Here is a 56,526-nt window from a genome sequence, read left to right on the forward strand (position 1 = left end):
ATGCTTCCCGATGTCGGTTCGCGCCGCAGAGCGGACGGGCCATCGCCCTCGGAGCGTCGCAACCTCGTTCTGACGCAGGGCGTTATTCCGGTCGTGCGGTGTGCTCATCGTGGAGCTCGTACTTCGGCCGACGATAATCCGCCCCGGCCCCCCCTGTCGAGAGGGCCGTCCGCTCGGGTAGACTCCCTCGCCACCCATGTCAGCGCGGAGCTTCTGCACCAGCGTGACCTCCCCCGACGGGCTCTCCCGCGTCCTCCGGGAGATACGTGGAGCGGTCACCTCCCCGACAGGTGGGCTCGTCTTCGTGACGGGCCCGCTCGTGCCGCATCTCCACACGCTCGCGACCCGCGTGGCCGCCGCGTGGAAAGGCGTGCCGACCGTACTCGTCCCAGGCTCCGGCGTGCTGCACGAGCGCGCCGAGCTCGAAGGGGTCCCCGCCGCGAGCGGCATCCTCTGGAGCGGCGGGAAAGTCACGCCGTTCGCGCTCGGCGACGCGGAGGATTCACCACGCGCGCTCGGCGAGTCGATCGGCCAAGCCCTCGGCGCGCGTCCCTCGACGGCGCTGCTCTTCCACCGAACCGAAGGCTTCGACACGAGCTTGCTCGAAGGCCTCGCGACCGCGGCGCCCTCGGCCTGCGTGTTCGGCGCGGGCACGGTCGGCGCGGGGGGCGTGGTGATCACGGCCGACGGCGAAGAGCGCTTGGCGCGCGCGGTAGGAATGTCGATCAAGGGGCTCGCGTCGCCGATCGTCGCGGCCTCGCCCGCGTGTCGCCTCGTCTCCGAGCTCGTGCCGATCGAGGAGGCCAGCGGGGGCCTCGTGCTGCGCCTCGGCGGCCGCGGCGCGCTCGACGAGCTCTCGCAATGCGCGCCCGGCTCGTCGAACCCGGGCGCTTCCTCCCCACTCGTGTTCGCCGCGCTCGCCGAGTCCGACGACGTCACGGAGGATGGGCGCCCGCGCTTCGTGGTCCGGCCCGTGCGAGGGATCGATCCTTCCCGGCGGGGCGTGATGATCGGCGCGGACGCGCGCCCGGGGATGCTCATGGCGTTCGCGGTGCGAGACGCGCAGACGGCGAAGGCCGACCTCGAAACGATGGCGCGTGTCGTCTCCAAGAACGCGCTCGGCGCAGCGCCGCGCTTCGCGCTCTACCTGAGCTGCGCGGGCCGCGGCCAGGGCTTGTACGGCGCGCCCGACACCGAGGTGCGTATCCTCCGCCAGCGCTTTGGCGATCTCCCGATCGCCGGCATGCACGCGGCGTTCGAGATCAGCCCGCGTGAAGGCCGTCCATCACGGCTCGACCTTTACACCAGCGTGCTCGCGCTCTTCCGCTCGCCGAGCTGAGGCGCCGCGCCGGGGCTCTGCCCCGGGCCCCGCGGGGGCTGTTCGCCCCTCGACCCGAACCAGGGCAAGCCCTGGACTCGGGGTGGAAGAACTGCGCAACGCGCAGTTCTTCCAACGGGCCCGTTGGACCGCGTCGCCAGTCGAAAGGGCAGCGCGGCAGTCTTGGTTGGCAGGGTGCTTGGCAGTCTTGACTCGGCCTGTTCGATGAACTGCGCATCGCGCAGTTCATCGACCCCGGGTCCAGCGCTTGCGCTGGTCCGGGTCCAGGGGCGGATAGCCCCGGTGGGGCCTGGGGCAACGCCCCAGCACAGCGGCCCCAGGAAGAGACCATGCTCGACCGCAACGCGGCGAAAGGATCTACCCCGCCCGCAGCGCTTCCAGCATCCGCGACACACGCTCGTCGACGAGCACGCGCGCCGCGAGGAACTCCGGCGTCGCGCGGATCGGCTCGACCAGCGGGCAGCGATCCATCCACAGGAGATCGATGAGCCCGCTCTGCGCGCAGGGCACGATGGATCCGGCGGCGCGCGCCACGTCGCCCACGTACACCGCGAGCTCGATCTCGACCTGCCGGAAATAGGCGCTCCGCCTCCAGCCGCCATCGCGGTTCGCCATCGCTTGCTGGAAGACCGGCGAATCGAACGGCGAGATCTTGTCGAGCAGCGCGTCGCGGATCGCCATCTGGATCGGCGCGTCGGTCTTCACGTCGCGGAGCCGCTCGGCGACGTCCTTCGTGAGCGCCTCGTCGCGGAACCACATCGCGTACCGCGTCAGGCCGGCGAAATACGCGAACTCGCCTTCGATCGTTCGCACCTGCTCGAGGAGCTTCAGCGCGCCGTCCCAGTCGCCGCGCAGCACGAAGACACGCGCGAGGTTGCGGCCCACCGAGGGCGCCGCCGGATCGAGCGACCGCGCCGTCTCCAGCACCCGCGCCGCTTCGTCGAGCGGCCCCGACTCCGAGAGGATCATCCCGATGAGGCCATACGCTTCAGCGAGCGCGGGCGCGCGCAGGATGGCCTGACGCGCGCGTTGCACCGCGCCGGCCACGTCGCCGAACTGAAACAGCCCGTGCGCCATGGCGAGGTGTGCCTCCGCGAGGTGCGGCGCCACGGCGAGCGCGCGCTCGGCCGCTTGTTTGGCGAGGATCGCGTTGTCCCCATTGAAGAACGACATCCGCGCGAGCGCGCTCGCATACCCGGACAGGATCGTCGGATCCTGCGGCGCGCGCGCGAGGGCCTGCTCGAGCAGCTTCACGGCTTCGCGCACGTGCTGCACCCAGAACTTCCGGTACTCGACGCGCGCCTTCAGGTAGAGCTCGACGGCCACGGGATCCGTCGGCGACTCGCGCGCGGGCTGGGCCATGTCGACCGTGAGCGCGTCGGCGATCGCCTTCGCGACCTCGTCGTTCACCACGAAGAGATCTTTCTCCGGCCGATCGAATCGCTTCGCCCAGAGCTGAAACCCATCGGCCACGCTGAGCACACGCGCGCTGATCCGCACGCCCGCCGGCGTCCTGCGCACGCTGCCCTCGACGACGACCTGCACCGCGAGCTCACGCCCGATCTCGCGTGGATCCTGATCCACGCCCTTCCAGCGCATCACCACGCCGCGCGGCCTGAGCTTCAGGCCTCGCGTCATCGACAGCATATCGATCAGATCGTCGGTGAGACCTTCGGCGAGGTACTCGTCGTCCGGCGGCCCGCTGTTCCGGAACGGCAGCACCGCGACCGCCTTCTCGGCCGACAACCCCTGCGCGGCCGGCGGCGGCGTGCCTCCGCCGGGCGCGGACGCGGCGGGCGTCACGAGCGTCGTCACGGGCAGCTTGTTCATGGCCGGCATCGTCAGGCTCGTAAGGTCCTCGGCCACCTCCTGCGCCGTGCGATATCGATCCTCGCGCTCCCGCGCCATGCACTTGAGGACGAGCGTCCCGCACGCCGTCGGCAAATCGGGCCGCTTCGCGCGTGGATCCGGCGGCGGCTGCACCAGCCGCGCCGCGGCGACGCTCACGATCGACTCCCCGCGCCACGCCTTTTCGCCCGTGAAAAGCTCGTACAGCATCGCGCCGAGCGCATAGATGTCCGCGCGCGTATCAATGTCGGCGAGCCCCTGCACCTGCTCGGGCGCCATGTAGGCCGGTGTTCCGATCACCGCGCCGACCTGCGTGCGCGAGCCCTCCGGCTCGTGCATCCGGGCGATCCCGAAATCGGTGATCACCACACGCCCGTCCTTCGCCATGAGCACGTTTTCGGGCTTCAGATCCCGGTGCACCACGCCGGCCGCGTGCGCGGCGGCGAGCCCTGCGCAGATGGCCGTCGCGATCTCCACGACGCGGGCGACCGGCAACGCGCCTTGCCGCGCCAGGACCACGTTGAGGGGCTCTCCCTCGACGTATTCCATGGTCAGGTACTTGTCGGCGCCGTGCTCGCCGATGTCGAAGACGCGGGCCACGTTCTTGTGGGTGACGCGGCGCGCGAGCTTCACTTCGCGGCGGAACCGTTCGAGCATCCCGGGCTCGTTCACGAGGTCTTGCCGCAGCACCTTGAGGGCCACGATCTCTTCGAGCTCCTCGTCGCGGGCGCGGTAGACGCTGCCCATGCCGCCGACGCCGAGCAGGCCGAGCAGCGAGTATCGCCCGGCGACGCGCTCGCCTGGCGCGCTCGAAAGGAGCAAGCCCGTCGGCGCCTCGCTGAGGGGGTCTGCGGACGTGGGGGTCGCCTTGAAGTCGGTCATGTACGGCTGCGACGGAGGCTAACCGATCTGGGCCTCGTTCGGTGCTACCCTCCGCCGCCCATGGAAGCCGCCGTCGCGGTCCGCGCACTCACGAAGGTCTATCGGGTCCACGAACGCCCGGCAGGACTCGCGGCTGCGCTGCGCAGCGTTTTCCGCCGAACGTACAAGGAAGTCCGCGCGGTCGAAGACCTCTCCTTCACGATCGAACCCGGCGAACGTGTCGGCTTCCTTGGCCCGAATGGCGCCGGAAAAACGACCACTTTGAAGATCCTGTCGGGCCTCTTGCACCCGACGAGCGGCGAGGTGCGCGTCTCGGGCCACGTCCCGCGGCAACGCGAGGCCAGCTTTTTGCGGGCGATCACGCTCGTCATGGGCCAGAAGCAGCAGCTCCTCTGGGACTTGCCGCCGGCCGAGACGTTCGACCTGAACCGCGCCATTTACGGCGTCCCCGACCAGGCCTTCGCCGAGACCCTGCGCGAGCTCGAAACCCTGCTCGACATCGGCGCGCTCACGAAAAAGCCCACGCGCCAGCTCTCGCTCGGCGAGCGCATGAAATGCGAGCTCGCGGCGGCGCTCCTGCATCGCCCCGGCATCCTCTTCCTCGACGAGCCCACGATTGGCCTCGACGTCTCCATGCAGCTCGTCGTGCGTGAATTCATCCGCAAGTACAACGAGAAGCGCGGGGCCACCGTCCTGCTCACGTCCCATTACATGGACGACGTTGCCTCGCTTTGCCCGCGCGTCATCGTCATCGACCGGGGCAAACTCCGCTACGACGGCGACCTCGCCACCCTCGTGAAGACGATCCGCCCGGACAAACGAATCGTCCTCGTCTTCGCGACGCCGCCGGATCGCGCGGCGCTCGAGCGGGTCGGGACGATCGTCGAGCTCGAAGGCACGCGGGCCGTGTTGCGTGTCCCGCAATCGGAGGTGCGCGAGGCCGTGGGCCACCTCGTCGCGAGCGCGCCCACGAGTGACCTCACGATCGAGGATCCGCCGCTCGAAGAGGTCATGCGGGATCTCTTCGCGCGCCCCGCCGAGGAGCCGAGCGAGGCCACCCCATGAACGCGCTCCGGGCCTATCCGACGCTCCTCCGGGTGGGCTTCTCGGCGGCGCTCGCCTATCGCGCCGAGCTCGTGATCTGGATGCTGACGACCACGATGCCGCTCGTCAGCCTCTCGATCTGGACCGCCGTCGCGCGGGAAGCGCCCGTCGGTCGTTATGGTCCTGGCGAATTCGTGGGGTATTTCCTGGCCGCGCTCGTCGTCCGCCAGGTCACGGGCTCCTGGCTCGTCTGGGAGATGAACCAGGAGATCCGCCAGGGCACGCTCTCGCAGCGCCTCTTGAAGCCGATCCACCCGCTCTGGATCTACAGCGCGGAGAACCTCGCCGCCTTGCCACTCCGGGCCGCGTTATGCCTCCCGGTCGTCGTCGTGGCCGTGGTCTATGCCGACCTCACCCGAAGCGGCCCCCTGCTCGCGATCTTTTTCGCCTCCCTCCTCGGCGCGTGGCTCATCAATTTCTTCACGATGGCCATCATTGGCTCGCTCGCGTTTTTCCTGGAGAGCTCCACGAGCGTCTTCGAGCTCTGGCTCATCACGTTCATGTTGCTTTCGGGCTACGTCGTTCCGCTCGAGCTCTTCCCCGGCTGGGTGCGCGGGGTCGCGGAAGCATTACCGTTCCGCTACACGCTCGGATTTCCCGTCGAGGTCGTGATTGGCCTCATGGACACGAAGAGCGCGCTCCGCGGCCTCGCCGTGCAATATACGTATGCCGCGGCCGCGGCCGCCACCGCCATCCTCGTCTTCCGCGCGGGCGTGCGGCGGTTCGGGGCATTCGGCGGGTAGCGTTCAGGCGCCTTTCATCCATCCGACGGCCGCGCCCGTCGGATCTCGAACGATGGCGACGCGCCCGACGTTCGGCACGTCCATCGGGGGCCGCACCACGGTGGCGCCGCGGGCCACGGCCTTCGCGACACACGCGTCCACGTCGTCCACCCCGATGAGCGAGAACCAGTACGATTCCGTGGCCTCGGGAATGGCGCCTGCCTCCATCCCACCGAGCCCTGCCACGATCTGATCCCCCGACTTCGCGACCCAGTATTTGCCGTCCGGGATGGCGAACTCTTCGAACGTCCAGCCCAGCGTCTCGGCGTAAAACGCCTTCGCGGCTTCCACGTCCTTCGTCGTCAGCTCGTTCCAAACGAATGTGCCGTGCATGGTTTGTCCTTTCGCCCGCGCGCGTGGCGCATGCCAGCACGGCCCGGCCCCTCCTGGCAAGCCCCTCGTTACCCGAGAAACCCGCCCGCCGCCGCCCGCGAAAACCCTGCGTGCTGGCTCGCGCGCATCGCCGATTGCGAGAACATCCGGAACGCCCGCCGGATCTCCCCCACGTCGCTCCGCGGCGTCAGGATCCACCGGTCCTCGATTCCCATGGCCCGGAAGACGTCCCGGAACGGCGTATGCCCATCATCGATCCCCATCGCCGCCACGATGTGCTGCTCGCTCGCCAGCATGTCCCGCACGAGCGCCCGCACGTCGCTCGCCTTGGCTTTGCACGACCCCTCGTCGGCTCCGTCCGTCAGGATCAGCGTCACGCTCCGCACGGGCACGCCGCTTTGCGCGAACTCCTGCGCCTTCGCGATCACGGTCCCGAGTAGCACCACCGTCTGATCGTAGAGCGGCGTCCCCAGCGCGGGATCGTAGTTCTTCGGCGTCATCCGCTCGGCGAGTGCGACGGGCCGGTACGGATACAACACGAACCCGTTCAGGTACCGCGTATGCGCCAGGATCGAATCCTTCTGCTTCGACGACGCGAGCGCCTCGACCACCGTGTTGTGCCCTTCCCGCACGGCATCGGCGTTCCCGGAAAAACGGATCGACCCCGAATCATCTGGCATGATCGTCACGAACACGGCCTCGGACGCCTGCACGTCGTCCACGCCCACGCCGAGCCCGGCCTGGATCTGCGCTCCGATATCGATTGCCGCGAGCGCCGCGAGCGCCTCCGGCGACAACGTCCCTTCCTCCTCCGCCGCCTCGAACAACCGCCGGATCTCGTTCCCTTTCCCATTCCCGTTCGTCATGACGTCCTCCTCTCCTATTTCAAAAAGCTCCCGATCGCGTCCGTGCTCTTCACGAGCTTCATCCCGGCCGCCGCGAACTTCGCGAGCGCCTTGTCGGCCTCGGGCGTGAAATCCGCCGCGAACCCGCCCTTGCCGTCCGGCACCGTCACGGCCGACATGCAATCCGTGAGCAGGTAAATCTTCCTCGCCAGCGCCGCATCGACCGAGGCGATCTCGCCCAGGATGTCGTCGATCGAGCTCTTCACGCAATGGCTCGCCGCCTGCCCGGCGATGATCACCGCGTCCGCCGCGAGCAACGTCTTCAAAAACAGCGTGTTCTTCTGCCCGAGCGGCTGCCCGTCGAAGCGCGTGAGCACCTCCGGCGACAGCACCGAATAGTTCTCCGTCAGCGGATTGCCCCCCTTCACCTCCACCCACGACTGCGCCCCGCGCACGTACGAGTGGAACAGCCGCGCCTCGTGAATCGCCCCCACGAGCGCGTGCCCATCGCTCCCGAGCAGGCAGTGCGGCGGCCACAGATAAAGCGTGTACTTCCCAGCCTTCTCCAGCTCCTCGCAATAATGCCGCACCTGCTTCACGAGCCACGTGTAGTTCCCGCCGCAGAGCCATTTCGCCATGGCCGGGTTCGGCCGCACCTCGCCCGCGTCGATGTCGCGCGTCGTGATCACGCGGTGCGCCGAAAGCGGTTTGCCCTCGCGGTCCACCCAGAACGACGGGAAGAAGATCTGGTGCGAGAAATGCGTATCCATCGTCGTCGTGATCGCCGTGAGCACGTCGAGGTTCTTGTAGATGAACTCGGCGATCCGTCGGCTATCGTCGATCGCACCCCGCCCGCTCTTTCCGGCCACGAAGAGCGCGCCCTCGGGATGGCAAAAATCCTTCTGCACGTCGATGAGCAGGAGGTGCACGTTCGTCTTGTCCGCGCCGGCCGGCCGGATCTCGAGCGCCTTGCGCCAGTCCTCGGCGGCCACGAAAAGCAGCTCCTCCTTGGGACGATGGCCCCATTTCTCGGCGCTCCTGTGATCGTAAAATACCGGCAACGGAAGTTCCTTGTGGTTCATGATGTCCCTCTCGTTCCTTTCAACGAATCAACCCATGGCGAGCGTCGTGATCTCACGCGCCCCCACGACCCAGAGCCCCGCGGCTCCGGCGAGAATCCGCGCGCCTTCCTGCACGAACGGTTCGGTATCCAGAAACCGCCGCGCCTCGGCCGGACCACCCGGGCCGAGCTCGACCCGCACGAGCCCGCTGTCCGTGGCCGCGAGCAACGCGCCTCCGATCGCCTTTTTCCCTGCGATCGACCCGAGCCACGACCCGTCGCCCGCCTCGGCCTCGGCCACGCCGAGCAGCGCGCCATCCTCGGCCACCACGGCGCACCGGTTCATCGTTCGACCGGCACGCACGTACGTCACGAAAAACCAAACCCGGTCGTTGTCGATCGCGGCGTCCGCGGCCACGATCTGCCCGCTCGGCCAGGGCAGCTTCACCGTATCGCGAATCCCGCGTCGCTCCGTATCCCACGTGAACGCGACCGAAACCGCGCCTGCCCGGTAAAACCCGAAGCCGAGCCGCTCACCGACCCAGATCCGCGTCTGCCCGGCGAGCACCTCGCCCCAGGGCTCCGCCGCGCCTTCCGCGAGCCCTGCGAGAGGCGACCCGGAAGGCCGCGCGGCGCGCCGGAACAGGCGCCCTCCCTGGACGAACCATCGATATCGATCATTCACCACGAAAGCAGGTTCCTGCCCGAGAACATCCACCAGAATCGCCTGCTCCGCCTGCCCCGCCTCGAAGGCCACGACCCGCCCGCGCCGCCCGATGAACGTGGTTTTCCCCTGGATCCAGAACCTCAGCGCTCCGTCGAGTGGCCCCCGCGAAAGCACCGCCCCGTCCTCCCGCTTGTAAACCCCCTCCTCGTGCACCACGTACGCCGGCGCGTCGCCCACGAGCGAAGCCGCGACAATCGTGCCCGACGTGGCGGCTCTGCGGGACGCCTTCACGTGCCCCCGCACGACCACCACTTCGCGTGGAGCGCCGTGATCGCAGACCGGACAACGCACCCGCGCATGCTCGGCCCCGCACGACACGCACGCCGTGAAACGCAGATTCTCGAGGAGCGCGAGCGGAAACGGCGCCCGCGCGTCACGCTCGAAGATCGACGAGAACAAGTGCAAGAGGTCGTCCGGTAAAACCTGGTACGGAATCGCCGGCTTCGGATACCGCACCTCGGGATCGAACACCGTGATCCGCCGCAAGGGCCTCGCCGCCTCGGGCACACGTTTCGCCGGATCCCGTGGCCGATACACGCCTCCATAGGGCCCCACGCAGAGCAGCGTGCCCATCACCATCACGGCGAACGCATACCAGTCCGATTCCGCGGAGAACGGCCGTACGGGCCGCGGACGTGGCTCGCTCGCGTCGCAAAGCAGCGGATCGACGAACCGCTCGGTGTACACGGGGCACGGAAACCGGCCGAACTGAAAACTGTCGGCGTCCACGAGGTGCGCCTCGCCGTCCCGCACGAGCACGTTCAGATCGTTGAAATCGCCGATCACCGCGCCCGCGTGATGAAGGGCCGCCACGGTCGCCCGAAGATCCCGGAGGACCCGCGCCGCCGCCTCTCCCCCGAGCGCCCTGCGCCGCGCCGGCTCGCCGAGGCTCATGAGCGGCTCGGCGCCTGCAATCAAGCGCATCGTGTACCCGAGGATCGTGCGCCCCTTTCGATCCTTCGCGAGCGCGATCGGCGAGGCGACCCGCGCCGGCAATCCCGCCGGAAAATGCGGCATCTTCTCCTGCACGAGCGCGAGCCTGTCCTCCGCCGCACGCGCCTCGACCGAAATGCCGGCCACGTCCGGATGCTCCGGCCCCTTCCACAGCTTCAGCGCAAAGCCGCCGCCGAGGTCGAAGACGTCCGCCTCACCGCCCTTGCCGATCGAGGCCTGCGGGCTCACGCGAATGCGTTTGTCGTCGATGTACACATCCATGGCACACGTCTCCCGTCCTCGCCTCGCGGCGAGCCCGAACGGCCACTTCATCGGAAAACTTCTCCTACGCGGCTGCGCTGATCTTTTTGCGACGCACGACGAGCAGCGTCGTATCGTCTTCGAGCAGCCCTGGCTCCTTGTGGATCCGCCGCTCGTCCCAGATCGGCCGCGTCACCTCACGATTGACGAGCGAAAGCGACCGGCGCACCGCATCGACATTGCGGAAATACCGATCCTCCGACCAGAACGTCCGCAGCGGCGGCACACGCTCCCCGCGCGCCCCAGGGATCACTGCTCCTGCGAGCGCGTCGTAATCGGCCATGCCGTCCGTGCCGACGAGCACCGAGGTGATCGCCGATGCGGGCAGCACGCGGTGAATCGAGAACTGCGGCCCTGCCCCCGAAAGCCCATACCCAAGGTACGGCGGCGCATTGCCGGGAAACGGCCCGAGCCGCACGACCTCGTCCCCCACGACAAACATCCCGTCCCCGACGCCGAACACGACGGCCCGCTCGGCCGAGATCGCCACCCCGAGCACGGTGAACAGAAAAAACTCGGCCACTCCGCGTGCATGCCCAACGCCCATGTCCTGTGCGACCGAGGCAAGCGAAACGAGCAGCCGCTCCCGCACGCGCTCGAACGTCGCCTCCTCGACGATCGACGCGCCCGCCTCCATCTCGCGGAGCACCTGCGAAGCGACGACCCGCGCCCCCATCGCCGCGCCGATCTCGCTATGCGCGCCGCTCCCGCACCCGTCACAAACCACGCCGACGATCCCGCATTCGCCCGACCGAAACGCGAATGCATCCTGATTCGGCTTCCCGGCGAGGACGTGCGATCGCCCCGTCACGCTGCCGGCGGCCACCTCGAATCGCCCGTCCTCGCGCATGACATCCTCCTCGCCTCAAATCTCGAACAAGAAGCCCTCTTTTTCGAGCTTGCGATATGCCTTCTCGTCGAACGTGTAGAGCCGCGCCGCCCGATGCGCGACGTCCTGCTCGACCTCGTCGAGCTCGATCAAAAGCCCCGTCGCGGCCACCTTCTTGCGGAAGTTCCGCTTGTCGAGCTCATGACCGAGAACTTTTTCGTACACGCGCTGGAGCTGCGTGAGCGTGAATTTCTTCGGCAAAAGCTCGAACCCGATCGGCGCATATCGCACCTTGCCGCGCAGCCGCGTGATCGCCTTGTCGACGATCGCCTCGTGATCGAACGCGAGCCGCGGCAGGTCGTCGATGGTAAACCACGCAGCCTCGCGCGCATCCGTGGCCGCGCGAACCGCATGCTCGGAGAGCTTCACGAGCGCGTAATAGGTGACGGAAACGACGCGCTCGCGTGGATCCCGGTCGACGGCCCCGAACGTATAAAGCTGTTCGAGATACACCTTTTCGATGCCGGCCTCCTCGCGGAGCTCACGCCGCGCGGCCTCGTCGAGCGTCTCCTCGAGGCGCACGAACCCGCCGGGCAACGCCCAGCGCCCGGCGAACGGCTCGACGCCGCGCCGGATGAGCAGGACCTTGAGATCCTCCTCGTCGAGGCCAAAAACGACGCAATCCACCGCGAGCGCCGGGCGCGGATGCTTGTAGGTCACGCTCATGATCGGGTCCGTGTAGGATGTACACGAACCTTAGTGTCGAACCGACACCACGTCAAGAGCGCGTGGGATCACGCCTGGAAGATCGGCCGAACGTGGAGGATCCGTCAGGCGCCGCCCCGCTCCACCCGTCCATCCGCATGCCGCGCGAACCGCCCCTCGTGCCCATGCACCGGATCGTCGCTCGACCACGGCCACCCGCCGAACCGCGTCCGCTGGTAATCCATCATCGCGCGCTGGATCTGCTCGCGGCTGTTCATCACGAACGGACCGTACTGCACCACCGGCTGCCCGATAGGACGCCCCTGCAAAAGCAGGATCTCCGTCTCGGCGTCACCGGCCTCGAGCCGCACGTCCACGTCACTCCGGACCCGCGCCGCCGCATGCCCCGAAAGCGCATGCTCCCCGATGCGCAACGACGCGCCCTTGAAGAAATACAATGTCCGCACCGATTGCGGGTGTGCCGCCTTCGGCAGCGTCCACGTGGCGCCTGGGGCCATTCGAATGCTCCAGATCGCCACGTCCGTATCCGGCCGCGACGCCCACGAGCGCGGCGGCGGCGACGGCGCGCGTTTCCCGTCGAGCGACCCCGCGACGACCGTCACCTCCGTCGATCGCCCTGCCTCGTCGAGGAACACGCACCGCGGGATCGTATCACTCCACAGCATCGAGAAATGCGGCGGCACGAGCTTGTCCTCCGCCGGCAGATTCAGCCAGATCTGAAACATCTCCACCGGGTTCGGGTTCGTCCGGTCGAGCAGCGGGAACATCTCGGAATGGCTGATCCCCTCGCCCGCCGTGAGCCATTGCACGTCGCCCGCGCCGAAACGCGCCGCGGCGCCGAGTGAATCCGCGTGGTCGATGAGCCCGCGCCGCACGATCGTCACCGTCTCGAAGCCCCGGTGCGGGTGCTGCGGGAAGCCGGGCACGACCTGGCCGTGGTACATGCGCCAGCCATCCTTGCCGGCAAAGTCCTGGCCGATGTTGCGCCCCGCGAGCGACGCCGCCGGCCCCATGTGCTCGTTGCCCGCGGGGTACGCGTCGTCGTGGTGCACGCAGAAGAGGAATGGATCGGCCGTCTCCCAGGGAAAACCAAGGGGCCGCGTTTCGAGCACGATATCGCTTCTGGAGCTCATCCTAATACCCGATTCCCACGGCGGCCTGGACGTACTTCATCGCCATCATCTCGGCCACCATGAACTCGGCCAGGTCCGCGCGACTCACCTCGTACGACTTGCCGGCGGGCCCGTCCTTCACGATCTTGTAATCACCCCTTTTCGGTCCGTCGAGGAGGCGCGGCGGGCGCACGATGGTCCAGTCCGAGTCACTCGCGTGCAGCCGCTCCTCTGCCCTTCGTTGATCGGCATACACGTGCCGCGCCATCCATCGGCCCACGGTCCGGTACCAGAGCGGCTCGTTCGGGTCCTCGATCGTCCCGGCCGACGTCACGCACACGAACCTGCGCACGCGGGCCTCGGCCATCGCCCACAGGATGGCCGCGAACCCGTCCGAATAGAGGTTCGTCTCGCCGAAGTCCCTTCCTGTCCCGAGCGCCGAGATCACCGCGTCCACGCCGCGCATCGCGGGCCCCACCTGGCCCCACTCGAGCACGTCTCCTTGCACGAGCTCGAGCCGCGGCGACCAGGCGCCGACGGCCGCGGGCCTGCGCGCGAACGCCCGCACCTCGTACCCCGCGTCGAGCGCCTGCGCGACGACCTCGCGACCCGTGGGCCCCGAAGCCCCGAAGACCAAGACCTTCATGTGGCGATCATCGTACGTCACGCGCGACGTCGCAACGCGGATCGCTTACAATCGCCGCATGCGCAGGCTGCCTCCGCCGCCCCCGAGCTCCGAGATCACGCCCGAAGCGCGGTACCTGCGCCGCCGCGAGATCCTGAAGAGCGCGGGCCTGTTCGTGGGGACGGCCGCTGCGATGGGCGCGGGCCTCGTCGCGCTCACGGGCCGCGGCCGCCGCGCGACCATCACGGCCGAGCCCTTGCCCGCGGACCTCGTCGTGCCGCCGCCCACGCCCGCCGCGCCGTCGAGCTCGGCCGCCGCGCGGAATCCCTTCACGACGGACGAGCCTCGCACGCCGTACGAGGACGTGACGACGTACAACAATTATTACGAGCTCGGCCTCGACAAGGAAGATCCGGCGCGCAACGCGAAAACCCTGAAGCCACGGCCCTGGACCGTCGTCTTCGAGGGCGAGATCAAAAAGCCGCAGCGCGTCGACCTCGACACGCTCTTGAAATGGTTTCCCCTGGAGGAGCGCGTCTACCGCATGCGCTGCGTGGAGACGTGGTCGATGGTGATCCCGTGGCTCGGCTTTCCCCTGGGAAAACTCCTCGAACGGCTCGAACCGACGTCGCGGGCGAAATACGTGGCATTCAATACGCTGATGGATCCGGAGCAGCTCCCGTTCCAGCTCACGGACGTGCTCGAATGGCCCTACCGCGAGGGATTACGCCTCGACGAGGCCATGCACCCGCTCACGATCCTCGCGGCCGGGCTCTACGGAAAATCGCTCCCCGGGCAAAACGGCGCCCCGCTGCGGCTCGTCGTGCCGTGGAAGTATGGGTTCAAAGGGATCAAGTCGATCGTGCGGATCGCGCTCGTCGAGAAGGAGCCGCAGACGTCGTGGAACATGGCGGCCCCGCGTGAATACGGGTTTTACGCGAACGTGAACCCAGTCGTCGCGCACCCACGCTGGAGCCAGGCGATGGAGCGGCGCATCGGGGACGTCGAAAAACGCCCGACGCTCCCGTTCAACGGCTACGCCGACGAGGTCGCGCACCTCTACGCGGGCATGGACCTCCGGATGCATTACTGATGGCGACGAGCACAATCACCACCCCGGACAAACCCGCGGCGCCTCGCGCGGGCGCGGGCAAGCTCGGCTGGCTCGTCCCCGCGATCGTCACGGGAGGCCTCGTTCCGGCCGTCGTGCTCGCGGCGCGCGCGGCGAAAGGCGACCTCGGGGCGAACCCGATCGCCGAGGCGATGAACCAGCTCGGGCTGCTCGCGCTGGTCCTCCTCGTCCTCTCGCTCGCCGCGACGCCGCTCCAGATCGTGACGGGCTGGAAATGGCCGATCCGCATCCGCAAATCGCTCGGCCTGCTCGGCTTCTTTTACGTCTGCGCGCATTTCCTGGTGTACGCGCTCGTGGACAAATCGCTCGCCCTGCGCGCGATCGCCGAAGACATCACGAAACGACCGTTCATCCTCGTCGGGTTCGCCGGCTTCGTCCTGCTCCTTCCGCTGGCCGCGACGTCGACGGCCAAAGCCCTCAAGCGGATGGGGTTTGCCCGCTGGAAACGATTGCACCGGCTCGCGTACGTGGTCGCGATCCTCGGCGTCATCCATTTCGTGATGCGGGTGAAGAAGGACGTCACCGAGCCGGCCATCTACGGGGCCGTGCTCGCGGGGCTCTTCCTGATCCGGATCATGGATTGGGTGCGGGAACGCGGAAACAAGCGTCGCTAGGCTGAGAAACGCCGCGAGCGCCCTCGAGCCCGTGAACACGGACGCCGACGCGTGACACGACCTGACCGATGCGCAGTGGAAGCAGGCGGCCTCCATCGTCTCGACGTCTCGACGTCGTGATGGTCGAGGGTGGTGGGGTCTTCATGGCGCACCACTTCCGCCCGCGCCGCCGGCCCCGCTGCTTTGCTGCCCGCCACTGGCCCCGCCGCTTCCGCCCGCGCCGCCGGCCCCGCCGCTTCCGCCCGCGCCACCGGCTCCGCCGCTTCCGCCCGCGCCGCCGGCCCCGCCGCTTCCGCCCGCGCCGCCGGCTCCGCCGCTTCCGCCCGCGCCGCCGGCCCCGCCGCTTCCGCCCGCGCCGCCGGCCCCACCGCTTCCGCCCGCGCCGCCGGCTCCGCCGCTTCCGCCCGCGCCGCCCGCGCCGCCGGCCCCCGCGTCGAGCGAACAGACGGGGACGCCGGGGAGGCACTCGACGCTCGACGTCGCGAAATACACCCCGATCGGCTTGTACACGATGCCGGAGCCGTAGGTAATTCCGTGGCGTCCGCATACCATGTTCCACACAATCGGCTGATAGAGGGGATACGCCTCCAGCCGGGCATACCCGAAAGCCGGGACGAGGATGGTAGAGTTCGCCTCGAGCGTGAACTCCTGGCTCACGTTGAACCCGACCGCCTTGGAGATCTCCGAGTCCGCTGGCGTCTTGGTGGTCGTCACCGATACCTCCGCCGAGACGCTCGACGCGAAGGACAGGGAGAGGGTTCGGGGCCCCACTCCTTCCGACGCGCTGATCAGGTGCGCGGGATCCTCCCAATGAACCGTATCCGGAAGGAAGGTGACGTCCTCGATGAGGATCCGACCGCGGCAAACCTCGCCTTTGGCCTCGGCGACCTCTCCATCGCCTTCGGCCTCATCCAGGTCCGCCGATGGGCCGCCCACACATCCGAAAGCGTGGAACGCCATCACCATTGGAATCGAATTTCGCATTATGTTGAATGCCGGCATCGTATGCGCTCCGTAGAACGCGAGGACAAGCGTTCCACATGCGACACCTAAGGCCCGTCACCCCGTGACGGGAGACCTGGCGTGATGCTCGAAATTGCACTACGCAGCGAGCGCGAAGGCGCGTCTCACGCGTGCGCGGCGCACTCGTTTCGCCGCTTCCATGGGCTTCCTTCCGTAGGAGACGGCGCGGAGACGAGCGCTCGTGAAGGAGGAGTCATGAAATCGTCGGCGGCATCGATGATAGTCCTGGGCGCGATGATGGCGTTCGGCGAGGTGACCCCAGACGGCGGCGATGACGGGTGGAAGATCGTCATGGCGGCCGATTTCAATTTCGACGGGATGGCAGACGTGCTTTGGAACGACACGCACGACAACCTCTTCTCCGTCTGGTTGATGGAGGGCACGGTGCCGCGAGCGCCCGGGCCGGTCATCGCCGGACCGCCGGGTGATGGATGGTCGGTGAAGGCCGCGGGGGATTTCAATCAAGACGGCATGGCGGACGTGCTCTGGATCAATACGAATAGAAATCGATTCGCCATATGGCTCATGAACGGAGCATCCGTGCTCGCACCCGGTCCCGAAATTCTGGGGCCCGCCGGGGACGACTGGACACTCGCGAGCGTGTCCGACTTCAACTTCGACGGCCGGGCCGACGTGGTCTTCCACCAAGCGAAGACGAACCTGTTTTCCGTGTGGCTCATGAACGGCGCGACCGTGCTCGCGCGGGGACCGGCGCTGCACGGGCCGATCGGAGACGAATGGAGCGTGTCCATGACGGCGGATTTCAATGGCGACCGCCTGGATGACATCGTCTGGATCGATGTGACGAACCAGCGGATGGCGATTTGGCTGATGAACGGCACGACGCTCCTCGCACGGGGGCCTTCGGTATCGGGGCTCCTCGGCAGCGGTTGGAGCTTGGTCAGGAGCGCGGGCGACGTCAATTTCGATGGGATGGCCGATCTTCTCTGGACCAAGGACCAGCCAAGCCTGTTCACGGTTTGGCGGATGGGCGGGACGTCGCTTCTCGGACAGGGACCGCTCGTCGCGGGGCCGGAAGACGATGGTTGGAGCATCGCGACCATCGGGGACTTGAATGGCGACGGAACGGTGGATTTGGTATGGCAGGCCCAAAACCCGCCTCGCATGGCCGCGTGGGTGATGCGCGGGACGAGCGTCGCCATGGCTGGACCCGTGATCCAGGGGCCGAATGCGCCGTGACGGCCTGGCATTGAAATGACCGAGCACGACTTGCAGGCGCCTACCACACCTCCTTCCAGATGGGCTCGACATCGCCCGGAGGAAGCTCCGTACCCGAGACGGGGCCTGCGCCGACCAGCGTGTCATTCACGTCGATGTTGTCCAGCACGACGAGGCCGAAGTTGTCAGGACCGGTGTCTTGCCCCTCGTCGAAGACAATCGAGAGTGTCTCGACTTTTATCGCGGGGATCATCCACCTGAGCCTGAGCCAGCCATCGCCAGAAGCCTCGACGACCGGGGGCGGCGAGCTGCAGCCGATGGACGTGGCCGCGCCGCCCCCGAAAGGGGTGATGTCGAACCGCGGCGCCCCATTGCTACAGTGGGATCCGGCCGGCTCGCCCAGCGAATCCGGCTTCCAGATGTCGTAGCCGACCTCCGTCACGATCTCCCCTCTCGCGCCCTTGATCTCCACGCTCGCGGCCGCGAAATTGGCGGTCGGTCCCGTCTTGACGAGCAGCAGCCCCTCATTGCGACGATCTCTCGGGTCTCCCGTCTCGCAAGCCGGATCGGAGAACGACCCCGTCGTGATGCTGCCGTCGTGCGAGATACTTGCGTTCGTGGGGCAACCAATACCGGCGAGCCATTCCGCCTGGACGAGGAACGTGTTCGCGGGATCGAACTCGAACGGATACGCCTGGAGCCTATCGATCCATGCATATGCTGCGCCCGTGCCAAGAACGAGAATCGCCACCGACGCAAGGTGAGCGCGAAGCTTCATGGAACCCCCTTGTAGGACCGCGCCGGACGGTCCCCCGACGTCATCGCGGCCCGCAACACGTAATACACATCACAAGCAGATTGTCAAAGAAAGGAGCACGGCGAGCAAACCGCTTTTGAGCGATGCGACCACGGCATCACGCGGCCCCCTCCACTGCTCTTGCCTCCTTCAGGCCCCGTCGGGAGCCGGCGCACGTGCCGGAAGGGAACACGTGTGCGCGGCGAGGAGCAGGGTCCGTCTCGCACGGGCCAGCCTTGCGATCGAATACAAGCGTATTCCGAGGACGACGACCAACGATGCAGTGCGCACAGCAAGTTTATCGGCAGCCTGCTAGGCCGGTCCTCCCGCCAATCGGCCGACACCGAACCGCGCTGCCACGGCGAGCAGGGTGCCCACGTTCTGCACGTCCTCGGTCGGGAGCAAGATCCGCTTGCCCGAGGTGAGCCGCACTTCGAGCCAGCGAAACGAGAGCTGCATGGCGTCGACGTCGTACTCCCGCGCGTTGCGATTCCCGTAATGAATGCCGGACGCGTCGACCCTGAGCGGGCCAAACCAGAGCCGTTCTCCCTCGTCGAGCGCGGCGAGCGTATCGGCGAGCACCCGCACGGCCGTCTCGTTTTGCACCCGCGTGGCCAGGTCCCGCGCGTTCTCGATCTCCGCCGGGAGCCGGATCACGACGCCGTCGCGCGAGCCGAGGCGCACGATGAACTCGGGCGAACGTACGGGCTCGTAGAATCGCGCCCAGACCCCGGTCACGTCCTCCCAGAGGAACGTGCGTCTCCCCGTATGCGTGGTGACCACGAGCCCCTCCTCGTGCACCGTCACACGCGCGCGCGTGTCGCGCAGGAAGATACGCAGCGAAACGGCCGCGACGGTGCCGAACATGCCCACGGTGAGGAACGCGACGACCCAGAGGCCGGGATCGGAGCCGCCCGCGAGCGACGAGAGCAACGAAGCGAGCGCGGCGAGGCCCGTGGACGCGCCGACGAACAACGAGGATGCGCGACGCAGCTTGCTCGGGCGATACGTCGCGAGGGGCGGGCCGAACCTGAGCGGAGCCGCGCGGTAAGGGCTGATCGCGCGGGCACGCGTGTCGTTCGGGGTTTCGAGGCGCGGGGGCACGGGCGGGCGCGAGTATAACCACGTTCTCTCCGCGGCGTGCTACCCTCCGCGCGAACGCGAGATGCGGTATCTCTCCCTGCTCGGCCTCCAGCTCCGCAAGTCCGTGACCCTCGCGATGCAGTATCGCTGGGATTTCGTGGTCAGCGGGGCCCTCGCCCTGCTCTGGACGGCCGCGGGCCTGGTGCCGTTCCACGTGGCGTTCCACGACCGGCCGCCCGTCGGGGGCTGGACGTACGAGAACGCGCTCGTCGTCGTGGGCTTTTTCACGCTGCTCCGGGGCGTGCTCGACGGCGCGGTGAACCCCTCGCTCCTCTCGGTCGTGCAGCAGATCCGCGAGGGCACGCTCGATTTCGTGCTGCTCAAGCCCGCCGACGCGCAGTTCCTCGTCTCGACCACGAAGTTCGAAGTCTTCCGCATGTTCGACGCGATCGCCGGGCTCTCGCTCGTCACCTTCGCTTTCGTGCGCCTCGGCCGCGCCCCGACCCCGGGCGGCGTCCTCACGGCCCTCGCGATGCTCGCCGCGGCCACGGTGGTCCTTTATTCGATCTGGATCCTCGTCATCGCCGCGGCCTTCTGGGTGGTTCGTGTCGACAACCTCGCTTATCTCTTCGACTCGCTCTTCGATTTCGCTCGCTGGCCCGTGTCCGTGTTCCAGGGGGTGTGGAAGATCGTCTTCACGTTCATCATCCCGCTCGGCGTGATGACGACCTATCCGGCCGAAGCGCTGCTTGGCTCGCTCGCCACGCAGACCGCCGTGGCCTCGATCTGCGGCGCGGCGATGCTCGCCGTGATCGCGCGGTTCGTCTGGACACGCGCGATCGGCCATTATACCTCCGCTTCGAGCTGACCCCCCGATGCCCTCCGATCTCGCCCTCGACACCGCCGTCACGCCCGTCCCCGGCTCGCCCGGCCATTACACGACGAATCTGCCCGACGCCTGGAGCTGGAACCTGCCTTCGGGCGGCGTGCTGATGACCGTGGCGCTCCGCGCGATCGAACACACGATCGCCGATGCGACCTTTCGCCCGGTCTCGGCGACGACGCTTTTTTGCAATCCCGTCCCGGCCGGTCCGCTCGACGTCCGCGTCGAGATCCTCCGGCGCGGCAATGCGGCCGTGCAGGCGCGCGCCGCGCTCCGCGCGCAGGCGTCCCCGGGCACGGACCTCGAAGTGAGCGCGACGTTCGCGCGCGAGCGGCCGGGATTCGAGCTCATCGACACGGCGATGCCGCGCGTGCCGGATCCCGAAGATGCGCCGCCCATCGTGGAGCCGCGCCGCTCGGTCGCGGGACGGAACCATTATCCATTCCTCGACAATTTCGACTCGCGCCTGGCGCTCGGGCGCGTCTGGTGGAAGCCGGACTGGCCCGCGGGCGCGGCTCGTTATGGGCGGTGGATGCGTTACAAGATCCCGCAACGCCTCGCGGACGGCACGCTCGATCCGTTCGCGATCCCGCCGATCGCGGACCTCATGCCGCCGGCCCTGCGCCAGAAGCTCGGCCCGGAGGGCCCGCATTTCCACGCGCCGAGCCTCGATCTCACGGTGCATTTCCTCGACCCCACGGCGAGCGAATGGCAACTCGTGAGCGTGTGGGCGCGGCGAGCGCGTGCAGGTTATGCGACGGCGGAGGCGGAGGTGTGGGGCGCCGACGGAAAACTCACGGCGTACGCGACGCAGACGATGTTTCTGCGGAAACCGACGCGGTAGCCGGCAAGAACGGCGCGAGGAGCAGCCCGAGGTAACTTTTCGGCGCGGCGAACAGGACGCCGAGATCGTACGTCTCTTCGTCTTTGGGGCAATGGTGCGTCCCGAAGATCACGTCGAGCAGCGGCGCGACGTTCGCGAAGTTGTGCGATGTGCGTTCGAGGCGCGCGTGGTGCCAGTGGTGGAGCTCGGGCGCGCCGAGGAGCCATTTCAGCGGGCCGAGGGGCAGGCGCACGTTGGAATGGATGAAGATGGCCCACGCGCCCCGGAAGACGATGAACCCCGCGAGCGCCCGCGGCGAGAAGCCGAGCAAGAGCGCCGGCAAGTTCGTCGCGAGCTGCGTGAGGACGCCGTCGACCGGGTGCTCGCGATGCGCCGCGACCCAGTCGAGGTGCTCGCTCGTGTGATGCACGGCGTGGAAGCGCCAGAGAAAATCGAAACCGTGGCAAGCGCGGTGGTACCAGTAGACGCAGACGTCGCCGAGCAGGACAACGAGGACGGCCTGGAGCCAGAAGGGTTGCGCCACGAAAAACCCTCGGAGGCCTTCGGGGAGGTAGCCGCCGATCCAGGTGGAGGCCGTGCGCGCGATGAAAATCGCGAGGGCGTTCCAGACGAGGTATTGCCCGAAAAAGAAGCAGAGGTCGAGCCCCACGGCAGGACGGAAGATCCGCTGGTGTCTGGCCGGAAAAACCCGTTCCAGCGGGACGAACATCACCACGAGCACCGCGAGGCTCGCGAGCGCGGCCCAGAGCGCGTCGAGCGCTTGCAAGAGCTCAGCGCGGGGCATGGGCCTTCGAGGGGGCCGCGTTGTTCGAAGGCGGCACGTTTTGAAGAATGCCTGACTCACCCTTCAGGGCCGCGGAGGCCTGGGAACTGGGCCGGAACATCTTCCCCGATTTCGTCGTGCCGAACATCTCGTCGCCCACGTCGAGCGAGCCCGTGAACTCCGGCGCGACGGCGGACGCGGCAGGCGCGGCGGAGGGCGCGGGCGGCGGGACCGCGGCGCGGGGCTCGGGGACGGCCGAGGCCGCCGGGGGCTCGCTGCGAGAGCAGCCCGTCGAGAGCGAGGCTTGCGTGACGAGGACACCGAGGACGCCGAGGGAGAGCGTCACCGTGGCCATGCGAAGGAGGAGCGAGGCGCGAGGCGATGCAGCCATGGCCGCTTCGACGTACGAGGCCTCCGCGCGCGTTGACGAATTCTTCGAGGACCCGCACGATGCCTCGCGATGGAACGAACGAAGGTGCGATCGGCGGCTCTCCTCGCGCTCGTCGCAGCGCTCGCCCTGCCCTCGCGCGCGCTCGCGGACGCCCTCCCGCCCGCGCCGACCTCCTGTCCCTCCGGCACGCATGGCATCACGGGGCACGCCGGGACGGGCTGCGCGCCCGACCACTGCCCCGTCACCGGGTCGGAAGGCGGCGTCTGCGCCGGCGGTCGGCCTTGCTGCTTGATGGAGGTGTGCAACGCCCGCGACCGAAACCCCTGCGGGCCGGGACAGGAGTGCGTCGAGGTGCGCGCGTGCGTCGCACCGGGCGTCATCCGCACGCCGGGATCGGGGCGCAGCTTTCGCGAGGCCGTGAGCCACGTGAACGAGGACAAAGGCTGCCTCACCCCGGGCACGACGCAGGAAATTGTGGGCACGTGCATGACGAAGACGACCTCCGGCGTGAGCGCCCCGGGCCGCCGCCGCGGCGGCATCTGCTCGGTTGACCTCGACGCTGCGAGCGATTCCCCCGCGCTGCCACTCGCCGCGGCCGCGATGGTTTGTCTCGGCGCATGGGCGCGGAGGCGCAAGTCCCGATGCTGAAATGGTTGCTCATCGGGCTCGTGGTGTTCCTGATCTACCGGCTCGCGCAGAAGCGGCCGCGCTACGATCGGCTGTTCTCCCCGGACCACCTGATGGAGCTCTCGCGCGGGCTCGGCCGCGCGAAGCAGGCCGCGCTCGCGGGCGTGGGGAAAGGGCCGCCCGCGGATCCGTTCGCCGAGGGCAATGCGTTCGTCACGTCCGCCGATATCGCCGTCGCGTACACGGTCGCGAAGGCAGACGAGAAGGACGGCCACGAGCATCACGTCTCGCTCTCCTACCGCGGCGGCGCGTTCGCCCGCGCGGCCGCGGGATTTCTGGCCGCGGCGATCCTCCGCTTGCTCGACGTGCAGGAAAAACCCTGCGTGCTCGCGGTTTCGAATAGCGGCGTCTACCACCTGATTTTCAAGATCCCGGCCGCGGAAGAATCACGCTTCGCGGCGAAGACCGTCCCGGCGCTCGACGAGGAGGCCGCGCGGGCGCTGCTCGGCACGGCGATGGACGACCGGGGAGCGCTGCTCGCGCGTCTCGGCAAGCTCGACGTGAAGCTGCCGAAAGGGGGCGCGTGAAGCCGACGCACATCGCCGATCGAAGAGCGCGCGACGAGCTCGCGCGCCTGCTCGAACGATTCGCCCGGCAGTCCCGCCCGATCCGGGTCGTCAAAAAATCCGAATACTGGCACCAGCGGGCCGCCGGCACGGCGCTCTGGGCCGTGACATTCGGCGGGCAGAACAAGTACCTCACCCATTACGTGACCACGCTCGGCCACACGATCTACGTGCCCGACGATTTCGACGACTGGGAGCCCACCCGCGCGCTCGAAATCCTCCGCCACGAGGCCGTGCACGTCGCGCAATTCGAGCGGTACGGCTGGGTGATCATGGTCCTCTTCTACGGCATCCTGCCCGTGCCGATGGGCCTCTCCTGGTTCCGCGCCCGCCTCGAGTGGGAGGCCTACGAGGAGACGCTGCGCGCCGTCGCCGAGATCGAGGGCCTCGCCGCGGCCCGCGGCCCCGCGCTGCGGGCGGAGATCGTGCGGCGCTTCACGGGGCCGGATTATGGCTGGATGTGGCCTTTCCCGCGCACCGTGGAGCGCTGGATCGACGAGGCGCTCGTGAGGATCGAGGGCGAGCTCGCGCGAAAGGCACCCTCGACACCGTCTCCCGAGAAGCGGTAGCCTGGCCCGAGCCCCGGAGGTAGCCCGCCCGTGTGGATCATCCTGGCCGTCTTCGCCGTCCTCGTCGTCGCCGTCGCGATCTACGACGTGACGCAAAAGAAACACGCGATCCTGCGTAATTTCCCGATCATCGGGCATTTCCGCTACATGCTCGAAGCGGTGGGGCCGGAGCTCCGGCAATACATCGTCACGAACAACGACGAGGAGCGCCCCTTCAGCCGCGACCAGCGCCGCTGGATCTACTCGTCGGCGAAAAAAGAGAACAACTACTTCGGGTTCGGCACGGACAACGACCTCGAGCAGAGCCCGAACTACCTCATCGTCAAGCACGCGGCTTTCCCGCTGCCGGAGCTGCACGCGGGCGAGCCCGGCTACGACCCGGGCTACCGCGTGCCCTGCGCGAAGGTGCTCGGCGGCAAGCGGAACCGGAAAAAGGCATTCCGCGCGAATTCGGTGATCAACTCGTCAGCGATGAGCTACGGCTCGCTCTCGGGCGCGGCCGTGGAGGCGATCAACCGCGGCGCGAAGATCGCGGGCTGCATGCAGAACACCGGCGAAGGCGGCGTATCGCCGCACCACCGGCACGGCGGGGACCTCGTCTGGCAAATCGGCACGGGGTATTTCGGCTGCCGCGACGAGAAAGGACGCTTCAGCATGGAGCGATTCCTGGAGACGGTCGCGTCGGCGCAGATCCGCATGATCGAGATCAAGCTGAGCCAGGGCGCGAAGCCCGGCCTCGGCGGCGTGTTGCCCGGCGCGAAGGTGACATCCGAGATCGCGAAGATCCGCGGCATTCCGATCGGAGAAACCTGCATCAGCCCCGCCGCGCACACGGCGTTCTCCTCGGCCGACGAGCTGCTCGATTTCGCGGAGAAACTCGCCGAGGCGTCGGGCCTGCCCGTGGGGATCAAATCGGCCGTCGGCCAGGAGAAATTCTGGCACGAGCTCGCGAAGCTCATGGGCCGCGGCGATCGGGGCGTCGATTTCATCACGATCGACGGCGGCGAGGGCGGCACGGGCGCGGCTCCGCTCGTGTTCAGCGACCACGTGGCGTTGCCCTTCAAGATCGGGATGAGCCGCATTTATCGCATCTTCGCCGAGGCCGGAATCGCCGAGGACGTGGTCTTCATCGGCTCGGGCAAGCTCGGCTTCCCGCACGCCTCGCTGCTCGCGTTCGCGCTCGGCTGCGACATGGTGAACGTCGCGCGCGAGGCGATGCTCTCGATCGGCTGCATCCAGGCGCAGGAGTGCCACACGGGCCATTGCCCCACGGGCGTCGCCACGCAAAACCGCTGGCTCGTGCGTGGGCTCGACCCGACGGACAAGGCGGCTCGATTCGCGAATTACGTGACCGCCCTGCGCAAGGAGCTGCTCCAGCTCGCGCGGGCCTGCGGCGTGCCGCATCCGGCGCTGGTGACCCTCGACGAGCTGGACATCCTCGACGATCGGCTCCACGCACGCCCGGCGTCCGCGGTCTTCGAGTATCAGCCTGGCTGGGGCCGTCCCTCGGCCGCGGACATGGAGGCGATTCGCGCCATCATGGCCGGCAAACCGGCGCCCGCGCTCCCGAGCGGCGAGGGGCTCGTCATCGCGCCGGCCTGAGCCGCGTTTTTCCCCGCGCTTCGAAAACGAAAGCGCCGCCCGAGGGGGGCGGCGCTTTTTCATTTCACGCGTGCTCCGGAGAGCACCGCGGAAACCTCACTTCGCGTCGACGGGAATCGAGACCGTCTCGGTGAACGGCTCGCACGTCGTGTCCGTGCAGACCGCGCCCTTGAGCTCGGCCTCGATGGTCTTCTTCCCCGGCGCGGCGGCCGTCGCGACCACCGTGAAGCTCAGTTCTTCCTTCGAAACCTTCGCGTCGGCGGCGACGAGCTTCGCCTTCTCGACCGTCACGCCGTCCGGCGCCTTGAGAACGAGCTTGTGCGGGTACTCGAGGTTGACGTGATACGCGCCCTTCGCCTTGACGGTCACGACCGCCGTCGCCTTGCTGCCGGACTTGGCAGACGCGGGCGAAACCTTGAGGTCGTACTTGTCGCCCGCAAATGCGGCGCCAGCAAAAGCAAGGATAGCAACAGCAGCGAGCGAAAGGGCTTTCTTCATGACGACCGTCCTCCTACGTGATTCCGTTTCAGCACGTCCCGTGCCAGACGTCAACGCCCGCCGCACATCCGGAACGGTCGCGAGAAATTACCGTATCCTCGCGATTTTTCGCCGTTACGGGCCGGGACGTCAGGAGACGCAACATACGGGGATGGATCAAGAACGGACCGGGTGGGTAAATATTCATCCACCCAGGGGGACGATCCGCTGTTCGGCACGATAAAACTCGAACCGCTGATCCGTGCCGTGCCAGTACGCCACGCGGACACGGGAAGGAATGGTGAGGCCGCCCTCGCTGCACTCCTCGTCGACCTCGACCCCGAACGGGATCCACGTGAAGCGCTTGTCCTTGGTCTGGTTCGACCAGCGCAGAAGGCTCGCCGAACGCACCCGGCCCGCGTCGTCGATCAAGATCGCCACGGTGTACGGCTCGCCCGCGATGCGGAGCGTGGCGCGGATCGCGTCAGGGCCCTCGACCTCCCAGCGCACGCCACGCGAAGGGAGCAGCGCCGCCGGCGAGAGGATCGATTCGAGCGCAAGCCGGCCCGCCGCCGAACGGCGCACGTCGAGCCCCCGCGCATGCGCCACGGGGACCGCGCCGATCGCATAAAACTCGGTGCCCGCGTCCTCGCCCTCGAGCCAGTCGTACCCCACGAAGCGGCCACGCCCGGCGCCCACCGTGGCCTTCCAGACGAACCCGCGCGGCGGCGCGAGGAGCGCCTCGGCCTCCATCGGTCGCCACGCGTCCGTCGGCGACAGGCGCATCTCGCCCTGAATCGCGAGGCGCACGGCCGGATCGAGAGGCGCCCCCTCGGCGAGCGCATGCCGGAAGTAACGGGCCACAGGCTCGGGGAAGTCGTCGAGCTCGCGAGGATCGAAGCGTCCCTCGGTCGGCCGAGGCAGAAGCGCGCGCCACCGCCGATGGATCACGCGGTCGCCATACAGCCGCCGGCCCGCGAGAATGACCGCGCCTCCGAACAACGTGCCCGTGACCCCGTAGACGATGCGGGGGATCAACCTGCCGCCGCCACGAGAAGCCATCCGCTCCTTCGCCTTCCTTTCAGGGCATCGCGCCGGCGTCCATCTTCGCACGCGAGAGCAGGATGGCCACCTCCATCGGCGTCGGCGTGCCGCAGAGCTCGCTCATCGCAGGCTGAAGCGTCTCGGCGTGTGGCTCGAAACCATCGGCCGTGACGACGACGTTCACCGGGCCACTCGTCCAGAGCTCGCATGCAAGCGAGGCAAGGTCGGTGGGCGGCGGCTTGTCGCGATCGAGGTTGCAGACGAAATTGGCGCCGTCGTCGAGCGTCTTCCACGTGGTCGCGTCGGACAGGACGAACGGCGGTTCGTCCCCGGCGCTCCACTCGACGACGATACGAAGATCCGGCGGGAGGGGCTCGCCGTCCGCGCGGATGTCGAGGACGAAGAGCGGCTCGGGGGGTCGTACGGGACAACCCCCCTCGCCGCCATGTCCGCCATCCACATCGGGCGGCGGAGGTTTGGGACGCTCACACGCCACGAGCCCTGCAAGGACGACCCCCAGAAGCCCTATGCTCAAGACGAACGCTCTGCGTGAAGACACAGTGCGTCGGAGAATAACTGATTTTCCCGACGATCACTTGGGCGGGGGCGGGGGCGGGGCGATGGTCGCGAGGTTCAGGCCACCCGGATACTGGTAACTCGTCTGCGCGCCGTACCCCATCACCTGAATGCCCACAGCCTCCGTCGCGGTGAGCACGTGCGCGCCGTTGTTTCCAGACCCGAGCGGGAGGCGCACGATGCCGTATCCCGAGCTGATCGGCTGCGGCGTCTGCGCCACCGGCTGGCCATCGAGCACGAGCTTCGCCCCGACCGGCTGGACGACATCGACGTAACTCTCGTCGTAATCGTTCGGCGCGAGGAAGACGTACTTCAAGCGGAACTGCTCCACCGCCGTCGAGAGGCTCGCGTCCGGATCGCCCTTCGGCTCGGCGCTGAACGGGTCGATGATCGAGGAGCCGAGCTGGAACGTGCCGACGGCAAACTCGTGATCGCCCGTGATCTCGAAGTTGACGTTCACCTGGCCGAGGTCGAAGACCTGGCCCGCGTTGATGCTGAGCGGCGCGCCCGGCGGGATTTCGCCCGCATACGTGAGCTTCGTGCCGTCGACGTTGCCGTAGATGCGGACGACGTGGCCGACGGGCCCGCCGCCCGGCGAGGTCGGGACCGTCACGATGTACCGCTTGCCAAGCGTCTCGGCCGGGAAGACGGACTCCTCGATGTGATCGCAGTACCCGCTCTCCAGCGGGACGTTGATGCACGGGACGCCCGAGATGACCTGCACGGGCTTGGTCGCGAAGATCTGCGAGCCGGAGGGGTCGGCGTCCGGCGCGAAGAGCACCTCGACGACCTCGCCTCGGTTCACCGTGAACGACGCGAGGCCGTTCGGCCCCGTGCTCGGGATGCCGCCGCCCGCGATGATCTCGCCCGCCCCGGAGAGCTTGACCTGCACGTTCGTGCCGTCTTGCGTGCCCGTGACCGCGAAGTACGAGCCCATGTTCGCCGCCGGCCAGCCGCCGATGCCCGTGACGCGGTAGTTGCCGGTCATGGCCGTGCTCGGCAGGAGGAGCGAGGCGTCGTTGCTGTAGGAAAAACAGTCGTTGAGGCACTGCGCGCCGGGGCACGCGCTCCAGTCCTTGCCCGGCGGGCCGCCCTGCGGGCCGTACTCGAGCGCGTTGAACTGGTAGACCGTGACGGGGCGCGTGGTGACGAGGTGGTAGGCGCCGTTCTGCACGCGCACTGTGTTCGAGAGCGGCGTGGCGCTGCCGCACGCGTCGGCGTCCGGGCCCTTCAGCTCGGGGACCCACGGGAGGTAAATCTTCGCGAGGTCGTTCGCCCCCACGGTCGCGGTGGCGACGGTCGTGGCGCCACGCGTGACCGTGACGTCAGCAGGTTCGTCCCCCGTGTTCGCCACGACGACCGCGTAGTCGAAGATCGACCAGACGTTGTTCGCGACGACCGTGGGCCAGAAGTCACAGCCGATGTACGTGCGCGCCGCCGCAGCTTCCTCGCACGTCTTGGGATCGACGCCGGGATCACCACCGCCGCCCCCGCCGGAGCCGCCGGGGCCGACGAAGACGTCGCCACCCGAGCCGCCGCTGCCGGGCCCACCCGGGCCGCTCGCTCCTTCGCCTCCGGCGCCTCCGTCGCCGAACTCGTTTCGGCCCGATGTCGCAGAGCAGGACACCGCGAGGATCCCCGGAACGAGGAGAAACGCGAATGCAACGAAAGCTGTGTGCTTGAGCCCGGCTGAAGTCATGCGCCCGATTATCCGCCCCGCGCCACGTCAGGCACAAGAGCGATCGGGCGCGCGATGCGCTTCAGTGGGCGGCGCGGTTCCGCTCGTGGATGCTCTCCAGGATGATGACGGCCGTCTCCTCGATCGCTCGGCCCGTGACATCGACGACGGGCCACTCGGGATGCGCGCGGAAGATGTTGTGCGCGAAGTCGAGCTCCGTGCGGACATGCTCCCGCATCGCGTAATTCGTCTCGGGGGGCATGCCGAGCTGGCGCAGGCGCGCCTGGCGGATCTCGCAGAGCTGATCGAGGCCGATCGTGAGGCCGACGATGCGATCGCTCGGCGCCTCCTCGATCTCGTGCGGGAGCGGAACACCGAGCACGAGCGGGAGGTTCGCGACCTTGAGGCCGCGCTGCGCGAGCAGCGTCGACAGCGGCGTCTTCGAGGTGCGCGAGACGCCGACGAGGATGATGTCGGCCTTGCGGAAGTTGCGCGGCTCCTTGCCGTCGTCGCTCTTCACGGCGAACTCGACGGCCTCGATGCGACGGAAGTACTCGTCGCTGAGCGGCAGCATCGCGCTCGGCAGGTTGATCGGCTCGCGATCGAGGAACGTGCCGAGCTTGCCGATGAGCGAGCCGATCACGTCGATCGCCTCGATGCGTAGCTCCGCCGTCGCCGAGTGGATGAACTCGCGCAGCTCGGGGCTCACGACGGTGAACACGAGCAGCGCGCCCTCCTTCGCGGCGCGCTCGAGCACCGGACGCGCGACTTCCTTCGTACGCACACGCGTGTGCAGGCGAATCTGTACGCCCGCCTGCGGGAACTGGAGAAGCGCTGCGCGGACGACCTTCTCCGCAGTCTCCCCCGTGGAGTCGCTCAGCACGTCGATGAACTTGGACATGGGCTTGCTCATTCTCGTCTTCGTCTCGGTCGGATCGAGGAGCGCTGGCGTGGTCGTTTGGGCCACGCCGCTCGAACGACAAGCCTACCCAAAAAGGTTCTTCAACTTGTCCATGAAAGTCTCACGCTCGGGCTCTTGCGGCGCCTCGCCCAGGGTCGACGCGAACTGGGTGATGAGCTCCTTCTGCTCGTCCGTGAGCCGTGTCGGCACTTCGACCCCGATTTCCACGAGCTGATCGCCCCGGCCGCCCATGACGCGGCGCACGATGCCCTTGCCTTTGACGCGGAGCACCGAGCCCGGCTGCGTGCCCGCGGGAATGCGCAGCTTGCCCTTGCCTTCGAGCGTGGGGACCTCGACCTCGCCGCCGAGCGCGGCGACCGGGAAGGAGATCGGGAGCGAGCAGACGACATCGTCGCCGACACGGCGGAAAAACTCATGCGGAGCGACGCGGATCGTGAGCTCGAGGTCGCCCGGCGCGCGATCGGGGCGCGTGCAGTTGCCGCCGCGCTCGACGAGGCGTGTGGCGCCGTTCTCGATGCCCGCGGGGATCGTGACCTCGATCGTGCGTGACTTCGCGACGACGCCCGCGCCGCGGCAGTTCTTGCACGGGTCGAGCACGATGCGGCCCGTGCCGCGGCAGCGCGTGCACGGGCGCTCGATCGCGATCGGGAAGACGCCCTGCTGCATGCGAACGCGGCCGCGGCCGAGGCAGAGGCTGCAGCGCTCGGTCTGCGTGCCCTTCGCCGCGCCGACGCCGCCGCAATCGCCGCAGGGTTCGACACGCTCGTACGTGATCTCCTTCGTGCAGCCGAACGCGGCTTCCTCGAAGCTGATGCGGATCTCTTTCTGGAGGTTGCCGCGGTCGCCGACCTTGATGCCGAGCGCGCCGAGCAGATCGCCGAAGAGACCGTCGATGTTGAGGTCGTTCAGATCGACGTAGCCCGCGCCGCCGAAGGGGCTGCCCGGCTGCGCGGCGCCGCCTACGCCCATCGGGCCGAAGCGATCGAACGCGGCGCGCTTCTGCGGATCACTGAGGATCTGGTAGGCCGCGTTGATCTCCTTGAAGCGCTGATGCGCCCCATCGTCACCCGGGTTCTTGTCCGGATGGTGCTGCGCGGCGAGCTTGCGGAAGGCGCTCTTGATCTCGTCCTGCGTCGCCGAGCGGTCGACGCCGAGCACATCGTAGGGATCGCGCACGGGGGCCGGAATAGCACCGATCCGGACGAGGGCCCAGGGGGTTCGGGCTGGGCCGAGCGCGCGTTCAGGGGAGAACTTTGCGCGTCGGGCACTCGCCGTCGCCCTGGTAGTCGCCGAGCGTGCGCGCTTGGGCGAGCACGTAGTCGTATGCGGTCTCGATCGGGACGCCGGCGAGGCTGTACTTGTCGGGCGGGAAAACGTCGGCGGCTTTCGTCTGTTTCAGCTCGTCGAGCGTGGTCTCGCCGTCGTTGTTCGCGTCCGCGTCGGCGATGTACTGCGCGTAGCGCGCCGTGACCTCGGCGCCGGCCGTGATGTTGTTGAAGAACCAATGATCGCCGTGGATCGTGGGTTTGACCGGCACGGTGCCGCCGGCCGGGACCGCGAAGCCGGGGATCTCGTCCTCCGTGGCGCAGTCATCGTACGAAGTGCCGGCGGCGAGGCCCCAGCGGAAGGTCTTCTGCGTGGTGCCGTTGTCGAGCGTGCCCTCGATGTAGAGGGAATAGCCGTTGTCGACGAGCAGCGTGACGTCGGCCTCGGCCGTGTCCCCGAGGCCCTTGGCGCCGGGTTTGGCGTTCGGCAGGTCGAAGCCGAAGCGGTCCCAGCGGGTCGCGCTCACGTCCTCGAACGTCGCCACGACGTATCCGCCCGCGGGCACCTTCTTCAGGTCGAGGACGTAGACGTCGGGCGCGGTGAGCGTCTCGGTCGCGTCGGAGCGGGAGGCGCGGATGTTGCCGATCGTGATGAGGAAGCGCTCGTAGTCGACGCTCCAGCCGTCCTGGATGTCCTCTTCGCCCATGCCGGCGGCGAGGCCGTTCGGGATGGTGTCTTCGGCCTCGACGAAGATCTGGGCCGAGCCTTTCTCGGCCGTCGCGCCGTCCTCGCCGCCGCAGCCGACGACGAAGAGGGCCGCGCTCGAGAGGGCGACGAGCTGCGCACGGATCCCGCACATTCGCATCACTTGAATCACCTCCGCAAAAGCAACGCGAACCAAGTAGCAAACGAGTTGCATTAGCGCAAGGGCGAACGGGGGCGCTCGCGCGGCGCATCGGCGCGCGCGTGGGAGCGCCCGGGGCGGCTTGGATCACTTGGTGAGGGTGTACGTGTCGATGACCGGGTCGGTCTCGTCGGGCCGGATCTCGTGCGACTCGATGGTCAGCGAGGTCTTGTTGGCCTTGAGGAACGAGTAGAAGCCGAAGACAGTCTTGCTGTCGTAGGCCGCGCTCTTGTCGGTCCACACGCTGGTTCCGGCGCCATACGCATCGGCGCCCGCGCCGGCGCAAACCATGTAGACGGTGCCCTTCGCGGGCGGCGCCTGAACGACGGGCTCGAGCGTGCCCTCGGCGAGCGGGCCGGTGAGCGGCTTCGTGCGCTCGTAGTTGTGGTCGTGGCCGAGGACCATGAGGTCGACCTGGTACTTGTCCCAGATCGGCACGAAGAACTGCCGCCCGAGGAGCACGTCCGAATCGGTGCCGTGCGACGAGGAGGAGAACTCGGCGTGATGGTGCATGCCGACGATCCACGGCACGTTCGCGCGATTCGCGTTCGCCGCCTCGAGGTCCTTCTCGAGCCACGCCTTCAGCATCGGCGCGTATTCGGGTTTTCCGGTCGGAGACGTGATCCAGAAGTCGTCGACGACCACGACGTGGACCGGGCCGATGTCGACCGAATAAAAGAGCTCGGTGTAATCGGGGAATTTCGTGGTGTCCTGGGGGAGGACCACGCTGCTGTAGAAATGGGTCGTGTGGTTCTCGTGGTTGCCGTGCGTCGAGAGGGTGAGGATCTGGCCGAGCGTGAGGAGGCTGTCGTCGGCGTCCTTCGCCGCGAGATCGAGCCACTTGTGCCATTCGCCCTGGTCGGTGGCGAAATTGATCATGTCGCCCGAGAAAAGCTGGGCCGTGACGCCGGCCTTCATCATGCGGCGCTGGATGAGGCGCCAGGCCTGGTTGTCCTGGCCGCGCGCGTCGCCCGAGACGCCGAGGACGACCTCGACATTGGGATCCTTCGGCGTGGTCGTGAAGGAATGGACCTCGCTCCAGACCTCCTTGCCCGCAGGGCCGCCGCCGACACGATAATAATAGGTCGTCGCCGGGCTCAGGCCGCAGAGGTAGGCCTCGTGCATGCGATCGTCGCCTTGCGGGGCGAAGAGGCCTTCCGGGGTCACCCACGTGACGCCATTCTTGCGATTCGCGGCGGGCCAGGTCGACGGGTCGGGCGTGGTGCCCCACTGGATCTCGCTGGCGAGGGTCTCCGGGTCGGTCTGCCAGCCGAAGCCCGCGGAGGTCGCGGGGTCGGCGCGGCCCGGGGCATCGAGCTCGACGTTGCCGCCGAGGCCGAGGCGGACGCGGCGGATGTCGGGCGCGGCCGACACCTTGGCGCTGCCGCGCTGGAAATTGAGATATTCGGGGCGGGTCGCGATCTCGAAATCGCAGCCCTCGGGCTGGAAGCGCTCGATGTTGGGCTCGGGCGGCGGCGGGTTCTGGTTCGGCTCGTCCGCGCAGGCAGGCGCGAGGAGCGCGAGGCCGGCGAGGCTCGCGAGGCCGGCGAGGCCGAATGCATACGAAGCGATCGTTTTCTTCATGAAGCCATCTCCCTCGTCAGAAGCCTGCCGTTGCCTGGAGCATCACGCGTGCGCCTTCGAAACCCACATCGTAGAAGAGCTGCGCCTTGAGCCGGTGCCCGCGATCGAAAAAGCCGTTCACCCCGCCGCCGATGGCGTACCCCGCGCCAAGCAGGTCGATGTCACGATATTGCGCCCGCGCGACGAGCTCGACGTGCTCGCGGAGGAGCCCGAACGGCAAAAAATACCCGAGTTGCGCGGAGGTCACGAGCCAGCGAATGTCGTCAGGCTCCGATCCCTGCGCCCCGGGCGGTGGGTTCCCGTCTTGGACCCGATAAAGGATCTCCCCATAAAACGAGGCGCCGGCGTACCAGAAGCCAACGTCGGCGCCTGCCGCGAGTCCCTCGGAGTCGCCCGCGAGGGTCGTCGAGCCCCCTCCCTGCGGCGGCTCCTGGTATCGATACGATACCTTCGTGCGGAGCCCGCTCGCGCCGATCGACAAGACCGGCTTGCGCCTCTGGGAGGTCGGCCGAAGGTCTCCCTCGAACGACGGCGCCGGGCCGAGCGGCTGGAGCTCGATTCGCCCCGCGTAAAGGAGCCACGGTTTGTCGACCTCGAACGTAAGATTGAACGGGGCCCCGAGCGGAAACGAAGTGCCCCACCCGCCATTGTAGACGCCCGCGAGCAGGCGAATCTTTCGTTCGAGAAAGTCGACGCCGAGCATGCCGCCGAGCTGCCGGCCGGGGATCATCGCCGAGATGGCCCCCGCGAGCTCGGGCGTCTGCAGGCCGATGGGCTGGATCAAGTTCTGCCGGCTGATCGGCACGCGAAACCGGCCGAGCGTGACGTCGATGCCGAAGAAGCGGCTGCGATGCGGGGTGACGACGGCGTACGCGTCGAGCAGCCACGGAGGCGCCGGGACGGCACCGGCCACCGGCGCGAGGTCGATCTCCGTATGCATCGTGGCCCAGCGCCCGAGCGTCGCGACGGCGCCAAACCGCGCCTGCGGTACGGAGAACTGGACGTCGACGTCTGGGTCCCCGAACGGAGTCACCGGCGCGATCGTCACGCGCGGCGAGACCCACCCATAAAGATCGAGCGCGACCGCCGGTTTTTCGAACGTCGCGACCCGGACCTGGGCCTCCGCCACGCGCGCCGAGGCACTCGCGGCAACCACGATCGCGGTGAAGGCAAGGGCGCGGCGCATGAAACCCCGCGGCGAGCTTAGGCCGAAGCGCCGCGGCGGGGAACCCCTGTCGGGTTTGGGACGGCGCGTCAGGAGCCGGGAGCGAGGCGATAATCGCCCGACGAAGTCCGCAGGACGCGCCCCTCGCGCACGAGCTTGACGAGGTGCGCTTCGAGGCTCATCCGCGCAAGGGGCCAGAGGAAAGGCGGCGTGTCGGCGTACGCAACGGGCAGGAGCGCATCGAGGCTCGCGCCCTCGGGAGGCATCGAGGCGAACGCCGCGACGACCTTGGCCTCACGCGCAAGGCGATGCGTGATGTAACGGCGGAAGAGCGTGGTCGGCTCGTCGATGGGCTCGCCGTGCGCGGGCAGCGCGACCGAAGCGGACAAACCCGCGAGGCGATCGAGCTGCGCGAGGTACTCGATCATGTCGCCGTCCACGGGCTCGATGAGGATCGTACCCTCGCTCGCGACCATGTCGCCGACGATCACGGCCCCCGTGTCCTCGTCGAGGAGGCAGACGTGGCCCGGCGCGTGGCCCGGGGTGTGGAGCACACGGAGCGGCATGGTGCGTGGGCCGGCGAGGACGATCCGCTCGCCATCCTCGATGTAGCGATCGATCCGGACCTCCCCGGCGAGGCGCGCGGCCGTCTCGCGGTGCGCGAGCAGCGGCAGGCGGAGCTCGTCCGCGAAAAACGAGGCGCCGCCCACATGATCCGCGTGGTGATGGGTGAGGACGATGCCGATGGGGTGGCGGCCGTGGCTCGAAAGGGAGCGCGCCCACGCGAGCCATTCACGCCGCTCGTCATCGAACGGCGTTGCCGGCTCGACGAGCAAAACCTCCCGCTCGCCCAGCGCGTAGCTGTTCGTGTGGGTGGCGGGAGGCAAGGTGGGCGTGAGCGCGGGAAAACGCTCGACGCCCAGCGTGACACGCCACGGCCGCCCCATGTCTCTACCGCTCGAGGACGACGGCGAGCGCCTCGCCACCGCCGATGCACAACGTCGCCAGGCCGCGTTTGTCGCCGCGATCCTTCATCGCGTGGATCATCGTGGTGAGCATGCGCGCGCCCGTCGCGCCGATCGGGTGGCCGAGCGCGACGGCGCCGCCGCGCACGTTGACGCGGGCGTTGTCGATGCCGACGAGCTTGTTCACGGCCAGCGTGACCACGGCGAAGGCCTCGTTGATCTCCCAGACGTCGATCTGCTCCTTCGTGAGCTTGGTCCGGGCGAGCGTGTTCTCGATGGCGGCCGCGGGCGCCGTCGTGAACCACTCGGGCTCCTGGGCGGCGCCGCCGTAGCCGGCGATCCGCGCGAGCGGCTCGAGGCCGAGCTCCTTCACGGCCTTCTCGCTGGCGAGCACGAGCGCCGAGGCGCCGTCGTTGATCGAGGAGGCGTTCGCCGCGGTGATGGTGCCGTCCTTCTGGAACGCGGGCTTGAGCGTGCCGATCTTGTCGGGCTTGCCGGCGGGCGGGCCCTCGTCGAGCTTCACGACCACGGCGTCGCCCTTCTTCTGCGGGACGTTGACGGGCACGATCTCCGCGTCGAACAGGCCTTCCTTCTGCGCGGCGAGGGCGCGACGGAAGCTCTCCTTGGCGAACTCGTCCTGGGCCTCGCGAGAGAACTCGTACTTCTTGGCACACAGCTCACCGGCGTTGCCCATGTGGAAGTTGCCGTAGGGATCCCACAGGCCGTCGTGGATCATGCCGTCGACGATCTTGTTGTCCCCCATGCGGTAGCCGTTACGCGCCTGCGTGAGGTAGTACGGCACGTTCGACATCGACTCCATGCCGCCGGCGACCACGATCTCGGCGTCGCCGAGCGCGATGCTCTTGGCGCCGAGGATCACGGCCTGCATGCCCGAGCCGCAGACCTTGCCGACGGTCGTCGCCGGGACGTTCTTCGGGATGTTCGCGTAGATGGCGGCCTGGCGCGCGGGGGCCTGGCCGACGCCGGCGCCGAGGACGTTGCCCATGAAGACCTCGCCGACGCGATCGGCCGGGACCTTCGCGCGGCTGAGCGCGGCCTCGATGGCAGCGGCGCCGAGGCGCGGGGCGGGCAGGGCCGAGAGGGCGCCGAGGAAGGCGCCGATGGGCGTGCGAGCGGCGCCGACGATGTACACGGGAACGGGCAAGGTCATCGCATCCTCCGGGAGGCTCGGGCGCAACGTAGCGCGCGCCCCGGAGAAGCGAACTACTCCAACATGTTGCACTGCACAAGCGACGCGTCCCGATCCGCCTCGAGGGCCTTGGCGAGCGAGCGCCTGCCGCGGTGGAGGCGGCTCATGACGGTGCCCACGGGCACACCGAGCTTCTCGGCGGCGTCCTTGTAGGACATCTCCTGGAGGTCCACGAGGATGAGGGCCTCGCGATAGACCGGCTGGATGGCCTCGAGCGCGCGGAGCGTGGGCGGCGAGAGAGCGGTCATCTCGGAGACCGCGGGCGCGGCCGTCCACGCGTTCGGGTCGGAATAGAGGACGTCGAGGGCACGGCGCTCGCGGCGGTTGCGGCGACACTTCGTGATGAAGACGCTGAAGAGGATCTGATGGACCCACGCCTTCAGGTTCGTGCCGGGGCGATACTGGTTCTCGAAGCGGAGGGCGCGCTCGACGGTGTCCTGCACGAGGTCCTCGGCGAGGGCGCTGGAGCGCGACATACGAAGCGCGCGGCCGAAGAGCTCGGGGGCCATCGCGGCGACGCCTCGGCGGAGCTCCTCGATCGAGTTGGCCTGGAGAGACTTCGAGGGGGCGGGCGTGGTGGCGAGGACCTGGGCGAGCATGGGATGTGACCTCCTGGTGACCACCGCCTTTCGCAAGGCAGGTGCCCAGGGGTGGCCAGCCCTAAGTGCTCGGAATGATTAGGGGGGGAAGGGACGAGTGTCCGCCGGACGTGTCAAATCGACACCGGGGCGTGTCCAGGCGCCAACCTGTCGTGGGAAGGCGGGGGATCGTTCGGGCGTACGGCCGCCCTTCAGGTCGCGAGAGGGTCTCCGCCGCGGGCGAGGGCCGCGAGGATCTGCGGGACGAGGTCGGGGATCTCGCCGGCGAACAGGCCTCGGTCGCAGCCGGTGCGGGCGCGCCAGAGGTCGCCGGCGAGGGCGTGGACGAGGACACCCGCGCAGGCGGCTTCGTCCGCGGACATGCTGCACGCGAAGGCGGCGATGAGGCCGGTGAGCACGTCGCCGGAGCCAGCCGTGGCGAGGGCGGGGTTGCCCGCCATGCAGATGAAGAGGCGGCCCTCGGGCGTGGCGATGATCGTGCGGGCGCCCTTCAAGATGACCGTGGCGTTCGTGCGCTGAACGGCCTCGCGGACGGCGCCGAAGCGGTCCTGCTCGATCGCGGTGGCGCTGCGGCCGAGGAGGCGGCCGAGCTCGCCCGGATGCGGCGTGAGGACGAGGCGGCCTTTCGCTTGCGCGAGCGACTCGGGCCGGCCCGCGAAGTGGGTGATGGCGTCGGCGTCGACGACCTTGAAGCCGTCCCAGCCGAGGACGACGTGATCCACGGCCGCGCGCGCCTCCGGTCCGAGGCCGAAGCCAGGGCCGATCGCGACGGTGCGGCGGCCGGCGAGCGCGGCGTCGAGCGAGGGGCCGATGCGGTTCGGGTCGATCCGCGTGGTCATGACCTCGACGACGCGGGACTCGAGTGACGTCGCGGCCTCGGGCCAGGTGCCGATCGTGACGAGGCCGGCTCCAGCGCGCATGGCGGCCCGCGCCGTGAGGAGCGAGGCGCCGAGCTTGCCGGGCGAGCCCGCGACGACGAGGACGTCGCCGGCCTTGTGTTTGTGGACGCTCGCCTCGCGGGGCGCGAAGTACGAGCCGACGGTCTCGCGGCGGATGACCTCGGCGACGAACCCGACGTGGGCGAGGATCGGCGGGTCGGGGACGCCGAGGTCGACGACGTGCACGTTGCCCGAGAGGCGCGCGCCCTCGGGCGTGAGCATGCCGATCTTGAGGTGGCCGAAGGTGACGGTGTCGTCGGCGCGCACGGCGATGCCGAGCGGCGAGCCGCTGTCGGCGTCGAGGCCCGAGGGGATGTCGAGCGCGACGCAGCGGGCGGCCGCGTCGTTGAGGACGGCGATCACGTCGGCGAGATGGCCGGCGATGGGCCTGTCGAGGCCGGTGCCGAAGAGGGCGTCGATGACGAAGTCGGCGCGCGAGAGGGCCGTGTGCAGCGGGCCGAGGCTCGCTCCCTCGGGCAGCTCGAAGAAGCGGCCGCCGAGGTCGATGTAGGCGTCGTGGTTGATGCGCGCGTCGCCCGTGACCTTCTCGCTCTTGCCGGCGAGATACACCTCGACCTCGGCGCCGCGCGCGTAGAGGTGGCGCGCCACGACGAACCCATCGCCGCCGTTGTTGCCGGTGCCGCAGACGACGACGACGCGCGCTTCGAGCGGGTACGTGGCGGGCTGGCCGGGGCTCTGGACGTGGCGGACCGGGAAGGAGCGGGCGCGGGCGGAGATCGCGTCGGCCTCGCGGCTCGGCGCGTCCGGGCGGCGGCGCGCCTCGATCATCGCGGAGAGGACGTCCGCGGCGCCGCGGCCGGCGTTCTCCATGAGCACGACGCCGGGCACGTGGCACGTCTCGATCGCGTACTTGTCGAACGCGCGCATCTGCGCGCGCGTGAGGACAGGGATCATCGGGAACGGCCTCGTACGCCGCGATCGATAGACCTTCGAAGATCTCGCACGGCGCGGTCGAGCCCGAAGAAGACGGCGTCGGCGATGACCGAGTGGCCGATGTTGACCTCGACGAGGTCGGGGATGGCCACGACGGGCCCGACGTTGTGCCGGGTCAATCCATGACCCGCGGCGATCTCGAGGCCGAGCGCCGCGCCGCGGGCGGCGGCGCGCTTCAGCCGATCGAGCTCGTGCTCGGCTTGCTCTCCGGAGGCGTGGCAGTACTCGCCCGTGTGCAGCTCGATCTGCGCGACGCCGAGCGCCGCGGAGGCCTCGACCATGGCCTCGTCCGCGCCGATGAACAGGCTCACCTTGATCCCGCGCTCCTTGGCCATCTTCACGGCGGCCTCGATGCCTGCGCGCTGACCGATCACGTCGAGCCCGCCTTCGGTCGTGCGCTCCTCGCGCCGCTCGGGGACGAGCGTGATCACGTCGGGACGAACTCGCGACGCGATGCCGATCATCTCCTCGGTGACGGCCATCTCCAGGTTGAGAAGCGTGTTCACCGAGGCGCGCAGGCGCGTGACGTCGTCGTCGGTGATGTGACGCCGATCCTCGCGCAGATGCGCGGTGATGCCGTCGGCGCCGGCCGCTTCGCAGAGGCCGGCGGCGAAGACCGGATCGGGGTAACGCGTGCCCCGCGCGTTTCGCACGGTGGCGACGTGATCGATGTTGATGTGCAGCCGAACCGCCATGGTCGGCACTCTACGACGAACCAGGCATCAGGACGAAGCGCTCGCACGAACGGAGCGCGAGAAAAACTAGCGCGCGACGGCCGCGTTCGTCGCTTGCACGAGCAAGTCCTGGATGTGCTGCACGAGCTTGGCCGGGTCGACCACCACGCCCTCGGCGAGAAGCGCCTGCTCGTAGAGCAGCTCGGACCAGAGCTTGATGGGCTCCGCGCTCGGATCCTTCTCGGCGAGCGCGCTCAGGTTCTTCACGATGGGACTCTCGGGGTTCAGCTCCAGGATCCGCTTCGCCTGGGGCGCGTCCTCGCCCATCATGCGCATGATCCGCTCCATGTTGACGCCGAGATCCCCCTCGGCGGCGACGAGGCAGCTCGCGCTGTCGGTGAGGCGACGCGAGGCGCGCACGTCCTTCACCCGATCGCCGAGCGTGGCCTTCACGGCGGAGACCGCGCTCTTGATCTGCTCGCCGGCCTTCTCGTCGGCCTTCTCGTCCTTGTCGCCGAGATCGATGTCGCCGTGCGAGATGCTGCGCAGGCGGCGCTTGTCGTACTCGTTCAAGCCTTGCACGACCCACTCGTCGACGGGCTCCGTCATGAAGAGGACGTCGTAGCCGTGCTTCTTGAAGGCCTCGATGTGCGGGCTCTTCTCCAGCGAGCGGCGGCTCGTGCCCGTCAGGTAGTAGATCTCCTTCTGCGACTCGGGCATCGCCGCGACGTACTGCTTGAGCGAGATGAGCTCTGCTTCCGGCGTGTTCATCGAGCCGAACCGGCAGAGGTCCGCGATCGCGTCCTTGTTCTTCCAGTCGACCGACACGCCCTCCTTGAGGACCTTGCCGAACTCCTTCCAGAGCGTCGCATACCGCTCGGGCTCGCTCTCCGAGAGCTCCTTCAAGCCCTTCAAGACCTGCTTCGTGATCTGCGTCTCGATCTGCTTCAGGGCCTTGTCCTCCTGGAGCATCTCGCGCGAGACGTTGAGCGAAAGATCCTCGGAGTCGACCACGCCGCGCAGGAAGCGCAGGTAGCTCGGCGCGACCTTGTCGCAATCTTCGACGATGAGCACGCGCTTCGCGTAGAGGCGGATGGCGCGGCGATCCCGCTGGAAGAGGTCCGGCGGCGCCTTCTCGGGCACGTAGAGGAGCGCCTGGAACTGCACCGGCGCGTCGATCGAGACGTGCAGGTGCCAGAGCGGCTTTTCGCCCTCGTAGCCGCCCGTCACGTGCCGGAAGAACTCGGCGTGTTGCTCCTCCGTCACCTGCGACTTCGGCAAGGACCAGAGCGCCGCCTTGCGGTTCGCGACCTCGCCGTTCACCGAGATCGGGAAGTGGACGAAGTCCGAGTACTTGCGGATGATCTCCTTGATCCGCCAGGCCTTCGTGTACTCGCGCGTGTCCTCCTTGAGGTGCAGCGTGATCTTCGTGCCGGGGTGCTCGCGCTCGCCCGTCGCGACCGTGAACGTGCCCGATCCACCCGAGCGCCAGAGCACGGGCTCCGCGCCGGGGAGCATGGAGCGCGTCTCCACGTCGACCCGCGAGGCGACCATGAACGCGGCGTAGAAACCCACGCCGAACTGACCGATGAGCTTGACCGCAGAGTCCTTGTCCTGGCTCGCGCGGAGAGACTCGGCGTGCGCCTTCAAGAACTCGAGCGAGCCGCTCTTCGCGATGGTGCCGAGGTTCTGGACGACCTCGTCGCGCGTCATGCCGATGCCGTTGTCCTCGATGACGATGGTGCGGGCCTCGTCGTCGAGCTTGATCGTGATCGCGGGCTCACCTTCCTGCTCGGTCACGTCCTTGCGCGTGAGGGCGAGGAAGCGGGCCTTGTCGAGCGCGTCGGAGGCGTTCGAGACGAGCTCGCGCAGGAAGACCTCCTGGTTCGCGTAGAGCGAGTTGATGACGAGCGAGAGGACCTGCTGCACCTCCGCCTGGAACGGCATCTCCACGGCGGCAGGCGACGCGGCGGGGGGAGCTTCGGGAGTCGGGGGGGCTTCTTGGCTCATGGCGACGACGAAATGGATCCGCTTTTTGGAAATGCAATCCCCCTCCCCGCACGAAAAAAAGGCGCCACTCCCGAGGAGGACGCCTCGCGTCCGGGCAGAGCCCGGACGATTCACCCCCCGAGGCGAGATCGCTGTGCGCTCTCGCAGAGCATCGAGCGTGTCGATGCTCTACAGTGGCCCCTCGTGTTCCCCACCGAACGACCCCGCAGGCTCCGCCGCTCGTCGGCCATCCGGAGCCTCGTCCGCGAAACCTCCCTCGCCCCCTCGGACTTCGTCCTGCCGCTCTTCTTCAACGAGGTGCTCGACGAGGCCCGGCCCGTCTCGACGATGCCGGGCGTCTCGCAGCTCCCGGTCGCCGCGGCCGCCGACCAGGCACGGCTGGCACGCTCGCTCGGGCTCGGCGGCATCATCCTGTTCGGCCTGCCCCGGACAAAGGACGCGAGCGGGTCCTCCGCGTACGATCCCAACGGCCCGGTGCCGCGCGCGGTCGCGGCCATGAAAGACGCGGTGCCGGATCTGCTGGTGATCACGGACGTCTGCGTCGACGAGTACACCGACCACGGGCACTGCGGGATCCTGAGGCCGGGTCCGCGCGGCCATCTCGAGGTCGACAACGACGCGACGCTGGAGGTCTTGGCGAAGACGGCGGTCGTGCACGCGGCGGCGGGCGCGGACATCGTGGCGCCGAGCGACATGATGGACGGGCGCGTGGACGCGCTCCGGCGCGCGCTCGACGGCACGGGCCACGAGAGCACGGCGATCCTTTCGTACGCGGTGAAGTACGCGTCGAGCTTCTACGGTCCGTTCCGCGAGGCCGCGGACTGCGCGCCGAAGTTCGGCGATCGCGCGGGCTACCAGATGGATCCGGCGAACACGCGCGAGGCGCTGCGCGAGGCGCGGCTCGACGAGGAGGAAGGCGCGGACCTGCTCATGGTGAAGCCGGCGCTGCCCTACCTCGACGTGATCGCGAAGGTGCGCGCGGCGTCGCCGTTGCCGCTCGGCGCGTACAACGTGAGCGGCGAGTACGCGATGATCAAAGCCGCGTCGGCCGCGGGGATGATCGACGAGAAGCGCGCGGTGCTGGAGCTTTTGACGTCGATCCGGCGCGCGGGAGCCGACTTCATCCTGACGTACCACGCCGTGGACGCGGCACGCTGGCTCGGCTGATGGGTCGCGCATCACGCTGGGGGATCCTCGCGGCCACGCTCGCGCTCGTGGGTTCGAGCGGCTGCAACGCGATCAACTCGATCGGCCCGAACTGCGACCGCTCCGCCGAGACGAACACACCGGTCCGGTACACGGAGGGCACGGTGAAGAGCGGCGTCTACATGAGCGCGCCGTGGGACGGGGAGCTGCTCTGGTTCCCCGCCGGGATGCGGTACGAGCTCGAGCACGGGCTCGGCGAGGTGCCGCGGTTCGTGAACATCTGGCTGTCGTTCGACAAGTGCGGGACGAACGAGAGCACCGTCGCGCAGGCGTCAGGCAACCAGGCGGAGCTACGCGAGGTCGACGAGAAGAAGCTCGTGATCGTGAACGGGAGCTGCGTGGATTACTGGCTGCTCGTGGTGGCAGGGACCGGGGATGGAGAGCCGGATGCGCCGGAGGAGCCGGGGGCGATGCCGCACGGGAGCTGCCCAGTCGACGCGGGGATGTGAGGGAAGACACCCGCCCTTGCGGAACGACACCCCGCCCTTGCGGAACGACACCCCGCCCTCGCGGAACGACACCCCGCCCTTGCGGAACGACACCCCGCCCTCGCGGAACAACACCCCGCCCTCGCGGAACGACATCCCGCCCTCGCGGAACGACATCCCGCCCTTGCGGAACGACACCCCGCCCTCGCGGAACGACACCCCGCCCTTGCGGAACGGCATCCCGCCCTTGCGGAACAGCATCCCGCCCTTGCGGAACAGCATCCCGCCCTTGCGGAACAGCATCCCGCCCTCGCGGAACGCCTACTCCGCCGCGTGCGCCTCGCCCCGGCTGAACTGGAGCTGGTAGAGGCGCGCGTACGCCCCGCCCTGCGCTAGCAGCGTCTCGTGGCTGCCCTGCTCGACGACGCGTCCCTTGTGGAAGACGACGATGCGATCGACGGCGCGGATCGTCGAGAGCCGGTGCGCGATGATGAGCGCGGTGCGGCCCTGCATCGCGGCCCAGACGGCCTTTTGCAGGCGCGCCTCGGTGTCGCTGTCGATGTTCGCCGTGGCCTCGTCGAGCACGAGGATCGGCGGGTCGCGGTAGAGCGCGCGCGCGAACGCGATGAGCTGGCGCTCGCCCGCCGAGAAGTTCGACCCGCGCTCCTCGACCTTGGCGTCGAGCCCGCCCTCGCGACGCTCGAAGAGATCGAGCGCGCCGATCCGCTCGAGCGCGCGGACGACACGCGCCCTGTCGACCTCGACGTCGCCGGCCGCGATGTTGCTGGCGATCGTTCCGGGGAAGAGGAAGACCTCCTGCGGCACGACGGCGAAGCTTTTCCGAAGCTCGTCGCGCGGCGCGTTCCGCACATCGCGGCCGAAGACACGCACCGCCCCCTGCTTGGCTTCGTAGAGGCGCAGGAGCAGCGACGCGACCGTCGTCTTGCCCGCGCCCGTCGCGCCGACGAGCGCGATCTTCTCGCCCTTCGCCGCCTGGATCGAGACGTCGCGGAGGATGGGCACGCCGGGCTTATACTCGAAGTCGACGTGATCGAGCTCGAACGCGTTGTTCGACGTTCGGGGCTGCGGATCGCCTCCGGCGTCCTTCGCCCCGACCCCCGGATCGTCCTTCTTCACGGCCTGCCCCTCGGCGTCCGCGGGGACCGGCGCGTCCTCCTCCTTGTTTTCGAGGAGCTGGAAGATGCGCTCCGCGCCGGCCAACGCCGACTGGAGCTGCGTCATGCGCGCCGAGAGGTCGCGGATCGGGACGAAGAACATCTCGATGTACGCGACGAACGTGACGAGCGTGCCGAACGAGACGCGATCCGAGAGCGAACGGACGCCCGCGTACCAGAGCACGGCCGCGATGCAGAGGCTCTGCACGAGCTCGATCGCCGCATCGAGCGCCGCGTCGAAGACGATCGAGCGGTTGTTCGCCTGCCGGTAGGCCTCGTTGATCTCGTCGAACTCGGCGGCGCTCTGCTCCTCGCGCGCGTACGCCTGCACGACGGCCATGCCCGAGACCTGCTCGTTCAGGTAGGCGTTCATGCGCGCCGTCTTGACGCGGATCTCACGGAACGCGTCGCGGATCCGGCGCCGCGTCCACATGACGCCGAGCGCGACCGGCGGGACCGCGACGAACGTGATCAGCGCGAGCTGCCAGTCGCGGCGCAGCATGACCACGACGATGAGGACGAGACGAACGAGGTCGCCGAGGGCGTTCAGCGTGCCCGAGGCGAACATCTCGTTGATGGAGTCGACGTCGTTCGTGACGCGCGTGACGAGCCGGCCGACGGGCGTGCGATCGAAGAAACCGAGCCTGCGCGTGTGCAGGAAGCGGAAGACGTGCACGCGCAGATCGCCCGCCGCGCGCGCGCCCGCGAGCTGCATGAGGTAGACCTGCGGGAACGCGATCGACTGCTCGAAGAGCTTCAGGACGAGGATGAGCGCGCCCATCTGCATGAGCGTGCGCGCCGCGTCGGGATGCCCGAACGCGTCGAACGTGAGCCCCATGAGCCACGGCTGGAGCACGGCGAGGCCGGAGCCGAGGAGCAAGAGCACGAGCGAGATGACGAGCCACTTCGCGTGCGGCCGCATGAACGGCCAGAGCCCCGCGAGAATGTTCGCGTCGAGGCCCTCGGCGAGCCGGTCCTCTTCGTGAAACCGCGCGAGCGCCTTCTCGGCCCGGGTCTTCCCCGGCGCCGCCGCCTTCTCGCCGTTCGCCTTCGAATCCACGGACATGCTCGTCATGCGGGCACGACCTCCGGCGAGGGCATCGAGGAGGGCAGGTCCTCGGCGCCGAACGCAGCGAGCTTCGCCTCGATCTCCTGCTCCTCCGCGAACGACGCGTAGAGGCCCCCGGCCGCGGCGAGCTCCTCGTGCGTGCCCTCCTCCACGACGCGCCCGCGCTCGAGCACGATGATGCGATCACAGCGCTTCGCCGCAGCGACGCGGTGAGTGATCAGGACGAGCGTGCGGCGCGCGGCCTGGCGCTCGATCGCGCCGAGAATCGCGGCCTCCGTCTTCGCATCGACCGCGGACATCGGGTCGTCGAGGACGAGGATCTTCGGCTCGCGCAAGAGCGCGCGGGCGAGGGCGACGCGTTGCCGCTGGCCACCCGAGAGCTGCACGCCACGCTCGCCGACGACCGTGTCGAAGCCGTCCGGCAAGGACTCGATCTCCTGGAGCACGCCGGCCTCGGCCGCGGCGGCGCGGATCTTCTGCATCGCCTCGGGCGAGTCCTGCTCTTCGAGCGAGTAGCCGATGTTCTGCGCGACGGTCGTCGAGAAGAGGAATGCGTCCTGCTGCGCGTAGCCGATGCTCTCGCGCACGACCTCGAGCGGCAGATCGCAGATGTCCTTGCCGTCGAGGAAGACCGTGCCGCGCGGCGTGGGCAAGAGGCGCGGCAAGAGCGTGGCGAGCGTGCTCTTGCCCGATCCCGTGCGTCCCACGATCGCGAGCGAGCCGCCCGCGGGGATGTCGAACCGCACGTCTTCGAGGACCCTCCGCTCGCCGTGAGCGAACGCGAGACCCTCGACGCGCAGCGCGCCGGAGACGGCCTCGGGCGCGGGCAGCGCGCCGCTCACGACCTCGGGCACCGCGTCGAAGATCGCCTTGAGCCGCACGTAACTCGCCCGGCCGCGCGCCACGATCGCGGTGACGAAGCCGAGCGCGAGCATCGGCCAGATGAGGCGACCGAGCGCGGCCCAGAACGAGATGAACGCGCCCTTCGAGATCTCGCCATGGAGCACGAGCGAGCCGCCGTACCAGAAGATGATGATCGTCCCCGCGGCCAGGATCGCGCCCATGATCGGCTGCATCGAGCCGCGGACGCGCGCGAGCGAGAGGTTCTTCTCGACGTAGTCCTGGTTCGCCCGCTCGAACGTCGCGAGCTCCGCCTCCTCGAGCGCGAAGCTGCGCACGACGCGGACGCCCGCGAGGCTCGCGAGGACGCGATCACTCATCTTGCCGAGCGCCTCCTGGTTCTCGCGCATGCGCGAGAACATCCTCCCCGAGAAGGTGCGCGTGACCAGCATGAGCACGGGGAACGTCGCGAGCGCCGCGAGCGTCAGCTTTCCACTCACGCGCACCATGACGTAGAGGGCGCTCGCGAATGCGAGCAGCGAGTTCACCACGTTGAGGATGCCAAAGCCGAGGAGGAGGCGGACCTGCTGCAGGTCGCTCGTCGAGCGGCTCATGATCTCGCCCGTGGGCATGCGCCGGAAGAACGCGGGGCCGAGCTTGTGCAGGCGCGCGAGCAGGACCGCGCGGAGCTCGTACTCGACGTTCCTGCCGCCGGTGAACATCGTCCAGCGCGAGAGGACACGCACGACCGCAGCCGTGATGACCACGCCCAGCATGAGCAGCGCATCCTGCGCGGCGTCGCTCGCGCGGAACTGCTCGGCAGCGTCGACGGCGTCCCTCACGAGGAAGTCACGCTTCACCATGAGGATCTGCTGCGTCGCGAGGAGGAGCGCTCCGCTCAGATAGAGCCAGATGTTGCGCCGGAACTGAGCGCCGAGCCCGGTGGGGAACTCGGCTGGATCGACCTTTCGCATTAGCGCGCTTTGCGGGGCATCGGGGCCGTGGGCCGCCGGTGGGAGCTCTGGATCGCGGGCCGCTCGCGCCCCTCGGGCACGAGGGCGAGATCCGTCACGTCGATGCGCGTCGAGAGCAGGCCGAGCAGCACGCGCGCGCCGCCGCGACCGTCGAGCTCGCCGAGCACGCCGATCTTGTCCGCGAACGCGCCGCTCAAGACACGCACGCGCGCGCCCTTCTCCATCGTGGTCGGCGCCGCCGGGCTCGCGCTGCTCGAAGCCGCAGGCGCGGGCGCAGCCGCCGCGGGCGCGGGCGAAGGAGCGACGCGAGGCGGCGCGGGCGTGTGCTCACGTTCGCGCTCGCGCGGCGCGGCCGGAGCTTGCGGGGCCTTCGCTTCTTGCGGCCTGCCGCCGCGCCGATCGCGATCGCCCTCGGCCTTGCTGCCCGGCTTGAACAACGTGTCGAGCGAAGGCCTGCGCGGCGCGCCGTGCCCCGGACGTGCGCCATGACCGAACGGAAGCGCCGAAGCACGTGGCCCCTCGGCCTCGCCGCGCGCCTTCGCCTCGGCGAGTGATCGCTCGCGCGCGGCGGCCTGCTCGGCTTGCCACTTCTCCGTCTGGGCCGAGACCTCCGCGTGCGTCCGGGCGCGCTCGCGCTCGATGCCTTCGAGGCGCCGATCGAGCGCGATGTGATCGTTCTGCCGCGACCACGCGACGAGCGTGTAGATCGGCGCGAGCGCGAGCAGCGCGTCTTCGAGCTGTTCGTCGAGGATCTCCGCGTGCTCCAGCGCGACCTCGCGCGGCACGGCCCAGCCGATCCAGAGCGGCACTTGCCCCTCGGCCGCGCGCTCCAGCATCGCCTCGATCGCCTCGGGCGTCGCCGCGCTCGCCGCCACGCGATCGGCGCCGACGCCCACCGCGAACTGCTCGGGGAGCGCGCGAAGCGCGGCCGTGAGCTCGGCGGCGAGCCCGGTCGGGCCATTCGACGCTTGGGGCTTCGGATCGCCTGCGGCGTCCTGCACCCCAAACCCCGCCCCTTCCGCGGCGTCCTTCGCTGCGAGCCGCGCCCGCAGGTTGTCGATGTCGACCTTCGCCTCGGGATGCACGGCGAAGCAAACCTCGACGCCGTGCGAGTCGATCCGGAGCGCGAGGAACGCGTGCCGACCGTACGGGCTCGGATCATCGATCGCGGCCGAGATCGATCGTCCCGCGTCGAGCAGCCTTTCGAGCTCCTCGCGCGCTGCCGCGTCGCGCCAGAAGAAGACCCACTGGCAGTCGACGCGTTTCTTGTTGCGCAGCGTCGGATGCTCGTCCGAGCCGTGCATGTCGACCGTGATCCCGAGCTCCGCGAGGCGCGCGAACACGCCGCGCGCCCAGGCGAGCGCGCGTTGCTTCACTTCGAGGCGCGGGCGCGAGTAGGCGTTCGACGTCGCCTTCTCCGGCGCGTAGGCGTCGAAATCGCTGTCCGTCAGATGCAAGGGGGCGTGGGTCATCGCTCTGGCTCGAGGTGCGCTCTTCGCGACCACGACGCGCGAACGAGCGTCGCGTGCGGCGTGCGTAGCGAAGGCGGATGGCGTTGTGGCTCCCCTTGTAGCACTGGCCAAAACGCGGTGATATCCCCTCGCGTCTTCGCGCGTCGCGCACAGACGAGGCGGACCGCGGACGGCCGTGGAGACGAGGAACGAGCGCCTTGACCCCGAGGGGCTGCATGTCACCTTGATCTCCACGATCTCCGAACGCTCGCCCCCCAAGGGGCGGGCGTTTTTGCCGTGAAATCAGGGGCGTGCCGAGCGCACCATGCGGGCACACGGGTCCCAGCACCCGCGCCCTTTGCGAAGAGTTTCCGGAGTGTCCATGGAGCAGCATCGAGACGAGCAGATCAACTGCGCGAGCTGCGGCTCGTCGTTCCTTTTTTCCGCCACCGACGCGGCCGCGCGCGCCGAGCGAGGGCATTCGTCCCCGCCGACACTGTGCAAGCCCTGCTGGCGCGAGAAGCGATCGAAGAGCGCGGGCCGTAGCGAAGGCCCGAGCCGCGGCGCTCCGCGCGGACGCGAAGGTCGAAGGCACGAGCCTGCCGCGCGCCCCGGCCGCTACACGGGCGACGTGAACGAATACCGAAGCCCGATGCCCGATCCGCACTTCGCCATGTACCCGTCGTACGGCCGACCCGCCGCGCCGGGGCATCGCGGTGGCGGCTTCCCGCAGCGAGGTCAGGGTCCGCGCGAAGGCGGCCAAGATCGCGCGCAAGGCCCGCGCGCCTCGTCCGGTCCGCGTGGCCCGCGCGGCCGCGGTTTTCCGATCACGTGCGCGGCGTGCGGCGTCGCGGCGACCGTCCCGTTCAAGCCGGCCGAGGGCCAGAAGGTCTACTGCCGGGCTTGCTTCCAGGCTGAAAAGCCGTCCTGAAGTCTCCCACCTGACACCGGGGGGTTTGGGGGGCAAAGCGCGGCGAAGCCGCGCGGCCCCCCATCGTCAAGCAATCTCGCAGGTGAGCTCGGGCGTGAACCCGACCTCGCCGGCGGTGATCGCCACACGCACGTCGAAGCTCGCGGCGCGGCGCGCCGTCTCCTCGACCATCCCCACGACCCACAGGCGCAGCGCGAGCGACGCCGGCTCGAACTCCGCGATCTGCAGGACCACCTTGCCGCTCTGGCTCGCGCCGACCTTCCACGCGCCGAAGCTGAAGAGCCGCGACCAGATCGAGATCCCGCGTCGGATCGCGATCTGCAGATCCGGCGCGGGCCGGAGCACGCTGCGCACCGTGTTGTGGAGCTCGCCGCCAATCGCGAGGCGGCCGAGCGCGCGCCATCGTGAAGGCTCGTGCAGCGAGATCGCGGTCGCGATCTCCATGTACGCGTCGAGCGCTTCGAGATCGTACGCGACGAGCGCGTTGATCGAGTCGTTCAGGAAGTCCTCGGCGTAGCGCTGCGGCAGCTGCGCCACGACCTGCTCGCGCACGCGCGGCCCCGCGTCCTCGGTGAGGGCCTTGTCGACAGCACGCAGCACCGCGCCGCGCACCTGGTACATCCCGGGGAACCGCGACGCCGCGCGCGGCTGGACGTACCGCGACGGCGGACCCGCGCTGGAAGAACTCGCCGACGCGCTCGCCGCCGACGCCGCGCTCCGCGCCACGCCGAGCGGCTTGGGCATCGCCGGAGGCACGAGCGGCTCGACGCTGCGCGGCGAAGCGATGTAGTCGCCGCGCGGCGGAGGCCCGGGATCACTCGTGCGACTCGGGCTCCCCATGCTCGGCACGACACGCGTCGGCGCGTACGGAATCGATGACGCGCCCGAATCGCTGAAGCTCGTCCGCACGCTCGGCCGGATCGGCGGCGGCGCGGTAGGCGGCTCGCGGAGCGGCGTCGAGATGCGATCGGGCTCGGGCAGGATCGTGGCCGGCGGCGGCGGAGGCGCGCCTTGGGATTGCGACACGCTCGCCTGCGCGACGCGCCGGGGCAGGTTGATGATCCGGCCGAGCGCCATCGAGCGCTTCATCGGATCCGACGAGAAGCGGTCGAGCTCGCGCGCCACCTCGCCCGCGGTGGCGTAACGCTTCATCGGATCCTTCTGCAGGAGCTTCGCGACCACGGCTTCGAGCCGCGGATCGACGTGCACGCCCGCCGCGGCGAGCGTGGGCGCCTCGGCGTGCACGACGCGGAACGCCGTCGCCACGGCCGTCGGCGCGCGGAACGGCCGCGTGCCCGTGAGCAGTTCGTAGAGCAGCACGCCGACGGCGAAGAGATCACTTCGTCCGTCGATCGGCGCATCCCCCGTGGCCTGCTCGGGCGAGAGATAGTCGGGCGTCCCGAACACCACACCGGTGCGCGTGCGTGGCGAGGGCCCGCTCGAGTCGAGCACTTTCGCGATGCCGAAATCCAGAAGCCTTACGACGGCTTGACCTCGCCCCGCGTCGAACGCGACGAAGACGTTCTCGGGCTTCAGATCACGATGGATGATCCCCACGCGGTGGGCGGCGTCGAGCGCCTCGAGGACGGGGATGCACGTCGCGACGGAGGCGTCGACGTCGAAGCGCCCGAGGCGCTGCAGCGCGGAGCCCACGCCCTCGCCTTCGAGGTGCTCCATCACGATGTAGGGGCCCATCTCGCCCACGCCCGCGTCGATCACGTCGACGATGTTCGGGTGGCGGATGCGGTTGACCGCCTGGGCCTCCTGGAAGAAGCGCTGCGCGAGCTCGGTGTTCTCCGACAGCTCGGGGTGGAGGAACTTGATCGCGACCGCGCGGCCGGCGAGCACGTTCTCCGCACGAAAGACGTGGCCCATCCCGCCACCGCCGATGCGCTCTGCAAGGCGGTACTTGTTGTCGACGATCGCGCCGGGGGCGGGGGTTCGAGAAGCCATTCAGCCGGTGGACATGCTCGGATCCAGACAGACTCGCCTCGGGGTTCGGCCCAAGGCCCCGCCTCGAGGCAGAGCCGCTACGATACCCGTCTCCCAGGGCAAAGAGCCACTTCGGATGGTGCCAAGATAGCGAATCTCGGAGAGAGTGGGGGCCTCTTCGTTCCGCGTCCTCGTCCCTGTGCGCCGTTGCTGGTCCATCCCACGTTCCATCCCCCCGGATCGCGTGACAAACTTCACATTGATGCGTCAACGTCCCGCGTTCAACCGGGATGAACGCGGAGATCCACGAGGGTTGTCGCGAGCTCGGCGAACCCCCGTCCCATGGCGGCCTCGGTCACATACTTCGGCGGAACGGGGAGCGTCTGCAAGTAGGCGCGCACGTTCGCCACGCCGATCGTGGTCGTGAACGCCGCGAAGGCCGCCGCGTCATTGCCGCTGTCGCCCACGAACGCGTGGGTCACCCGCGCACGCGACGGGTCTTCCCCGAAGGCCGCCTCGAGGAGGCGGAGCGTGCCCGTGGCCTTGTCGGCCGGATCAAAGGAGAGGTGCAGGTGCACGCTCGACGCGAGCGTGTGAACGCCGCGCCTCGAGGCCTCCGCGCGCATGGCCGCGACGTCCTCGGCCGGCACGCGGCAGTGCTCGCCGATGTCGAGGGTCACGTCCGTGAAGCGCGCGCGGTTGTCGTCCGCGAGCGCCACGGTCGGAAAACGACGGCAGAGCTCCTCCGCGAGGGCCCGGAGCTCCGCGCGCCTCGATCCCGCCGCCGCGAGATCCTCCGGGAACACGAAGCGCAAGCGAGCCGCGGAGCCGGGGCGCCGCTCCTTGACGAGGGCCACCGCGCCGTTCTCGGCGATCGCCGCATCGAGCGGCCACTGCCGCACGAGCACCTCGGCCCATCCGCCGGGCCGCCCCGTGCACGCGACGAGCCGCATCCCCGCTTCCCGCAGCCGGAAGAGCGACGCATACGCGACCTCCGTGAGCTCGCCGTGATCGAGCAGCGTGTCGTCCAGATCGAAGACGAGCCCGGCGAGCCCGCGCGCCTCCTCCGCTGGCATCGCGGCGAGCGCGAGCGGTGCGGCCGAGATCGACGCGGCCGTCACAACACCTCGAGCCGCGCGATCACGCTCTTCAGGTAGAGCCCCTCCGGGAACGCCGCGCTCACCGGGTGATCCGCGCCCTGGAAGTGCCGATCGAAGATGACCGCGTGCATGCGCGCCTCGCGCGCTCCGAGGGCGAGCGCGCGCGTGAGGTCGTCGATCGAGACCGCGCTCGAGCACGAGCTGAGCACGAGGATCCCGCCCGCCTTCGTGGCCCGACAGCCCGCGGAAGCGAGCGCCTTGTACACGCCGAGCGCGCCTTCCTTCGCGCCACGCGTGGGCGAGAGCTTCGGCGGATCGCAGAGCACGATGTCGAAGCCGCCCTCGGCCGAGGCCCGCGACAGCGCCTGACGCGCGTCGTCACGCTGGAAGTGGATCCGCCCAAGTAGCCCATTCTTCCGCGCGCACTCCGCGCCGACCTCGATCGCGAGCGCGCTCTCGTCGACCGCGACGACCTCTTTCGCGCCTCCACGCGCCGCCGCCATCGCGAACGTCCCCACGAAGGAGAACGCGTCGAGCACGCGCCGCCCGTGCGCGAGCTGCTCGACCCGCGCCCGAAGCGTGCGTTGATCCAGGTAAAAGCCCGTCTTTTGCCCGAGCGCGAGCGGGATCTCGTACGAAAGCCCGCGCTCCAGGAACGAGAACCTGTCGACGCTCGCATCCCCGCGGACCACGCCCGCGGACGCCTCGAAGCCCTCCTTCTTCGCGAGCTCGGCCGAGGTGCGGTCGACGATCGCGCGCGGCGAGAGCAACTCGGAAAGCGCGTCGAACACGATCCCTTCGCGCCGCTTCACGCCGATCGTGCCGATCTGCACCACGGCCACGTCCCCGAGGAGGTCGACGACGAGCCCCGGCAGCCCGTCCCCCTCGGCGTGGATCAGCCGGTAGGCCGTGGTCTCGTGCCCCGCGATATGGTTCGGCAGGCCGAGATCACGCCGGTGCTGGATCGCGCGTTCGATACGGCGGCGGAAGAGCGCGCCGTCGATGGGCGAGTCGTCGCGGGTGTAGATGCGGACCGGGATCGCCGACCGGGGGGTGTAGAGGCCGTGGCCCAGGGTCGCGCCGTGGGGGTCTATGACCTTGACCTCGTCGCCGGGGAGGGCGCCGCCCTCGATGCGGGCGATGGCCTGCGCGAAGACCCAGGGGTGTCCGGTCCAGACGGGCCTCACATGGCCCGGCTTGAGGGTGACGATGGGGATGGGGGACCCTGACCTACGCCCCTCGGGGCGGGGAGGACTCGGGTCGGGGGCATGGGCGGATCTCGCGCGCGCGTTCATGAGCGTCCGGTCGGAAGAACGAGGGTCGCCCCCCTCGGAATGCGTACCGATGGGCGGCTGGCTGGGGTATTGTTCTCTTTAGGCAGTCGCTTGGCCACCGTGTGAACCTTTCATCACAGCCCGCCGTGGCAGACGATGCACGCGAGTGCACTGAGATCTCGCGTAAACCGTCTCTCTCAGCGTGCTGGCCGATGGCACTCCGGTTGCTAGGCTGCAAGCACAAACGAGGAGTCGTCCCATGCGCCGCTTGACCCCTGCTTTCATCGTGGCTGCCGCTGCACTGAGCCAACCCGCCGTGGCGTTGGCGGATTGCCCGCCGGGTGCGTGGTTCTGCGAGGACGAGGCTCCCGCGCAACCCGCGCCCCCGCCCGAGGCCGACACGCTCCCGCCTCCGCCGCCCGCGGTCGAGGTGATCGAAGAAGAAGAGGCGCTGCCGCCGCCGCCCGCGCGGCCCGCGCCCCAGGTTCGTCGCTCCCAACCGCCGGTCGTCATTTATCAACCCGCGCCGCAGCAGCCGCAGGTCGTGCAGCAGCAGCCGGCGCAGACGCAGATCATCATCGTCGCGCCGGGTGCCCGGACGCACGTGGTTCGTCGGCACCATCCGGCCGTTCGCGTCACGCCGCCTCCGGCGCCTCCGCCGCCGGCCCGCGTGATGGCCGCGCCCGCGCGTCTGCGCACGCCGATCGTGGCGCCTGCGAAGCGCCGCTGGCAGCCCGAGTGGGGCCTCAACCTGCGCCTGCAGGGCGTCGCGATGGGCAGCGATAACGACCGTCACGACAACGGAGAACAAGGCGCGCATCCCGACGCCGGGATGGGCGGCTTCGGGCTCGGCCTGCGATATCGCCCCGTGCCCGCGTTTGCCGTCGAGGGCTCGTTCGACATCATCGGCGGGACCGACTACAACGGCTTCGATCGCGTCGAGACCCCGTTCACGTTGAGCGGCCTTCTCTACGTGAACCCGCGCAGCCGTGCGCAGTTTTACCTGACCGGCGGCGTGCACTGGTCGAGCGCGACGGTGCAGTCGGAGAACGCGGACCCGCGTTTGTCGCCGAACCCCGAGGGCACCAACTTCTCCACGGAGTACAGCTACTTCGGCGGGCAAGGTGGCATCGGCCTCGAGTTCCGCGTCTCGCGCAGGCTCGCGCTCAACATCGACGCGATCGCGTTCATCCGCAAGCGGACGGACGACAACGCCGCGTCGGGCCCGGCCGAGTTCATCGATCCGAACACGGGTCGCACGACGAACACCTCCGGCGGCGGCCTCTTCCGCGGCGGCCTGACCTTCTGGTGGTGACAGCGCGCGCCGGCCTCCCGGCGCGCGGCCCCCGCCGCTGCTAGATCCTCTCCACGCGGCCCGGCTCTCTCTCCTCCTCGCCGGGCCGATTCCCCACCATGCAACGACTGCGGCGCCACAAGGCCCTCCTCCTGGCCATCGCCGGGGGAATCCTCTTCGCCCTCACCTCCCCTCCGACCGACCTCTATCCCGCGGTGTTCCTCGGCCTCGCGCTGCTCGCGTGGTCGCTCGAGGACGCGCCGACGGCATGGCGCGCGTTCGGCCGCG

The 56,526-nt window shown here is 68.9% G+C and carries 53 protein-coding genes (2 of these 53 running past the window's edge); 17 read left to right on the top strand and 36 right to left on the bottom strand.

What is annotated here, in order from left to right:
* Positions 1–108, bottom strand: partial view of a PP2C family protein-serine/threonine phosphatase gene (locus KEG57_RS12010; RefSeq protein WP_272419979.1) — the 5' end (the start) only. Its footprint begins 711 nt before the window's first position; 108 of the gene's 819 nt are visible here — the first part of the coding sequence; its start codon is at positions 106–108; its stop codon lies beyond the left edge, outside the window.
* An 88-nt stretch (positions 109–196) separates the two neighbouring features.
* On the opposite strand from KEG57_RS12010, the gene KEG57_RS12015 reads away from it, so the two are divergent.
* Positions 197–1,339, top strand: coding sequence for an FIST C-terminal domain-containing protein (locus KEG57_RS12015; protein ID WP_272419978.1), 1,143 nt, complete (start codon positions 197–199; stop codon positions 1,337–1,339).
* A gap of 357 nt (positions 1,340–1,696) precedes the next feature.
* Here KEG57_RS12015 and KEG57_RS12020 read toward each other — a convergent pair whose 3' ends face one another.
* A complete protein-coding gene (locus tag KEG57_RS12020) occupies positions 1,697–4,069 on the bottom strand; it encodes a protein kinase domain-containing protein (protein ID WP_272419977.1) in 2,373 nt (790 codons plus the stop codon).
* 60 nt (positions 4,070–4,129) lie between these two features.
* Here KEG57_RS12020 and KEG57_RS12025 point away from each other — a divergent pair, with 60 nt between their 5' ends.
* Both KEG57_RS12025 and KEG57_RS12030 read left to right on the top strand, forming a co-directional pair.
* Positions 4,130–5,134, top strand: coding sequence for an ABC transporter ATP-binding protein (locus tag KEG57_RS12025; protein ID WP_272419976.1), 1,005 nt, complete (start codon positions 4,130–4,132; stop codon positions 5,132–5,134).
* Entirely contained in the window at positions 5,131–5,916 is a 786-nt protein-coding gene (locus KEG57_RS12030) for an ABC transporter permease (protein WP_272419975.1), read from the top strand. The genes KEG57_RS12025 and KEG57_RS12030 overlap by 4 nt, the downstream gene beginning before the upstream one ends.
* Positions 5,917–5,919: 3 nt before the next feature.
* Here the strand turns inward: KEG57_RS12030 and KEG57_RS12035 are convergent, their stop codons facing one another.
* From KEG57_RS12035 to KEG57_RS12070, 8 genes are all read right to left on the bottom strand, one after another.
* Positions 5,920–6,288, bottom strand: coding sequence for a VOC family protein (locus tag KEG57_RS12035; protein ID WP_272419974.1), 369 nt, complete (start codon positions 6,286–6,288; stop codon positions 5,920–5,922).
* A gap of 68 nt (positions 6,289–6,356) precedes the next feature.
* Positions 6,357–7,154, bottom strand: a complete 798-nt coding sequence (locus KEG57_RS12040) for a hypothetical protein (protein WP_272419973.1) — start codon at positions 7,152–7,154, stop codon at positions 6,357–6,359.
* A gap of 14 nt (positions 7,155–7,168) precedes the next feature.
* Positions 7,169–8,215, bottom strand: a complete 1,047-nt coding sequence (locus KEG57_RS12045) for a cysteine hydrolase family protein (protein WP_272419972.1) — start codon at positions 8,213–8,215, stop codon at positions 7,169–7,171.
* 27 nt (positions 8,216–8,242) lie between these two features.
* Positions 8,243–10,186, bottom strand: coding sequence for a hypothetical protein (locus tag KEG57_RS12050; RefSeq protein WP_272419971.1), 1,944 nt, complete (start codon positions 10,184–10,186; stop codon positions 8,243–8,245).
* Positions 10,187–10,199: 13 nt separating this feature from the next.
* Positions 10,200–11,024, bottom strand: coding sequence for a protein phosphatase 2C domain-containing protein (locus KEG57_RS12055; RefSeq protein WP_272419970.1), 825 nt, complete (start codon positions 11,022–11,024; stop codon positions 10,200–10,202).
* Positions 11,025–11,039: 15 nt separating this feature from the next.
* Positions 11,040–11,729, bottom strand: coding sequence for an NUDIX hydrolase (locus KEG57_RS12060; protein WP_272419969.1), 690 nt, complete (start codon positions 11,727–11,729; stop codon positions 11,040–11,042).
* Positions 11,730–11,833: 104 nt separating this feature from the next.
* Entirely contained in the window at positions 11,834–12,862 is a 1,029-nt protein-coding gene (locus KEG57_RS12065; RefSeq protein ID WP_272419968.1) for a pirin family protein, read from the bottom strand.
* A 1-nt stretch (position 12,863) separates the two neighbouring features.
* Entirely contained in the window at positions 12,864–13,487 is a 624-nt protein-coding gene (locus tag KEG57_RS12070) for an NAD(P)-dependent oxidoreductase (protein WP_272419967.1), read from the bottom strand.
* Between the two features lie 58 nt (positions 13,488–13,545).
* Between KEG57_RS12070 and msrP the strand changes: the two genes are divergently transcribed.
* Positions 13,546–14,559, top strand: a complete 1,014-nt coding sequence (gene msrP, locus KEG57_RS12075; protein WP_272419966.1) for a protein-methionine-sulfoxide reductase catalytic subunit MsrP — start codon at positions 13,546–13,548, stop codon at positions 14,557–14,559.
* Positions 14,559–15,212, top strand: coding sequence for a protein-methionine-sulfoxide reductase heme-binding subunit MsrQ (gene msrQ, locus KEG57_RS12080; protein WP_272419965.1), 654 nt, complete (start codon positions 14,559–14,561; stop codon positions 15,210–15,212). The genes msrP and msrQ overlap by 1 nt, the downstream gene beginning before the upstream one ends.
* 141 nt (positions 15,213–15,353) lie before the next feature.
* Here the strand turns inward: msrQ and KEG57_RS12085 are convergent, their stop codons facing one another.
* The gene (locus KEG57_RS12085; RefSeq protein ID WP_272419964.1) at positions 15,354–16,172 is read right to left on the bottom strand and encodes a hypothetical protein; all 819 of its coding nucleotides are present in this window, start codon (positions 16,170–16,172) and stop codon (positions 15,354–15,356) included.
* Positions 16,173–16,430: 258 nt separating this feature from the next.
* On the opposite strand from KEG57_RS12085, the gene KEG57_RS12090 reads away from it, so the two are divergent.
* Positions 16,431–17,435 (top strand): FG-GAP repeat domain-containing protein, encoded by a 1,005-nt coding sequence (locus tag KEG57_RS12090; RefSeq protein WP_272419963.1) that lies wholly within the window; start codon positions 16,431–16,433, stop codon positions 17,433–17,435.
* A 40-nt stretch (positions 17,436–17,475) separates the two neighbouring features.
* Here the strand turns inward: KEG57_RS12090 and KEG57_RS12095 are convergent, their stop codons facing one another.
* A complete protein-coding gene (locus KEG57_RS12095) occupies positions 17,476–18,192 on the bottom strand; it encodes a hypothetical protein (protein WP_272419962.1) in 717 nt (238 codons plus the stop codon).
* A 330-nt stretch (positions 18,193–18,522) separates the two neighbouring features.
* On the bottom strand, positions 18,523–19,314 hold the full coding sequence (locus KEG57_RS12100; RefSeq protein ID WP_272419961.1) for a DUF6585 family protein: 792 nt from the start codon (positions 19,312–19,314) through the stop codon (positions 18,523–18,525).
* Between the two features lie 61 nt (positions 19,315–19,375).
* Here KEG57_RS12100 and KEG57_RS12105 point away from each other — a divergent pair, with 61 nt between their 5' ends.
* Positions 19,376–20,161, top strand: coding sequence for an ABC transporter permease (locus KEG57_RS12105; RefSeq protein WP_272419960.1), 786 nt, complete (start codon positions 19,376–19,378; stop codon positions 20,159–20,161).
* 7 nt (positions 20,162–20,168) lie between these two features.
* A complete protein-coding gene (locus KEG57_RS12110) occupies positions 20,169–21,020 on the top strand; it encodes an acyl-CoA thioesterase (RefSeq protein WP_272419959.1) in 852 nt (283 codons plus the stop codon).
* On the opposite strand, the gene KEG57_RS12115 is transcribed toward KEG57_RS12110, so the two are convergent.
* A complete protein-coding gene (locus tag KEG57_RS12115) occupies positions 20,971–21,804 on the bottom strand; it encodes a sterol desaturase family protein (protein WP_272419958.1) in 834 nt (277 codons plus the stop codon). The genes KEG57_RS12110 and KEG57_RS12115 overlap by 50 nt on opposite strands.
* Positions 21,791–22,174, bottom strand: coding sequence for a hypothetical protein (locus KEG57_RS12120; protein WP_272419957.1), 384 nt, complete (start codon positions 22,172–22,174; stop codon positions 21,791–21,793). The genes KEG57_RS12115 and KEG57_RS12120 overlap by 14 nt, the downstream gene beginning before the upstream one ends.
* A 69-nt stretch (positions 22,175–22,243) precedes the next feature.
* On the opposite strand from KEG57_RS12120, the gene KEG57_RS12125 reads away from it, so the two are divergent.
* Genes KEG57_RS12125 through KEG57_RS12140 form a run of 4 tightly spaced genes read left to right on the top strand, consistent with a single transcriptional unit; the run spans position 22,244 to position 25,598 of the window.
* Positions 22,244–22,822, top strand: coding sequence for a hypothetical protein (locus KEG57_RS12125; RefSeq protein WP_272419956.1), 579 nt, complete (start codon positions 22,244–22,246; stop codon positions 22,820–22,822).
* Positions 22,816–23,388 carry a hypothetical protein gene (locus KEG57_RS12130; RefSeq protein WP_272419955.1) on the top strand — a complete coding sequence of 191 codons (573 nt, stop codon included), beginning with the start codon at positions 22,816–22,818 and terminating at the stop codon, positions 23,386–23,388. The genes KEG57_RS12125 and KEG57_RS12130 overlap by 7 nt, the downstream gene beginning before the upstream one ends.
* A complete protein-coding gene (locus KEG57_RS12135) occupies positions 23,385–23,996 on the top strand; it encodes a hypothetical protein (protein ID WP_272419954.1) in 612 nt (203 codons plus the stop codon). Before KEG57_RS12130 ends, KEG57_RS12135 begins: the two co-directional genes overlap by 4 nt.
* Before the next feature lie 30 nt (positions 23,997–24,026).
* Positions 24,027–25,598, top strand: a complete 1,572-nt coding sequence (locus tag KEG57_RS12140; RefSeq protein WP_272419953.1) for an FMN-binding glutamate synthase family protein — start codon at positions 24,027–24,029, stop codon at positions 25,596–25,598.
* A gap of 96 nt (positions 25,599–25,694) precedes the next feature.
* On the opposite strand, the gene KEG57_RS12145 is transcribed toward KEG57_RS12140, so the two are convergent.
* The 15 genes from KEG57_RS12145 to htpG all read right to left on the bottom strand — a co-directional run bounded on the left by KEG57_RS12145 (position 25,695) and on the right by htpG (position 42,564).
* Positions 25,695–26,096, bottom strand: coding sequence for a hypothetical protein (locus KEG57_RS12145; protein WP_272419952.1), 402 nt, complete (start codon positions 26,094–26,096; stop codon positions 25,695–25,697).
* A gap of 183 nt (positions 26,097–26,279) precedes the next feature.
* A complete protein-coding gene (locus KEG57_RS12150) occupies positions 26,280–27,137 on the bottom strand; it encodes a DUF6544 family protein (RefSeq protein ID WP_272419951.1) in 858 nt (285 codons plus the stop codon).
* Positions 27,138–27,156: 19 nt separating this feature from the next.
* Positions 27,157–27,654 (bottom strand): hypothetical protein, encoded by a 498-nt coding sequence (locus KEG57_RS12155; protein ID WP_272458479.1) that lies wholly within the window; start codon positions 27,652–27,654, stop codon positions 27,157–27,159.
* A gap of 57 nt (positions 27,655–27,711) precedes the next feature.
* Positions 27,712–29,394 carry an IgGFc-binding protein gene (locus KEG57_RS12160; protein WP_272458480.1) on the bottom strand — a complete coding sequence of 561 codons (1,683 nt, stop codon included), beginning with the start codon at positions 29,392–29,394 and terminating at the stop codon, positions 27,712–27,714.
* A gap of 61 nt (positions 29,395–29,455) precedes the next feature.
* On the bottom strand, positions 29,456–30,286 hold the full coding sequence (locus KEG57_RS12165; RefSeq protein ID WP_136929456.1) for a pyruvate, water dikinase regulatory protein: 831 nt from the start codon (positions 30,284–30,286) through the stop codon (positions 29,456–29,458).
* 72 nt (positions 30,287–30,358) lie between these two features.
* Positions 30,359–31,471 carry a molecular chaperone DnaJ gene (gene dnaJ, locus KEG57_RS12170; RefSeq protein ID WP_272458481.1) on the bottom strand — a complete coding sequence of 371 codons (1,113 nt, stop codon included), beginning with the start codon at positions 31,469–31,471 and terminating at the stop codon, positions 30,359–30,361.
* Between the two features lie 64 nt (positions 31,472–31,535).
* Positions 31,536–32,426, bottom strand: a complete 891-nt coding sequence (locus tag KEG57_RS12175; RefSeq protein ID WP_272458508.1) for a hypothetical protein — start codon at positions 32,424–32,426, stop codon at positions 31,536–31,538.
* 126 nt (positions 32,427–32,552) lie between these two features.
* On the bottom strand, positions 32,553–34,049 hold the full coding sequence (locus KEG57_RS12180; RefSeq protein WP_272458482.1) for a purple acid phosphatase family protein: 1,497 nt from the start codon (positions 34,047–34,049) through the stop codon (positions 32,553–32,555).
* A 16-nt stretch (positions 34,050–34,065) separates the two neighbouring features.
* Positions 34,066–35,235, bottom strand: a complete 1,170-nt coding sequence (locus tag KEG57_RS12185) for a putative porin (protein ID WP_272419946.1) — start codon at positions 35,233–35,235, stop codon at positions 34,066–34,068.
* A gap of 68 nt (positions 35,236–35,303) precedes the next feature.
* Complete coding sequence (locus tag KEG57_RS12190; protein WP_272419945.1) at positions 35,304–36,161, bottom strand: MBL fold metallo-hydrolase; 858 nt, start codon at positions 36,159–36,161, stop codon at positions 35,304–35,306.
* Between the two features lie 4 nt (positions 36,162–36,165).
* A complete protein-coding gene (locus tag KEG57_RS12195; protein WP_272419944.1) occupies positions 36,166–37,350 on the bottom strand; it encodes a thiolase family protein in 1,185 nt (394 codons plus the stop codon).
* A 53-nt stretch (positions 37,351–37,403) separates the two neighbouring features.
* Complete coding sequence (locus KEG57_RS12200) at positions 37,404–37,988, bottom strand: RNA polymerase sigma factor (protein WP_272419943.1); 585 nt, start codon at positions 37,986–37,988, stop codon at positions 37,404–37,406.
* Between the two features lie 191 nt (positions 37,989–38,179).
* Positions 38,180–39,841, bottom strand: a complete 1,662-nt coding sequence (locus KEG57_RS12205) for an NAD(P)H-hydrate dehydratase (protein ID WP_272419942.1) — start codon at positions 39,839–39,841, stop codon at positions 38,180–38,182.
* Positions 39,838–40,575 carry a pyridoxine 5'-phosphate synthase gene (locus KEG57_RS12210; protein WP_272419941.1) on the bottom strand — a complete coding sequence of 246 codons (738 nt, stop codon included), beginning with the start codon at positions 40,573–40,575 and terminating at the stop codon, positions 39,838–39,840. Before KEG57_RS12210 ends, KEG57_RS12205 begins: the two co-directional genes overlap by 4 nt.
* A 66-nt stretch (positions 40,576–40,641) precedes the next feature.
* Positions 40,642–42,564: a molecular chaperone HtpG gene (gene htpG / locus KEG57_RS12215; RefSeq protein ID WP_272419940.1), complete on the bottom strand. Its 1,923-nt coding sequence runs from the start codon at positions 42,562–42,564 to the stop codon at positions 40,642–40,644.
* Positions 42,565–42,747: 183 nt separating this feature from the next.
* Between htpG and hemB the strand changes: the two genes are divergently transcribed.
* Together hemB and KEG57_RS12225 are read left to right on the top strand one after the other, a co-directional pair.
* Entirely contained in the window at positions 42,748–43,731 is a 984-nt protein-coding gene (hemB, locus tag KEG57_RS12220) for a porphobilinogen synthase (RefSeq protein ID WP_272419939.1), read from the top strand.
* Positions 43,731–44,219: a hypothetical protein gene (locus tag KEG57_RS12225; RefSeq protein ID WP_272419938.1), complete on the top strand. Its 489-nt coding sequence runs from the start codon at positions 43,731–43,733 to the stop codon at positions 44,217–44,219. Before hemB ends, KEG57_RS12225 begins: the two co-directional genes overlap by 1 nt.
* A 300-nt stretch (positions 44,220–44,519) precedes the next feature.
* On the opposite strand, the gene KEG57_RS12230 is transcribed toward KEG57_RS12225, so the two are convergent.
* Genes KEG57_RS12230 through KEG57_RS12240 form a run of 3 tightly spaced genes read right to left on the bottom strand, consistent with a single transcriptional unit; the run spans position 44,520 to position 49,728 of the window.
* On the bottom strand, positions 44,520–46,448 hold the full coding sequence (locus KEG57_RS12230) for an ABC transporter ATP-binding protein (RefSeq protein WP_272419937.1): 1,929 nt from the start codon (positions 46,446–46,448) through the stop codon (positions 44,520–44,522).
* On the bottom strand, positions 46,445–48,256 hold the full coding sequence (locus KEG57_RS12235; protein WP_272419936.1) for an ABC transporter ATP-binding protein: 1,812 nt from the start codon (positions 48,254–48,256) through the stop codon (positions 46,445–46,447). The genes KEG57_RS12230 and KEG57_RS12235 overlap by 4 nt, the downstream gene beginning before the upstream one ends.
* A complete protein-coding gene (locus KEG57_RS12240) occupies positions 48,256–49,728 on the bottom strand; it encodes a hypothetical protein (RefSeq protein ID WP_272419935.1) in 1,473 nt (490 codons plus the stop codon). Before KEG57_RS12240 ends, KEG57_RS12235 begins: the two co-directional genes overlap by 1 nt.
* Positions 49,729–50,089: 361 nt before the next feature.
* Here KEG57_RS12240 and KEG57_RS12245 point away from each other — a divergent pair, with 361 nt between their 5' ends.
* Positions 50,090–50,638, top strand: coding sequence for a CxxC-x17-CxxC domain-containing protein (locus KEG57_RS12245; protein ID WP_272419934.1), 549 nt, complete (start codon positions 50,090–50,092; stop codon positions 50,636–50,638).
* 66 nt (positions 50,639–50,704) lie between these two features.
* Here the strand turns inward: KEG57_RS12245 and KEG57_RS12250 are convergent, their stop codons facing one another.
* From KEG57_RS12250 to KEG57_RS12260, 3 genes are all read right to left on the bottom strand, one after another.
* Positions 50,705–52,591, bottom strand: coding sequence for a serine/threonine-protein kinase (locus KEG57_RS12250; RefSeq protein ID WP_272458483.1), 1,887 nt, complete (start codon positions 52,589–52,591; stop codon positions 50,705–50,707).
* 260 nt (positions 52,592–52,851) lie between these two features.
* Positions 52,852–53,691 carry an HAD-IIB family hydrolase gene (locus KEG57_RS12255; RefSeq protein WP_272458484.1) on the bottom strand — a complete coding sequence of 280 codons (840 nt, stop codon included), beginning with the start codon at positions 53,689–53,691 and terminating at the stop codon, positions 52,852–52,854.
* Complete coding sequence (locus tag KEG57_RS12260) at positions 53,688–54,965, bottom strand: class I SAM-dependent rRNA methyltransferase (protein ID WP_272419931.1); 1,278 nt, start codon at positions 54,963–54,965, stop codon at positions 53,688–53,690. Before KEG57_RS12260 ends, KEG57_RS12255 begins: the two co-directional genes overlap by 4 nt.
* A 238-nt stretch (positions 54,966–55,203) precedes the next feature.
* On the opposite strand from KEG57_RS12260, the gene KEG57_RS12265 reads away from it, so the two are divergent.
* Positions 55,204–56,259, top strand: coding sequence for an outer membrane beta-barrel protein (locus KEG57_RS12265; RefSeq protein WP_272458485.1), 1,056 nt, complete (start codon positions 55,204–55,206; stop codon positions 56,257–56,259).
* A gap of 98 nt (positions 56,260–56,357) precedes the next feature.
* Positions 56,358–56,526: the start of an apolipoprotein N-acyltransferase gene (gene lnt, locus KEG57_RS12270; protein ID WP_272419929.1), read on the top strand. 1,484 nt of this gene lie beyond the right edge of the window; 169 of the gene's 1,653 nt are visible here — the first part of the coding sequence; its start codon is at positions 56,358–56,360; the stop codon falls past the right edge of the window.

The organism is Polyangium jinanense (genome assembly GCF_028435365.1).

Bases quoted from the DNA above. Each gene is read 5' to 3' on its own strand.
- KEG57_RS12015 (WP_272419978.1), top strand. From the start codon at position 197: ATGTCAGCGCGGAGCTTCTGCACCAGCGTGACCTCCCCCGACGGGCTC.
- KEG57_RS12020 (WP_272419977.1), bottom strand. From the start codon at position 4,069: ATGACCGACTTCAAGGCGACCCCCACGTCCGCAGACCCCCTCAGCGAG.
- KEG57_RS12025 (WP_272419976.1), top strand. From the start codon at position 4,130: ATGGAAGCCGCCGTCGCGGTCCGCGCACTCACGAAGGTCTATCGGGTC.
- KEG57_RS12030 (WP_272419975.1), top strand. From the start codon at position 5,131: ATGAACGCGCTCCGGGCCTATCCGACGCTCCTCCGGGTGGGCTTCTCG.
- KEG57_RS12035 (WP_272419974.1), bottom strand. From the start codon at position 6,288: ATGCACGGCACATTCGTTTGGAACGAGCTGACGACGAAGGACGTGGAA.
- KEG57_RS12040 (WP_272419973.1), bottom strand. From the start codon at position 7,154: ATGACGAACGGGAATGGGAAAGGGAACGAGATCCGGCGGTTGTTCGAG.
- KEG57_RS12045 (WP_272419972.1), bottom strand. From the start codon at position 8,215: ATGAACCACAAGGAACTTCCGTTGCCGGTATTTTACGATCACAGGAGC.
- KEG57_RS12050 (WP_272419971.1), bottom strand. From the start codon at position 10,186: ATGAAGTGGCCGTTCGGGCTCGCCGCGAGGCGAGGACGGGAGACGTGT.
- KEG57_RS12055 (WP_272419970.1), bottom strand. From the start codon at position 11,024: ATGCGCGAGGACGGGCGATTCGAGGTGGCCGCCGGCAGCGTGACGGGG.
- KEG57_RS12060 (WP_272419969.1), bottom strand. From the start codon at position 11,729: ATGAGCGTGACCTACAAGCATCCGCGCCCGGCGCTCGCGGTGGATTGC.
- KEG57_RS12065 (WP_272419968.1), bottom strand. From the start codon at position 12,862: ATGAGCTCCAGAAGCGATATCGTGCTCGAAACGCGGCCCCTTGGTTTT.
- KEG57_RS12070 (WP_272419967.1), bottom strand. From the start codon at position 13,487: ATGAAGGTCTTGGTCTTCGGGGCTTCGGGGCCCACGGGTCGCGAGGTC.
- msrP (WP_272419966.1), top strand. From the start codon at position 13,546: ATGCGCAGGCTGCCTCCGCCGCCCCCGAGCTCCGAGATCACGCCCGAA.
- msrQ (WP_272419965.1), top strand. From the start codon at position 14,559: ATGGCGACGAGCACAATCACCACCCCGGACAAACCCGCGGCGCCTCGC.
- KEG57_RS12085 (WP_272419964.1), bottom strand. From the start codon at position 16,172: ATGGCGTTCCACGCTTTCGGATGTGTGGGCGGCCCATCGGCGGACCTG.
- KEG57_RS12090 (WP_272419963.1), top strand. From the start codon at position 16,431: ATGAAATCGTCGGCGGCATCGATGATAGTCCTGGGCGCGATGATGGCG.
- KEG57_RS12095 (WP_272419962.1), bottom strand. From the start codon at position 18,192: ATGAAGCTTCGCGCTCACCTTGCGTCGGTGGCGATTCTCGTTCTTGGC.
- KEG57_RS12105 (WP_272419960.1), top strand. From the start codon at position 19,376: ATGCGGTATCTCTCCCTGCTCGGCCTCCAGCTCCGCAAGTCCGTGACC.
- KEG57_RS12110 (WP_272419959.1), top strand. From the start codon at position 20,169: ATGCCCTCCGATCTCGCCCTCGACACCGCCGTCACGCCCGTCCCCGGC.
- KEG57_RS12115 (WP_272419958.1), bottom strand. From the start codon at position 21,804: ATGCCCCGCGCTGAGCTCTTGCAAGCGCTCGACGCGCTCTGGGCCGCG.
- KEG57_RS12120 (WP_272419957.1), bottom strand. From the start codon at position 22,174: ATGGCTGCATCGCCTCGCGCCTCGCTCCTCCTTCGCATGGCCACGGTG.
- KEG57_RS12125 (WP_272419956.1), top strand. From the start codon at position 22,244: ATGGAACGAACGAAGGTGCGATCGGCGGCTCTCCTCGCGCTCGTCGCA.
- KEG57_RS12130 (WP_272419955.1), top strand. From the start codon at position 22,816: ATGCTGAAATGGTTGCTCATCGGGCTCGTGGTGTTCCTGATCTACCGG.
- KEG57_RS12145 (WP_272419952.1), bottom strand. From the start codon at position 26,096: ATGAAGAAAGCCCTTTCGCTCGCTGCTGTTGCTATCCTTGCTTTTGCT.
- KEG57_RS12150 (WP_272419951.1), bottom strand. From the start codon at position 27,137: ATGGCTTCTCGTGGCGGCGGCAGGTTGATCCCCCGCATCGTCTACGGG.
- KEG57_RS12160 (WP_272458480.1), bottom strand. From the start codon at position 29,394: ATGACTTCAGCCGGGCTCAAGCACACAGCTTTCGTTGCATTCGCGTTT.
- KEG57_RS12165 (WP_136929456.1), bottom strand. From the start codon at position 30,286: ATGAGCAAGCCCATGTCCAAGTTCATCGACGTGCTGAGCGACTCCACG.
- KEG57_RS12175 (WP_272458508.1), bottom strand. From the start codon at position 32,426: ATGCGAATGTGCGGGATCCGTGCGCAGCTCGTCGCCCTCTCGAGCGCG.
- KEG57_RS12180 (WP_272458482.1), bottom strand. From the start codon at position 34,049: ATGAAGAAAACGATCGCTTCGTATGCATTCGGCCTCGCCGGCCTCGCG.
- KEG57_RS12185 (WP_272419946.1), bottom strand. From the start codon at position 35,235: ATGCGCCGCGCCCTTGCCTTCACCGCGATCGTGGTTGCCGCGAGTGCC.
- KEG57_RS12190 (WP_272419945.1), bottom strand. From the start codon at position 36,161: ATGGGGCGGCCGTGGCGTGTCACGCTGGGCGTCGAGCGTTTTCCCGCG.
- KEG57_RS12195 (WP_272419944.1), bottom strand. From the start codon at position 37,350: ATGACCTTGCCCGTTCCCGTGTACATCGTCGGCGCCGCTCGCACGCCC.
- KEG57_RS12200 (WP_272419943.1), bottom strand. From the start codon at position 37,988: ATGCTCGCCCAGGTCCTCGCCACCACGCCCGCCCCCTCGAAGTCTCTC.
- KEG57_RS12205 (WP_272419942.1), bottom strand. From the start codon at position 39,841: ATGATCCCTGTCCTCACGCGCGCGCAGATGCGCGCGTTCGACAAGTAC.
- KEG57_RS12210 (WP_272419941.1), bottom strand. From the start codon at position 40,575: ATGGCGGTTCGGCTGCACATCAACATCGATCACGTCGCCACCGTGCGA.
- htpG (WP_272419940.1), bottom strand. From the start codon at position 42,564: ATGAGCCAAGAAGCCCCCCCGACTCCCGAAGCTCCCCCCGCCGCGTCG.
- KEG57_RS12225 (WP_272419938.1), top strand. From the start codon at position 43,731: ATGGGTCGCGCATCACGCTGGGGGATCCTCGCGGCCACGCTCGCGCTC.
- KEG57_RS12230 (WP_272419937.1), bottom strand. From the start codon at position 46,448: ATGACGAGCATGTCCGTGGATTCGAAGGCGAACGGCGAGAAGGCGGCG.
- KEG57_RS12235 (WP_272419936.1), bottom strand. From the start codon at position 48,256: ATGCGAAAGGTCGATCCAGCCGAGTTCCCCACCGGGCTCGGCGCTCAG.
- KEG57_RS12240 (WP_272419935.1), bottom strand. From the start codon at position 49,728: ATGACCCACGCCCCCTTGCATCTGACGGACAGCGATTTCGACGCCTAC.
- KEG57_RS12245 (WP_272419934.1), top strand. From the start codon at position 50,090: ATGGAGCAGCATCGAGACGAGCAGATCAACTGCGCGAGCTGCGGCTCG.
- KEG57_RS12250 (WP_272458483.1), bottom strand. From the start codon at position 52,591: ATGGCTTCTCGAACCCCCGCCCCCGGCGCGATCGTCGACAACAAGTAC.
- KEG57_RS12260 (WP_272419931.1), bottom strand. From the start codon at position 54,965: ATGAACGCGCGCGCGAGATCCGCCCATGCCCCCGACCCGAGTCCTCCC.
- KEG57_RS12265 (WP_272458485.1), top strand. From the start codon at position 55,204: ATGCGCCGCTTGACCCCTGCTTTCATCGTGGCTGCCGCTGCACTGAGC.